Origin of the sequence: Rubripirellula lacrimiformis (assembly GCF_007741535.1) — a bacterium.
Classification (GTDB): Bacteria; Planctomycetota; Planctomycetia; order Pirellulales; family Pirellulaceae; genus Rubripirellula; species Rubripirellula lacrimiformis.
In genome coordinates, this window is sequence record NZ_CP036525.1 from 7,093,577 (window position 1) to 7,151,247 (window position 57,671).

The following is a 57,671-nucleotide window of genomic DNA, read 5'->3' on the forward strand; positions in this document are numbered from 1 at the left end:
ACACTTCGTCAGGACACCGCCCCCGGATACGTGTACGGCCGATCGGCGATCGACCTGCGACGCCAAGTAGGATGCCGCTACGAACTGCTGTCCCGGGCAGTGGGTCAAGTCACATCGGATCGTCTTTTGTACAGCGAAACGCTCGGATTTGGTGGCTACGATTCCGTCCGCGGTTACGACCAACGTGTTGCCAATGGCGATAACGGATGGTTGAGCAGTTTTGAATTTGGCCCGCAACCAACGGTCTACGACAGCGGGAAATCCATGCGGACGCTGAAGTACTATGCGTTTTCGGATATGGGGCAAGCCTTCATTGTCGATCCGCAAGTTGGTGAACAGAGAGAGCAGTACCTTGCCAGTGTCGGGGTTGGCCTTCGCTTTGCGATCGCCGATCGACTTGCTGTCCGATTGGATTACGGCCAGGGGCTCAGTGACGTGGTGGACGCCCCCGCAGGCGGTCGAGTTCACGTAGGAATTGTTTCCTTCGTCGGTCCGACACCCAAACGGCGATAAAACATCCGCCGCTACACAAGTGGTGACTTGCACACGATGTGGCTTGCACACCATGCGACTTGCAGCTCGTAAGTCGCAGCTCGGAAGTCACAGCTCGGAAGTCACAGCTCGGAAGTCACAGTTCGGAGATCGCAGGGGCGGAACGGAATCGTCCGTGATCCAGGCCGATGGACAACCAATGGATCCGTGCTGAAAGCGGATCCGGATGCCTTAGGTCGAACGGGTTCCCGTATCCACGCCCCGCGGACGGACTGAGACGATGGGGCATCGTTTGCACGTTTGGTGACGCCCCAAAAAGCAAGCGATGCCAGCGCCCGCCATCACCCCCCCCGGAAGCCCTATCCAGGCCGCTGGGCTTCTGTGTTGAATGGGCATGGCGAGGCCTTTCTTTGCCCGCCTGAAGCGTGACGCGTGACAATGGCGGCGACCGTGCGGTGGCCCCTGCAACAGCAGAGTCCCCCGTCCGCCGCGGCCACGGGATCACACCGCCGATCTGCCTGCGGGGATCACACCGCAGTTCTTGCGGCCGACCCAGCGAGCGTTTCTATAGTCGGGCTATCCCGGCCCCGTTCGCGACGGTGCATCACGTTTTGTCGGTTGGGATTGCGATAGGGCAAGTTCCGACTTTGGCGATCGCAACGGTTGGCGGGTCGAAGATAGGCGAGGATTGGCCCCACCGGCTAGCCGATCGTCATTCAAACGTCGGTGGGGGGATGCATTTCAACCTGCGGTTTGCCGTGCCGCACGAATCCACACAGTGGCTGACGGCGCCGGATAAGGACCATCGGGATGGGATGCCACAACGCGGCGAATGGCGACCGAAAGACCGCTGCGAACACCCGAAGAGAAACAACGCCCCCTTAAGCCGACGCACCACTGTGGCTTCCCGGGGGCAAACAAAATTCGGTTCACCATCCCTAGCAGTTCTTGGGGGGACCCCGAAGGAGGGAAATGGGAAGACAGTCCCATCAGGGACACCAAACGCATCCTACGTTTTAACGGGGCCGGGCAAACTATGCCCGCCAACATGATTCAAATGATTTGGGGGCAAGTCATGAAGGAAGGGAGTTCGTATGCACCGAATACCGGCTGCACATCCAGTGATCCATCCAAAGAAGCGCGAAAACCAGCCGAGGGGCACTCGACTTCGTTGACTCGCATTTATGCCAGAGTCGACCGGATCTTCTGCGCCATTACCGCAGTTCAGACGACGATCATCTTCGCCGTGGCGATGATTGTTCCGCCTAGCAGGTGGCTGGAATCCGATGGGCTAGTGGGGCTAAGCATTTGGCTGTCACTGACGCTCGGCACTCTGGTTTGTGTCATTCCATCGGCACTGACATTCCGATTCGCTGGTCAACCCATCGTGCGACATTCGTTCGCTGTTGCACAGGTCGCATGGTCGGCGATCCTGATCCATCTGTGTGGTGGCATAGCCGCCGTTCAGCTTTGCATCTTGGTATCGCTGGCGTTGCTGTCTCTGTACCGCGATGTGCGAGTCCTATTGACCGCCAGTTTCATCTCAGGCGCCGACTATCTGATCCGCAGCAATCTATGGCCTCAATCACTTTACGGTGATCGCGTCATGCTGCCCTATGAATGGCTAGAGCATCTGAACTGGTTGATCCTGACGACCGGCTTCTTCGCGTTGACGAGCCACCGCAGCCATCAAGATGTGCAAAAGCTGTGCAAGGCCGAACAGAGTTTGGACACGGCCCGAACCGAATTAGCCAGTCGGGACAAAGTCGAGGACGAGCGTCAGAAAGCAGCCGCAGAAAAGGAGACTGCGATATGCGAAAACGCTTTGAACTCTGCCTTCGCCGGTTCCTTGACAACCGACCCCGATGCGCTGCAAGCGATCACCGCCATGTTGAAACGAATCAGTTTCTCTATCAACCTGCTTCACGAAAAGGCAGCGAAGAGCCGCGTGACCACGCTCGTGAAAGCCTCGCGAACCCTGAACGACCGAAAAGAGGACCTGGCGGACTACCTGACGAAAGATAGTCGCGGAACGCACTTCCCAAGCATGCTAGCGGAGCTGACGCAAAAGTTGTCTAGCGAACGCGACGATCACCAACGAGAACTGCAGACGATCCAAAAAACCGTCCAGACCCTCAGCCAGTTAATCGGCAACGCAGTGACACCCAACGAAAAGTTCGAGTCATGCGAAAAGTGAGGTCTCATCAGATCGAACAATCCGCGGATCCAAACGGATGCGTGCTGGCAACGCTGTCGATGCAAGATCGATACGCCAAATGGTGCCATCAGGTGACGACGGCGTGGGGTGTGTTGGTGGTGTCGCTATTGCTGACCGGATTAGCATGGCATTTGACAAATCGCCACGTGGATCGACGCAAACGCGACCACTTCAATTTTCGCATCGCAGAAGTGCAAAGCAAGATCGAAGAACGCATGCTGCAGTACGAGCAGGTGCTTCGCGATGGCGCTGCCCTGTACACCGCCAGCGAAAAAGTCACCCGACAAGAGTGGCGTGACTACGTCCGGCTGTGCCAGATCCCAGAGTATTTCCCTGGCATCCAAGCCATGGCGGTGTCCATCGTTGTGCACCCGGACGACAAGCAATCGCACATCGATTCGGTCCGCGCCGAAGGATTCCCCCACTATCAATTGCATCCCGAAGGTGATCGGGACCTGTACTCTGCGATCCTATTCATCGAACCCTTTGATTGGCGAAACCAGCGTGCCTTTGGATACGACATGTATTCCGAAGCCGTTCGCCGCGAAGCGATGGACCGCGCCGCTAGATCCGGCGAACCGGCCGTATCCGGGAAGATCACACTGGTTCAGGAAACCGATCATGACGTGCAAGCCGGCGTTCTTTGCTACCTGCCGGTCTACGCCAATCGGCCGCTATCGGATGCCGAGGAACGACGAGAGGCACTTCGAGGCTGGGTTTACGCCGCGTTTCGGCTAGACGACCTGATGGCTGGCATCGTGGGCGACAACATCACGGACATCTCGTTCCAAATTTTTGACACCGCAGACATCTCGCAGACCCAAATCCTATTTGACAGTGAAGGTGCGGATCCAAAGTCCGCGAAAGATCTTTCCGGTGGATTCATCCAACGCAAGATCGTCCCGGTATCAGGACGCGATTGGACGATCCAGTTCGCAGCCACGTCCGGTTCCTTTGCCTCTGTTGATCCATTTCTCAGTCCTTCGGTTGCGATCGCTGGACTGCTGATCGACATCCTGCTGTTTCTGGTGATCTCGTCGATCGGCCGCCAACGTTCGACGGCCCTCCGATTGGCCGAACAAATGACCAGGGAATTCAAAGAGAGCGAATCGTGCACACGTTCGATCCTAGAAAACGCATCTGACGCAATCTTGTTGGTCGCGATGGACGGGAAGATCGCGATTGCGAATGAAGCCGCCAATCGCATTTTCCAACCCGAGCAATCTTCGGTCGGGGCCAACCCGCTGACGGAATCTTCATTCGACGACTATTTGGACAAGCAGACGTTTGCCGAGATCATTCATACCGCGACATCCAGCGATGGTTTCGCCAACGGCTGCGAGGACGGAATCCTGGCTCGCTGCCGACGTCACGACGGCACAACATTCCGATGTCGCATGTCGATTGGCGCCGTCGATGGTGACGATGGCTACATCGTGATCGCAAGAGACGAAACCGCTCGGCTGGCATTCGAAAAAGAACTCGCCGAAACCAATCGCCAACTGGTCAGCGCGTCCCACAAGGCCGGCATGGCCGAAGTGGCTACAGGTGCCCTTCACAACGTGGGGAACTCCCTGAACGGTGTCAGTACTTCATCAAGCTTGATCGAAGCGATGCTAGACGACAGCCCCATTTCTAGCCTGTCCAAAGCGGTCACCATGATCAATCAAAATCGCGACAACCTGGGACATTATCTAGTCCACGACAAACAAGGGAAGCATTTCGCCGCGTATCTGACTCAGGTGACCGCAGCCTTGGTCGACCAGAAGGAAAAGTTGGCCGAAGAAAACAGCCAACTCGGCGACCATGTTCGTCACATCAATCAGATCATTCGATCCCAGCAGGACCAAGCATCGTCGGCGGTTGTCGTGACGGAAGAATCGGTATCCGAACTGATGACCCAAGCGGCGTTGGTGAACTTTGGACGCCATCCCGATTACGACATTGTGATCGAACACAACTTCCAAACGCCCACGACGATCATGACCGATCGCAACAAAGTGTTGCAGGTGTTGGTCAACTTGGTTGCGAATGCGCAGGACGCCGTTCGTGATGTCATGGATACGGCCCGAACGGTATCCCTGTACGTGGAAGACCTCGACAACGAAGTGCGGTTCGTCGTCAGCGACAACGGGCCTGGAATCTCGGCAGTCGATCTGCCGAGAATTCGCGAATTCGGATTCACGACCAAAACCGATGGGCACGGATTTGGCCTGCATTCCTGCGCCATCGTGGCTGAGGAACTTCACGGCGACCTGCAGATCCAGAACAACGCCTCCGGAGTCGGAGCCCGGTTCACATTGATTCTTCCGTTGTCGAATCCGGATAGCGTGCCAAACCAAGGATCCAGATTGGTTCCCGTGATGGCCGTTGCCGACGTCCACTCGCCGGCAGTGGAACCAACCGTGGGAGCCGACAGATGATTTTTCCAGACACGGGTCACCGATATTCAATCTGTGCCACGATCGTCGTTTGCTGCGTTGTGTTGTTTGCACCATCACCGCTAAGGGCTGCGACACACGATCCAAACACGAACATCGTATTGGGCATGTCCACAGCGTTATCCGGGCCTGCGAGCGACTTGGGCATCAACATGAAGCTTGGCGTGGACTTGGCATTGAAAGACGTCAACCACCGCGGCGGCATAGGCGGCAAGCCGATCCGTTTGGTTGCGTTGGACGATGGCTACGAACCCGCCAGAACGATCATCAACATGCGGCAACTGATCGAAAAAGAAAATGTTCTCGGTGTGATCGGCAATGTGGGCACACCGACCGCGATCGCTGCGGTTCCGATTGCAAACGAAACTCGCACACCGTTTTTGGCAGCCTACTCTGGCGCCGGCGTTCTGCGACGCGATCCGCCCGACCGATATGTCGTCAACTATCGCGCCAGTTACGCAGAAGAAACCACCGCAATGGTCAATGCTTTGATCACGCAGGTTGGATTGAAGCCGACCGAGGTCGCGTTCTTTACTCAGCGCGACGGATATGGCGACGCCGGATTCATCGGTGGCATCCAGGCACTGAAGAAACATGGTCTTCAAAGTGAGAACCAAATCGTACACGGACGCTATGAACGCAACACACTAGCGGTTGAACTGGCGTTGGCCGAGATCATGCTGCACAAGGTACCGCCGAAAGCCATCATCATGGTCGGGGCATACGCCCCCTGCGCCCAGTTCATTCGATTGGCCAAATCGATGGACTATCACGGTCTGTTTCTGAACGTTTCATTTGTGGGGTCGCTGTCACTGGCACGCGAATTGGCGGAACAGTCCACCGGCGTGATCGTCACGCAGGTCGTTCCGCATCCGAATTCCGAATTGCCGATCGCCATCCGCTATCGGCAGGCGATGCAGCAGTTCGGTCCCCAACCTGCGGACTACAGTTTCGGGTCGCTGGAAGGTTTCATCGCCGCCCGCATCTTGATATCCGCGTTGCAATCGAAGCACTTTGACGGAGGCCGCGAAAGCGTCATTCGTTCGCTCGAATCGATGGGCGACTTCCCCATGGGGTTGCCCGAACCGCTTCGATTGACCACCACCGATCATCAAGCCAGCCATATGGTTTGGCCAACCGTATTGATCAACGGATCCGTGGTGCCGATCGAATGGTCGGATCTGTCCGGGGAGCGAACCCGTGAATAGATCCACCGCCAAGAAAGCCACCCAGTCGCCCCTGCAACGCACGGGCCTGGTTTGGTTATTGACCGCCGTCGGATTAAGCACCGTAGCAATCGTGCTGGCGGCCTCGTTCTGGTCGCTCGTTCGAATTCGCGCCGATCGTGTTGCCAGCGACAAATTGCTGGCCGAAGTATCCAGCATCGCCAATCGTGGCGATCGAGTTGTGGAACATTTCGGACGTAATTCGCTGCGACTATTGAATGACAACACCGCCAATCAGGGATTGGACCTTCAACAGCATCTGTCCTACCAAACGGATTCATGGTTGGACGCATCGATTGAAATTGACCAGCGCATCGCCGGCACGGTCGACGAACTGGTTTCATTCACCAACGAGATTCAGCTGCTGAATTTCAGCTGTCACCGGCTGGCAATCAAACGAGCTCGCATTCGCGGAATGCGATCCGCTGGAATTCGCGAATCCGAAGCAGCAATCCTGCATCTGCAAAGGATCCTAAGTTCCGCCGAGGGGACACGGATGCTGGAACTTGCCAAGGACTTTCAAATTTACAAACGACTAGACGGAAAGGCTGCACAGGAAGCGGCCCAACAGTTTCTAGAGATCTGGTCTACGCAATTCATTCAGTCGGAAGTTGGGCGAGACCTGGACGAATTGCTGCTGTTGCACCAACAACTGATTGCCGAAACCAACCGCGACGCACTGATTGATTTACGAGACAATCAGATCAAGCCTCGTTTCGATCGATTGCGGCGCATCTTCGAATCGCAATTACCGGAAACGGCGACGGCCGAAGTCGTTGCAATCGACTCGGATCGTTACGACGAGGCAACCACAGCCCCCGCCGCCGACCCGCGTCTGGATGCACTGCAACAACTGGAAACAGCGTTTCTAGGCGTTGGTTTCACGTATGACCGAGGACGACAATCCATCTTGATGGGACGCGGTGGGTTGTATCAGAGCTGCGCACAATGGTTAGAAGTCGAAGCGGAACGCGAACTGTTGAAGTCGAGCCGTGTCGAACACCTAAGCAGGTATGCCAAGGTCAAAGATCAACTGCTTCAGCGTTCCGCCAAAACAACCAGCGATTCGGCCCACCAAGCCACCGCACTGGTTGCGAAAGCGTCGATGACCATTCTTGTGATCGGCTTGCTTTCGGCCGTGGTGTTCTTGATCCTGGCCAAAATGATTGCCAAGACGATCTCGTCCCAACTGAACACGCTGTCGCAGCAGTCCATTGAACTCAAGGCCGCCAAGGCGGAAGCGGACAAACTTTCGCTGGTCGCAAAACACACATCCAACTCCGTCGTGATCACCGATTCGGCGTCTAGAATCGAATGGGTCAATGATGGATTCACTCGGATCACGGGGTACGCCCCCAAGGAAGTCATCGGTTTAGTGCCGGGACACTTCTTGCCGGGCGAAGACACCGATCCAAGGACCGTCGAACTGATCCGCGCTGCGATGTTAGAACGCAAAGGTTTCGACGTCGAACTGATCAACTATCACAAAGATGGAACGCCCTATTGGATTGCAACGGAAGTGCGTCCAATTCGCGACAGTGATGGATCGGTGATGAACTTCATTGCGATCGGATCCGACATTACCAGTCGAAAGACGGCAGACAGGGAACGCGAACTTCTGGCCAGCGAATTGCAGGCCAGCGCCCGCCAGGCCGGGATGGCCGAACTTGCCGGCGAAGTGCTCCATAACGTAGGAAACGCGTTGAACAGCATCAACGTATCGGCACAAACGCTGCGTGACCGATTTGATTCGCCCACCTGCGAACATCTAACGAAAGCATCCCAACTGATCTGTGATCACGAGGATCAACTCGCCGACTTCGTCACCCTTGACCCTCGCGGCAAACAGTTCCCGAACTTCTTTCGGCAACTGGCTTCGGTGGCAACATCCGATCGTCAATCGCAATTGGACGAAGTCCGCGAATTGATCGAAAAGATTGATCACGTAAAAGAGATCGTTGCATGCCAGCAAGCATTTTCCAACCAACGTTCACCTCGTGAACCCGCATCCCCCGTCACGGTCGCCGAACAGGCGATCAAAATGAATATCGCATCGTTGGGGTATCACGGCATTCGCTTGGAAAGAGACTTCGAATCCGGTTCGGATGTCTTGCTGGAAAAACACTCCATCATCCAAGTTCTGATGAACCTGATCAAAAATGCCAAGGAATCGGTAGTGGCCGCCGACATGGCCGATCCCTGCATCAAGGTTTCCATCCGACGCCGACCTCACGAAATCACTTTCATCGTGTCCGACAACGGCATGGGCATTGCCAAAGAAAACTTTGTGGAAGTCTTTCGTCACGGGTACACAACCAAAGAATCCGGACAGGGCTATGGACTGCATTCATCCGGCAACATGGCCCAAGACTTGGGCGGATCGCTATCGGCCGCTAGCGAAGGCGAGCGGCGCGGAGCCACTTTCACACTGACCGTTCCAACCATCGAGATCACATCATGTATCGCGTAGTCCTGCTGGCCGGTTCCGCGTTGCGATGGGGCGTCTGTGTGACGGTTGCGACGACTTGGTGGGCATCCGTTTCCAACTTGGAAAACAACCAACCCAATCGATCGCAGTTACAGCAATCCCATGAACGACGACCAGATCCAACGTCCGTCGATTTGGCATTCGCTAGCCAGCGGAGCCATCCCGCCGGCGCCGCATTCCAACCACTTCCACTGATTCGACAGTCACTGTAATGATTAGCAACGAAACCAAACCGCGGATTCTGATCATCGATGACAACCCATCGATTCACTTGGACTTCCGAAAGATCCTGGTCGCTGATACCGAATCCCAGAACCTTCTAGACGCGGCACTTGCGTTTTTCGGTGATGACGATGCACCGCAGGACGACGGGGGATACAAGCTGGACGTCGAATTGGACTCAGCACACCAGGGCGAAGAGGGCTATCAGAAGACGCTGGCGGCCGTCGAAGAGGGGCGTCCCTACACGCTTGCGTTCTGTGACATGCGGATGCCACCCGGCTGGGACGGACTGACCACGATTGAACACCTGTGGAAAGCAGACCCTCATTTGCAAGTCGTGATCTGCAGCGCTTACTCAGATTCCACCTGGTCGGAAATCACCAAACGTCTCGGTCGCTCGGATCGTCTTCTAATCCTAAAAAAGCCTTTCGACAACGCCGAGGTCATGCAGTTGGCGGTTGCGTTGATCGAAAAACGGCGATTGATCAGCCTAGCGTCGTTGAAGCGAGAGGAACTGGAACAACGGGTCGAAGAGCGAACCGTGCAGTTGAAAGAACGCGACCAAGCTTTACGCCAAAAGCGAAAACTTGAAGCGCTCGGATCGCTGGCTGGCGGAATTGCCCATGAATTCAATAACCTTTTGCAAGCCATCATGGGCTATACGAATTTCGCCATGGAAGACCTTTGCCAAGATGAACAGCCTTACGACGACTTGTCGCATGCCATGGAAGCAACCTCGCGAGCCACAGCGATCACGGCCGAACTACTGAAGTTCAGCCGCCAATCGCCTCCTGAAAAATCGATTCGACAAGCCAACGAAATCATCGACACGATGACCGTTCTGCTGAAGCCCCTGCTTTCGTCGCGGATCGAAATGAGTGTCGAAATGTGCGACGACCCCGGGTTCGTGTCGGTCGACTTGGATCAACTTTCCCAGGCCCTAATGAATCTATGCATCAACGCTCGGGATGCGATGGAAGACGGTGGCAAGCTATCGATCCAACTTTATCGTCAATCGAGTACCGACAAAACGGATTGTGCAAGGAGGCCCGGGTCATTGGAATGCGGGCCGAGCGATTTCGTGGTGATTGCTGTCACGGACAACGGCAGCGGAATGTCGGAAGATATCGTCGAAAGGATTTTCGAACCGTTCTATACGACCAAGGAAGTCGGAAAGGGCACCGGGTTGGGATTGTCGATGGTGTTTGGAACGTTGGAAGATCACGGCGGCTGCGTCACAGTGGAAAGCAGCGAAGGAAGCGGATCGACTTTCCGACTGTTCCTGCCGTTGGTCAGTGAACCAGTCGAAGATTCGCTTTGCCCGATCGCTAGCGACGAATCCGCTTGGACGGGCGGAACGGAAACGATTCTGTTGGCCGAAGACGATGCAATCGTCCGCCAAATCACCGCCCGAGTCCTGATCAGCGAAGGCTACACCGTGATCGAAGCGGTCGATGGTCAAGACGCGATTTCGAAGATCAACGAGAATCCGGATTCCATCCAGCTGGCGCTGTTAGACATCATCATGCCGCATCAAAGTGGCCATGACGTGGCTCGGCATCTGGCCGAAGTCAGTCCTGAAACCCCAGTGATTTTCTGTACCGGCTACGACGCTGCGTTGAATGACGACGCAGGGTCGGAACTTCAAACCTCCCAGCGGCTGATCCGCAAACCAATCTATCCATCAACTCTATTGCAGGAAGTACGCCGGATGCTTGATTCCCATCTGGCTTGTCTGACTCTTTGAGCTTTTCGAATGCTCTACAACGGCACGCAATCTTTCGTCGCGTTTGACACAACTAAAACTATGAACACAACCAACACTCTTGCACTTGTCGTGGACGACGAACCGCTGGTTCGAAACCTAACCGTACGCGCTTTGACGCGTGAAGGATTCGAATGCGACCAGGCTCAGGATGGCCACGAAGGCGCTCGCATGGTCGCCAAAAACGACTACACCGTTGTGGTGACGGATCTGAAGATGCCCAACCAAAATGGGCATGCGTTTGCCGTTGAATTGATGTCCAGCCCCCATCCACCGGCGGTTGTGATTCTGACCGGAGTCACCGAACCAAGACTTGCAAAGGATTTGTTGAGTCGAGGCATCGAAGACATTGTTTACAAACCGATCGACTATGCAGTTTTTGGGATGAAGGTCCGTGCGATTGCCGATCGGGCGTTGGCAAAGTCAGCATCCTCGAATTCCGCGACCGGTGCGGAAGCCGATGAAATGGCGGAAAATTCCATCTCACAAGCGAACCCGGGGCCGCTCGTTGCCGAGTCAGGCAGAGGACCAACCAGCCACGATGCGACAATCACGTTGGGATCGGTGGCCGAGCGGATCAAGTCGGGTGATGGAATCATCGCTATCGGTGAAGCAACGCTGCAGGTCTATCGCATGACGGATTCTGATGAACTGGATGCGAATGCGCTTTCGAATTCGATCGCCACCAGTGCGGTATTGAGCGACGAAATCATCAAGCTTGCCCAAAGTCCGTTCTACAACCCTGCGGGAGCGAAGGTCCCCGACCTGTCGCGGGCGGTGGTTCAAATCGGCAGAAAACGCGTTGGCCATCTCGCGTTGGCGGCAACGGCCCAAGCAGCCCTATCGATCGGCGACCCATCACCGCTGAACGTTCGTCTGATTTGGGCAAAGGGTGTCGCCGCGGGCTTGGCCGTCGAAATGATGGTGGAACAGGGCGGACACGAGGCGATTGCGGATGGTTTGGCGCTGTGTGCCACGATGCAAAATGCCGCTCCGGTCGCATTGGCCAGGCTGTTCCCCGGTCGTTACCAATCGATGGTCAACAAATGGTCCGACACCGGTGTTTCATTCGAAGCCGCAGAGAGAACCTGCTTGGGTGACGATCTGCAAGCCATCCACCGACTGGCCCTAGGCGCATCCGGCATGAGCCAACGCGAAATCGACGTGATTGTGCATCTGCGTGATGACGAAGACAGCCTGTCGAAGCTTCCCGAAGAACTGCAAAACCGAGTCAAACTGGTCAAGCTGGCCGGTCAGATCGCCGAGGCGGTCATCGGTGTCTGGGACAACTGGGACGAAATCGCCATGCCGGAACCCGGGGTCGCAGACGTCCTGCAGCTATGGTCGGTTGATACCATCATTGAAAGGACAACCGCCAACCTGAAAGGGATCAACCTAACATTCGTCGAAAACTCTAAGTCGTCTGCTGATGATCCAGATCCGCGCGAACTGACCTATTGCGATTCAGCGTCGGATTCGTTCGATTTCCTAGAGTCGGTTGTCTCGTCGATCATCCCCAACGTCGAACGCGGTTTCAATCCGACCGCGGCCAAGGGGAATGTCTTGGTGAACTGCATTGGTGCTTGCAACGAGGACATTTTTGCGATGGTGGAAACCGCCGAGGAGGCCGATCTGTGCGTCGCGATCAGTCGCCAAGACGAAGATTTTTATCAGAGCCTTCCACGGGTCGTTTCGTTCCCCAGTAGCTACGGCGTCGTCCAGTCGAAACTACGTTCTGCGGTCCAGTAGCCAGCGTGGATTTCCAGGGGTGGAAAAATTCAACATGCCCCCGGTGCTGTGCCCAATCCGACGAATACCCCGCCCCCCAATCTTGGTTAGGTGTGGCAACACAATCCCTGCCGACGACGGGGTCGCCGCGGTTGGCGAAGGTGTGTCAACGACGCCGCCGCGATCGCAATGGCGCCGCGAACCGCCCGCTGGCTGCTTCGTTGGCTAGAATGAATAGCGTGAAGGGGTTACTCCCATGAATTCATAGCAAGCATCACCCGAGAAACTAGAATGCAAGTTCACCAGCCTGCAGACCGGTGGGGACGTATCCTTGCTTTCGCGGCGAAGAACCTCCACTAGCCAGCAACCATTTCTGTTTGCTGGACACCAACAAACCGCCCTGTTTCGCCACAAGATCGCTGAACATTGCTTTTGCCTACACCTCGCTGCCGAATCGGCAAGTTGGCTTGCCTGTTCTTCGTCGTTTTCCCGCTTGCGCTGACCGGTTGTCGCGACCATTCCCACGCATCGTCCAACGAAGCGTTCGGCCCGGGAACCGTCGATATTGACCAGAATCTAGAGGCCGCGATCACCGCTTGGCGTTCCGGCGATCACCAGCAAGCTGGAAAGCGATTGAAACAGATTCTGATCGTTTCGCCCACGCATGCTGATGCGCTGTTCATGCTTGGACGAACGCAAGCAGCCCAGGGCAAAATTGAAACGGCGATCGACACGGTATCGGAGATTCCGCCGGGCAGATCCGAGGTCGCCATTGCGGCACTGGGGCAATCAGCGAACTGGTTCATCCAGCTAGGCCGCTACCAGGAAGCCGAGAGCCATTTACGAGCGTTGATCGAGGTCGATAACGATTCTTTTGTCGCTCATCGTCGACTGGCTGAACTGCTGAACAATCAAGGGCTGCGAAGCCAAGCGATTCCCCACATGCGGTCACTGGCGCGAATAGGTCAGCCCACCGAATACGAACTGTACGGGATGACGACGTTCCGCAATCCGTTCACGCATTTCATTGCCAGCGAAGGGAACGATGAAATCCGAACCGTCGGCTTGGGAATCGCCAGACGACTGCTTTCCAACGGAAAAACGGACCAGGCTGCCGCCATGGTCAAAACGCTGATGCAGCAGTCCCCCGAATCGACCGCCGTTTATGCGTTTTATGGACGGATCCTTGTCGACCGCCAGGACGACGCGGCATTGGCCGCCTGGCTGGCCTCGCCCCCACCAGGAATCGACCAACAGCCGGAATACTGGGCCGCGGTGGGCCAATGGTACCAACGTCACAACAAACACTCGATCGCAGTACGCTGTTTTTCAGAAGCGGTTTTGCGTGACGACACCGATCGCCATTCGTATCTTGCAATGGCTCGATCGTTGCAGGCCATCGACCACACCGAAGAAGCCGCGAAAGTGATGCAGCGATATTCGTTGCTAGACGAAGTCGACCTCTGCGTATCAGCGATCAAACGCACGCCCGATCAAATACGCCGATTGCCGATCGCGTTATCGGCTCTACGCCGCCATGATGAAGCGAAAGCGTGGTGTGGTCTACCAGAGTTTTCGGCAGCCAGACTGCCAACGCCGAAACCGGCCTCGGATGGGGCGGATCATTTCTGGGTCACCTGTGGGATCGATCCATCGCGATGGCCGTTACCCGACATCAACGAACCGGCAATTTCGGCTCCGCATTCGGTTGCCGAAACACCGTCGTCGTCCGCCCCGATCGTTCTTGCCAATGTTGCCGAACGTTCCCAACTGGACATGCAGTATTTGCCGGGGCCAGCCGGAACGGATCTCGATCGCCTGTTGCTGCACCAAACCGTTGGCGGTGGGGTGGCTGTCCTGGATTATGACCTGGATGGTTGTCCCGACCTGTATTTCAGTCAAAGCGGTGGGGCTGCCTTCGATCCGAACGGTTCCGCCCCCAATGCACTCTTTCGCAATCACGATGGCAAGACGTTTGCCCGGGTCGAATCATTGGCGCAGGTCGATGACCGTGGATATGGGCAGGGCGTCAGTGCGGGCGATTTGAATCAAGACGGATTCCCTGATCTGCTGGTCGCCAACATCGGCGTCAATCAATGGTTCATCAACAATGGCGACGGCACGTTCACACGCCGATCACTCAGCGAATCCAACGGCAGCAATCGCTGGACGACTTCCATCGCCTGCGGAGACGTTACCGGCGACACATTGCCGGACATCGTGGAAGCCAACTACATCGATGACGCGGCTGCGCTCGTCGGCCAATGCTGGGCGGTCGGAGGCCAGGGATTGTGCAACCCCAATCGTTACAACGCGGCCACCGACCGAACTATGGTCGCAACGATCGATGGCAACTTCAAGCCGTTAGCGACAGAGAGCCTCGATTTAGCCGGCTATGGATTCGCGATCGTGATTGGCAACATAGACCAACAATTTGGCAACGACATTTTCATCGCCAATGACACCGACCCCAACCATTTATGGCAGAGTCACCCACTTGATCCATCGCCGACCCAGTACGGGTTGCAGCAGGTCGGAACACTGATTGGTTGCGGCAATGGCACGACCGGCAATCCGAACAGTTGCATGGGCGTCGCGGTGGGCGACTTCGACCGGAACGGCCAGTTGGACTTGCATGTCACCAACTACACCGACGAATCGTCGGATCTGTTTCTTCAACAATCATCACGAATCTTCACCAACAGTGCGGTTCAGTATGGATTGGAAGAGGCAACCACACCAATGGTCGGATGGGGCACGCAGGCATCCGATTTCAACGCCGATGGATGGCTAGACTTGGCGATACTCAACGGGCACCTCTACAGCGCTCTGAACGACGGCACGCCGTATCGGATGCCGCCCCAAATTTTCCGCGGCGGGAAAGACAGATTCCACGAAGCAACCACAGATTCGCGAGACGATTCGTTTTGGAAAACGGCCACCGTGGGACGTACGTTGGCGACGACCGACTGGAATCGAGATGGCAAGACCGACCTCGTTGCGTACAACATCGACACGCCCGCCGCACTGTTGGAGAACCGATCCCAAGGTGGCCATTGGCTGCAGTTGGAATTGGTCGGTACGTCCAGTGAACGCAGTGCAGTCGGTGCCATCATCACCGCTACCTGTGCCGGCGAAAGCTGGACTCGTTGGGTGACATCGGGGGACGGATTCCAATGCAAAAACGAATCCATCCTGCATGTCGGACTAGGACAAACCGAGGGCGATTGCCGGATCGACATCACCTGGCCATCCGGGAACCAGCAAACATTCGACCGCATCCCGATCAACCAACGCTATCTGGCCATCGAGAACGATCCACAGCTGCACAGTCGTGATCAGGACCCAGGCGATCAAGACCCAGGCGATCAGGACCCAGGGAGCTAGGACGAAATCCATCGGATGCCATCGACGGATAGGCCACCGGAGGTATGCCGAACGATCAGCGGTGTGGCGGGAAACACCCGCGACAGCGAATCTGGAAAGCGTAGCCTACGCAGGGCTTCGGTCCGGTCCAATGATTTGTGCGGAAGTGCTTCACGTCCCGCTGCTGCAGCGAGCCGAGGGCGCGTCAGCGGCGGCTAGTCCCCCATGGCCTGCTGTCTTAGCGCCAGCGGCTAGTCCCCCATTCCGCGGGGAATTCGTCAACGGGGCCATTCGGGATCCCGCTGATCGACACGTCGTTTAAGGGATGCGTTGGATCTGATAGTCTGTTTTCATGGCCTGCGCTGCCACCGACAGATTTGGTGGGCAAATCCTAGGCCCCATGAAGACGTGGACGCCGTTTCCGACCAATTGCAATCAACGGATCGATGATCATTCGCAGGTTGCCCGGTCGGTTCGGTGCCAGCCAGCGAACGTTCTGCAAAGAATATGTCCGATCCAACCTCGACCGAAGCCTCGCAACCGAGATCTCATTTCGGGACGGTGGTCGCGGTGCGCGGCAGCGTCGTCGACGTGGGATTTACCGAGCGGTTGCCTGCGATCCATACGATGCTGCGAACGGGTCCCAATGACGAGATCGCGATCGAAGTGCTGGCGCAACTGAATGCCCATCTGGTGCGTGGGATTGCACTAACACCCACGCAGGGGTTGGCCCGTGGGATGCAAGTGACCGACACCGGAGCTCCCTTGCTGGCTCCTGTGGGCAAACCGATCCTGTCGCGGATGTTGGACGTTTTCGGCAATACGATTGATCGTGGTGAGCCCTTGGAAGACGTCCAATGGCGAAGCGTGCACCAATCGCCACCTGCACTGGTCCGCCGATCGACAAAATCGGAGGTGTTCGAAACGGGGATCAAAGCGATCGACGTACTGTTGCCCTTGGAACGCGGTGGCAAGGCGGGGCTGTTCGGCGGCGCCGGAGTTGGCAAGACGGTGCTATTGGCCGAATTGATCCATAACATGGTCGGGCACCAGGAGGGGACAAGTATCTTCTGTGGCATCGGGGAACGCTGTCGCGAAGGTGAAGAACTCTATCGCGAAATGAAATCCGCCGGTGTCCTCGACAACATGGTGATGATTTTCGGTCAGATGAACGAACCGCCGGGCAGCCGGTTTCGTGTTGGCCATGCAGCACTGACGATGGCCGAGTACTTCCGGGACGAAGAACATCACGACGTGTTGCTGTTGATCGACAACATTTTTCGCTTTATCCAAGCCGGCATGGAAGTCTCGGGGTTGATGGGCCAAATGCCATCGCGTTTGGGCTACCAACCGACGATGGGAACCGAGCTTTCCGGTTTGGAAGAGCGGATCGCCAACACGGATTCCGGTGCCATCACGTCGATCCAAGCGGTGTACGTTCCTGCCGACGACTTTACCGATCCCGCCGCAGTCCACACGTTCTCGCACTTGTCGGCTTCGATCGTGCTGTCACGCCAACGAGCGAGTGAGGGTTTGTTTCCGGCGATTGACCCACTGCAGTCCAATTCCAAGATGGCGACACCGGGAATCGTTGGCGAGCAACACTACGAATTGGCACAGCAGATCCGACGCACACTGGCCCAATACGACGACCTAAAAGACATCATCGCGATGTTGGGTCTGGAACAACTATCGCTGGATGATCAAAACGTCGTCGCCCGCGCCAGACGGCTAGAGCGATTCCTGACTCAACCGTTTTTCACCACCGAGCAGTTCACCGGGTTGAAAGGGAAATCGGTCAGTTTGGAAGATTCGCTGGACGGGTGTAGGCGGATATTGAACGACGAGTTCAAAGACTTTCCGGAAAAGTCTCTGTACATGATCGGTAAGATCGACGAAGCCAGAATGCCCAGCGAATCGAATCCGGACACCGACAAGGAGACGCCGCATGCCAACACCAGCACGCATGACGCTTAAGATCCTGTTGCCGTTTCAAGTGCTCGTCCAGCGTACCGATGTAACGCGAGTGGTCGTGGAAACTCAGTCTGGTTCCTTTGGACTGTTGCCACATCGACTCGACTGCGTAGCCGCCATCACGCCGGGGATCCTGGTCTACGAAACCGAAGACGCAGGCGAGGCGTTTGTGGCGGTGGATGAGGGCGCGATCGTGAAGACCGGATGGAACGTCGTGGTATCGGTGCGCAACGCGATCGAGGGCGTGGAATTGAGTGAACTTCGTGACGCCGTGCAGAGTGAATTTTTAACACTGAATGAACAAGAGCAAGACGTTCACGCCGTTCTGGCCAGGATGGAAGGCGATTTCATTCGGCGAATTGCGCAGTTTCATAATGAATAGTGAACGCGAACCGAATCCAACGCACCGGGCCAGTCAAGCCAGTCAGTCTGCCAAGTTCGCATCCCAAGTGGACCAAAAAGCGAAACGCAAGATCAAGGCGAAACGAAATCGCGACACCGGCGTTTGGTTTGGACTAGGCATGATGGGGCTGATCGGTTGGTCGGTGGTGCTGCCGACGCTTGCCGGGACGGCCGTTGGCATGTGGCTAGACCACCGATTCCCACGCAGCCAGTCGTGGACACTGATGTTGTTGGTGGCGGGCCTGCTGATCGGTTGTTTCAATGCCTGGATGTGGGTTTCCAAAGAAGACAAAGCGATGCACGAAGAGAAAGAGGACGACAATGAATGAGATTACAAACACCGCAGTGCCGCTCGTGGCGGGATTGATCCTCGGTGCGATTTTCTTTGGCGGGTTATGGTGGACCATTCGTGGTGGCCTGACCTCGGATCACCCTGCGTCTTGGTTCCTAGTCAGCCATTTTGCACGAATGGCTGTGACATTGGCGGGTTTCTACTTTGTCGCCGACGGACAGTGGCAACGAGTACTCGTTTGTCTTGCCGGATTCTTGATCGCCCGAGTGATCGTGACTCGGTTGACGCGAATCGAAGAATCGTCGGGGCCACGTCTTGGAAAGGAGAGCGACCATGCGTCTGAGTCCGGATGAAATCATTTTTTGGCAGTCGGGCATCATCAAGCTGAACGGCACGATTGTCTTTACTTGGGGCATCATGTTGGTGCTTACCGTCGGATCGCTGTTGATCACTCGGACGTTGTCGACCGAAATCAAACGTACTCGCTGGCAAAACCTGCTAGAGATCATTGTGACTGGAATCGTGGGGCAAATCGAAAGCATTGGCCTTCGCAAACCCCGGAAATACCTGGGGTTCATCGGGACACTCTTCCTGTTTGTGGCCACCGCAAGTCTGTTCACCATCGTGCCGGGTTATGAACCGCCGACGGGGTCACTTTCGACCACCTGTGCGCTGGCACTATGCGTGTTTGTCGCTGTCCCGATGTTTGGAATCGAAGACCAGGGGGTCGTCGGTTACATGAAATCCTATCTTCAACCGACGTTCATCATGCTGCCCTTCAATCTGATCAGCGAAGTTTCTCGGACGCTGGCACTGGCCATTCGATTGTTCGGCAACATGATGAGCGGAGCGATGATTGTCGGCATCTTGCTTTCCATCACCCCGCTGCTTTTCCCGATCGTGATGACTCTGCTAGGACTGCTGACCGGGATGGTCCAGGCATACATTTTTAGCATTTTGGCAGCGGTCTACATTGCTGCGGCGACACGCGTTCGCCAGCCAAAGGTCGAAACGCCATCCGCTACCACAACCGCTTAACAAAACTTCCAAAGGAAACAACATGGACAGCATGACTTGGATCGCGGTGACATCGATTGTCATCGCAGGAATCACGACGGGATTTGGCACCATGGGGCCCGCTTTGGCCGAAGGCCGGGCGGTTGCCACTGCACTGACATCGATCGCTCAGCAACCCGACGCTTCGCCCACGATCACGCGAACGCTGTTTGTTGGTTTGGCAATGATCGAATCCACGGCAATCTATTGCTTCGTCGTGTCGATGATTTTGATCTTTGCCAACCCGTTTTGGAACCACGCCATTGCTCAAGCGACAGGAAATTAGGCGATGCTCATCGATTGGTTCACCGTCGGTGCGCAGACGATCAACTTTTTGGTCTTGGTCTGGCTACTGAAACGTTTTCTCTACAAACCCATCCTGGATGCGATCGAAGAACGTGAAAATCGAATCGCAAGCGAACTCGCCTACGCCGACAAGCAAAAGCAAGAAGCCAAGCAGGAACGGGACGAGTTCACAAAGAAAAACGAAGAGTTTGACCAACAGCGAAGCGCATTGCTGAGCGAGGCGACTGAAGACGTCAAGGCGAAGCGATTGCGGTTGCTTGACGAGGCCCGAATCGAGGCGGATGGCCTGCGCGCGAAAAGACAGGAATCGCTGAAACGCGAACTAGCCAGTTTACGATCCGAAATCACACGGCGGACTCAGGCGGAAGTGTTTGCGATCGCACGACATGCCTTGACGGACTTAGCCGATGCCGATCTGGAAAGTCGAATGTGTGAAGTGTTCCTCGCTCGCCTTCGATCGGTTGACGATGACGTGAAGCAAACGGTTCGTCAGTGCAAACTGTCAGATTCGGATCCTGCCGTTGTTCGCACCGCTCTGCAGCTATCCGCACCGCAACACGATGCCATTGAAGACACGATCCATGAAGTGTTTTCAAGCGAGATGCCGGTGCGATTTGAAACCGATGCCGAAATCGCCAGCGGGATTGAGTTGACGCTTGGCGGCCAAAGGATCGCCTGGAGCATTGGTGACTATCTGACATCGCTTCAGAACAGCGTTGATCAACTGCTCGACGACGATTCACCACAGGCGGATAATGTGCAAGCGAGTGTCGTCCAATGAACGATCCGCACGGCTTCATGCAAGTCACCTTCGAGCGATCATTCCAGCGGATTTCTCGTGGTCGTCAGTCATTTTCGCCAAAGCTGCGGCCGCACGAGGTCGGGACGCTGTTGAGTGTCTCGACGGGTATCGCTCAGGTCACCGGATTGCCGGGGATTGGGTACGACGAGATTCTGACGTTTCGCAACGGCACGCTTGGCATTGCCTTCAATGTCGATGCCGATGAAATCGGTGTCGTGCTGCTCGGGGACTACTCGACACTTCAAGCCGGTGCGGAAGTGCACCGAACGGGCCGCGTCATGGACGTGGCGGTCGGCGACGAACTACTCGGCCGCGTGGTCGACCCGCTTGGAAGTCCGTTGGATGGACGGGCACCGATCATTTCGAACGATCGCAAGGCTGTGGAGCGGCCGGCGGCTTCGATCATGGACCGTGCCCCCGTCACGGTGCCGCTGCAGACCGGGCTGAAAGTGGTTGACGCATTGATTCCGATCGGCCGTGGCCAACGTGAATTGATTTTGGGAGATCGGCAGACGGGCAAGACCGCGATCGCGATCGACACGATCCTGAACCAACGCGACCAGGATGTCGTTTGTGTCTACTGCGCGATTGGTCAGCGTGCATCGACCGTTGCAAAAGTGGTTGCGACTTTGAAGGAACAAGATGCGATGGACTACTGCGTCGTCGTCGTCGCCGAAGGAAACGATCCACCGGGCTTGTCCTACATCGCACCCTACGCGGCAACCACTATCGCAGAGCACTTCATGGAACAGGGCCGCGATGTGCTGATTGTCTATGACGACCTGACGCACCACGCTCGCGCCTATCGAGAATTATCGTTGCTGCTGCGGCGTCCGCCCGGTCGCGAAGCTTTTCCCGGTGATATTTTCTATCTGCACGCACGCCTACTGGAACGGTCCACTCACCTGCGCCCGGAACTTGGCGGCGGATCGCTGACGGCACTTCCGATCATCGAAACAGAGGCCCAAGACATTTCCGCGTACATCCCAACCAATCTGATTTCGATCACCGATGGGCAGATCTATCTATCACCGTCGCTGTTTGAGTTAGGAATTTTGCCAGCCGTCGACGTCGGCAAGTCGGTGTCACGGGTCGGCGGCAAAGCACAACTCGCTGCCTACCGTGCAGTCGCAGGTGACCTGAAATTGGCGTACGCGCAATTCGAGGAACTCGAGACCTTTTCCAAATTTGGCGCTCGAGTCGATGAATCAAGTCGCAAACTGATTGAGCATGGCCGCCGCATCCGGGCTTGTCTTCAACAAGCCGAACATTCGCCCGTGTCCGTGCCGGCGCAGGTGATGGTGCTGTTGGCGTTGACCGACGGTCTGTTTGATCAGGTTCCCATGGATCAGATGCCCAGTGCGGAAGCTGCCATTCGAGTCGCCGCGGCAAGCCTTCCCAGCGTGATCCAGGAACGTTTTCAAACTGCGGATTCGCTGAGTGATGCCGATCGCGGCGCGATCCTGAAAGCCGCCCGCGATACGCTGCAGTTGTTTCAGCCACATGACAAGACGCTTCCGCCGAGTCAGGGAGCGACCACGTGAGCCGAACGACAGCTAGCCTGAAACGGCAGATTGGCGGAGCCACGGATCTGCAATCGGTGGTGCGTACGATGAAAGCGATGGCCGCATCCAACATCGTTCAGTTTGAAAGTTCGGTTCGCGCGTTGGCCGACTACAATCGCACCGTCGAACTGGCACTGGGGGTGTGCTTGCGAGAAGTGGAATTCGCCGATCCCCACCCCCCGCCGGCTGGGCAAAACGCCGCGAACACCACAGCCGCGATCGTATTTGGATCCGACCAAGGACTGGTCGGACAATTCAACTCCATCATTGCAGAGCAAGCTCTCCAAACGCTGGCACCGTTGCCTGGCAAGCACTTGATATGGACGGTCGGCGAACGCGTCCACACATCCCTAGCCGATTCAGAATCGCAGTTGGTCGGTCAATTCAATGTGCCAAGCACCGTCAAGGCAATCGCGCCGCTGATCGGCCAACTTCTAGTCGAATACGAGGCGCAAACGGAGCAAAACACGGGGAACCAACTGTTCCTGTTCTACAATCGCCCTACCGTCGGATCTCTATACGAACCCGTCAGCCAACGTCTTTTGCCACTGGACGCCCCATGGCGTCGACAGCTATGCGAGACTCCGTGGCCAACAAAGAATTTGCCACAGGTTTTGGGCAACCATCTACCAACGATGCGCAAACTGACCGGTGAATACCTGTTTGTATCCATATTCCGTGCCTGTGCCGAATCGTTGGCAAGCGAGAATGCAAGTCGATTGGCGGCGATGCAACGAGCCGACAAGAACATCGAAGAACTCCTTGTGAAACTCAACTCGTCCTTTCACCGCCAGCGACAAAGCAGCATCGACGAGGAACTGTTCGACGTCGTCGCAGGTTTCGAAGCATTTCGAAGTTGAACGTCCATGGACGTCTTGTTTGATCGAAAACGAGAAGCAAACAATCACCGGGCGCGTTTTGCCCCCCTGCATCACCAATGGGCCGGCGCAGCCGCACTACCAGACGGTGTAGGGTCGTGTATCGCTGAGAAATTTTTCGGCATCAAGGAAGCATTCTGCCCCATTTTTGAAGACTCGCACCTGGGTCCTGTGCAGCTTCAGTAGCGGTCGCAGCTTCTTCAGACAGGTGACAAAGTGCTGCATCTCGGGTCGGTAATGCCCGCTCTTGGCGGTGACAACCTGAAGCCTTCCAGCTTTCACTTTCCACTCGCCTGCTCCCTTGACCGGGTTTCCCTCCAAAAAACTGGAATGGTGAAACCGACCGATACGATGGCTGCCGGTATAGAAAACATCATGGCGGCTGAGCACAAAAATCGCCCATCCTGGTCCCGACTCGGCGGTCGACATGGCTGCCGTATCGACCGGCTGGGAAGCTTGGAACAACAGGGCACCATCTTTGATGACGCGGTAGCGTTTCCGGGCCTGTTCATCCAGATAGGCCACGCCACGAATCATCGTTTTCACTTTGGAGGTCGAAATATTCGCATCTTCCCAATTTGCGTATTTCGCGACGTTTGCTATCTCCGCTTGGTCTCTCAGGGATTTTTGTCCCATCTGAAAGCCTTTTCGAAGCAACGCGACCACACCAAATTCCCCCAGCCCATTGAGCCACTCGAAGAACGGTTGCGGCGGCTGAATTTCGCGATACTTTGCCAAACAAGCCAACAGCAAATCGCCCATTCGGTGACGACTGTCGATTTTCTCGAGATTGTAATGCTCACTAGCCAGACTTCGTAGCGGATCGCCTTTCGGCTGTCCAACCGTCGCTTGCTGCCGGACCTGCATTTGCTGCTCTAGCTGCCGATGAAAGGTCTCCCAAACTTTCTTCTTGTGTTGCGTAACCCCTGTCCCCACAAGGGATTCCATGTGGTTGTCGAAGGCGCAATCGACCTCGACGTACTGTCCGTAATTCGGAACAGGGGCGTCACAGTATTCGCCGTAAAGAAAGTCGTTGGCGGATACGGTGGTTGCTGGGGTGGGTAGCATGGCGCAGGCTACTCGGTGGACAGTGGAGTTCGCTAAGAGACATAGTCGTCTTCACCCGAATCATCGGGCCACCTTCATTGGTCGTCGTTTTCAGCGCTGGAACATGAGTCGGACTTTCTCGTTACCGCGCGTCATCGGTCTCGGACCGCTGATTCTCAAGGATTCCGGCCGCTGCGGTTGCAAGGCTTCGCAAGGTGGGATCGTTCATGAATTTGCTGATCGGCAGCGTCAGTTCCAATCTTGCTTCGATGGTATTTTTCAGTTCGATCGCCATCAGTGAATCCAGACCGAGCCCACCAAGTGGTTGATCGGGATCCAAGGAAGCGGCCTTCATCGACATAATTTTGGCCAACTGGTCGGCAAAGTACGCGACCAGCAGATCCGTACGGTCGTCGTCGGAAGACGCGAAATACTTTGTCAAGAACACCGCATCGCGCGCCGTCGCGGTCGCCGAAACGACTTGACCGGATCCAGGCATCCATCCACGCAGAACCGACGGCAAGGACTTGGCATTCGCACCCGCCAACATCCGTCCAAAATCCGCATCGACAACCACAGCGACCGGCGGTGCATTCGGCTGGGAGGCATCGATCAGCAAGTCGATCGCTCGGTCAAACGCCAGCGGATTCAATCCGCGAGCGGCCAGATTCCGAAGCCGATCAGGATCGTTGGCCATACCACCATTTGCACCGGAATCCACCGTTGATTCCGCCCATGGCCCCCAGTGGACCAGCGAAGCAGGCAGTCCGCGTGATCGTCGGTCGCTGGCAAAACCTTCTAAGAAAGCGTTGGCGGCCGCATAGTTGCTTTGGCCAGGTGATCCAAAAACGCTAGCGACCGACCCGAGCATCTGGAAACTGACGATCGGATGATCCGCCAATGCACGATCCAACACTTGGGCCCCGATCGCTTTCGGCGTCATCACGAGCCGTATCGATTCGGGCGAAGTTTCGTGCAGCAGTCGATCGTCCAGTAACCCCGCAGCGTGATAGACATGGGATACCTGACAATGTTCGCCCGGCAGGGTCGCAATCGCCGATCGCAGCGATGATTCGTCGCTGCAGTCGGCTTGCAAATAGTGACATTCGGCACCTTGCTGCCGCGTCCATCCTTGAAGTGCGCTGATCGCCTCGGATACGGGCCGTCGGGCGACCAGGGCAACCGACCGGGCCCCGCGCTGGATCAACCGGCGGGCCAATCCGATCGCGATCGCACCGCTGCCGCCGGTGATCAAGTGCAAACCGTGGGACGATGCGGTGTCGGGCTGGGTAGGCGGAACGGAGACGACAATTTTCCCCATGTTGCGACGCGCGGCCATGAACCGCATGGCCGCTGGCAATTCGTCCATCTGGAACCAAGTAATGGGCACCGGCCGATAGATACCGGCTTCGAATTGGCGTACCACCTGGTCGAACAGTTCACGGACTTCGTCGGCGCGGCTGCGAAACATCCGATCCAGATCAATCGCCGAATAGGTCAAGTTGTCTTGGAACGGCGCTAGCCCGACGGGACGATTTTGGTAGATGTCGGTCTTGCCGATTTCAAGGAATCGGCCATAGGGAGCCAATGCACGCAATGACTCGTCGATCCATTCGCCAGGTAGTGAATTCAGAACGATGTCGACACCGCGGCCGCCGGTCCGTGACCGCAATCGATCCATCGATCGGATATCACGGCTGTCAAAAACGTTGTCGGGATCCAGGCCAAGCTGAACCAACAGTGTTCGTTTGACGGTGCTTCCGGCGGTCGCAAACACGGTGGCCCCCATGCTTTGTGCGACCTGAATCGCCGCCAAGCCAACCCCACCGGCCCCGGCATGAATCAAAATCGATTCCCCACGTCGAATTCGACCGATGTTGCAAATCGCATGATGGGCTGTCATGAAAGCGATCGGCAGCACGGCGGCTTCTTCGTCGGTAAAGTTCGCCGGGATCTTGGCAAGCAAGTAGTCATGCGTTGCATCGTCGGTGGCAAATCCGTGCGGCACGACTCCCATCACACGATCGCCGAGGCTGAACCGATCAACGCCGGCCCCTAACTTGGTGACGGTTCCCGCGATCTCGATCCCCAGCGGTGTGACGTCATCACGGATGCCGGGGTAGAGCCCCATCGCCTTCAAGACGTCACTGAAGTTCAAACCAACCGCTCTGATCGACACACCGACTTCGCCGTCGCCAGCCGGCGGAGGCACAATTCGCTCGGCGATCAGTCCGTCCAATCGATTGGTACCGTCCAACCGAATTCGGTAAGCCCCGGATGTGGGCACCGCAATTTCGATGGCAGCTGCTGCATCAGCAATCGTCGAATGACTAGGCAGCGTGCGTGTGGATTGCAGGCGAGGATGCCACCAACGTCCATCGCGCCAAGCCGATTCGGTTTCAGTCGGCAATTGCGACAGTGCGTTGGAAACCGATACGCCCGCATCGTCGTCAAACTTGTCGACATCCAAGTGCTGTAGATCCAGCTGCGGATGTTCGTTGGCCGCCACTCGGCAAACCGCGGCGACCGAAGTAGCGACCGGATCCACAGGATCACCATCCACGACGGCGGCCGCGCGACAGGTCACCACCGTCAAACGCGGTGGTGGATCGGCAACCAACGCCTGCTGAACCCAGTGGATCACATCAGTTACCCGGTCGATGGATCGATCATCGGCAATGAACGCCTCGCCGGACAAAGTGTCGGCAACCGAACCATTCGCGTCGGTGGCAAGATCGGGCGCCACGACATACACCCAATGCGGCCGCCGATGTTGACGATTCGCACCCACGTCGGGACCGGATGTCCACACCGGATCCCCGAACCATTCGGTTGGTCCGTTTGCATCCCCATCGGAATCAGAGCCATCCACCGATCCGCCGGTGTGCGGCGGTGGAACGTCCGTGGATTCCGTCCAGATGACTTGATAGCGCCAAGCTTGGGTGTCGACCATTCCCGAATCTTGCCTTCGCGACAAGCTGGTTAGACGCACCGCACGCAGCATGGCAACCGGTTTGCCGGTGGCATCCAAGCAATCGACGTCCGCAATCAATTCGCCAGCGGTATCGCTGTCGCGGCGAACCACGATTGCCGATGCGATGGGTTGATCACTTTGCACGATCAACCGGCCGACACCGACGGGCAGATAAGTTTCCACCGGGTCGCTACCCGATGCCGCATCGTGTGGACGATTCGGGATTTCGGGATCGGCAGCAGACGGTTTCGACGTCAGCGAATGGGCCGTCGGTGCCACGGTGGCAATCAACTGCAGGGCGCCGTCCAGCAGCGTGGGATGCAGCCGCAGGCGACCAACATCGCTGGCCAGATCGTCATGGATTTGAAGGCTGCCGCTGGCACAGGTTCGATCCGAGACGATCTGATCGAGCACGCGAAAATAGTTCCCGTACTGCAGTCCTGCGTCATCGAAACGATCGTAAAGCCAATCCGGATCGATCCCACCGGCCGACAACGGGGGTGGCGAAAGCGGCGTGATGCGTTGGCTGCCATCCGGTTCATCAGAGGCTGACTCGGCATCCGTAACGATCACCACTGCGGATGCACATCGCTGCCAGTTCGCATCGGGTTCATCCGTACGCGAATCGATGTGGATCGAATGGCGTCGAACGCCGGCGTCCACCGTGATTTGAAGCGTGACCGATTGATCGTCATCCAAAAACAATGCGCGGTCAATTTCGATTTCGCGCAGTTCAAAACCATCGGGCATCGAAACGCTGGCCGCCGCACGCAGCGTTTCGATCCATGCGGCCGCTGGCATCGTCACCGATCCACTGACCACGTGATCGGAAACATAGTTTGGGTCGGATTTGCGAACGACGTTCGTGTAGATCGTTCTTCCATCGGCCAGCGACTGGGACGAACCCAACAACGGATGAACTCGATCCCCAGCGCCGCCATCGTTGCCGATCCCAGGTGGATCGTACCAATGCCGTTGACGTTGAAATGGATAGGTCGGCAGATGGGCGAGGTCCACTGGAAAGATCGTCGCCAACTTTGCCCACTGAACCGGCGCCCCGACACACCAAGCCATCGCCAGCGCCGATACCCAGGATTGATAGTCATCGGTTTTGGGATTTAGCGATGGCACGCAAACGTAGGAATGGGCTTCATCCGCATCAGCCGTTGCCGCCGAGGCATGACGAATCATTCCCGCTAACTGCGATTTCGGGCCAATCTCGATCGCCATATCAAGCCGACCGCGACTCAGCTGATCGATCGTGTCGGTAAATCGAACCGGGGCCACCAAGTGTCGGATCCAGTAATCCACATCGATCGGCTGATCGTATCGCGCACCGGTCATCGAAGAAAGGAACGACACATTGCGAGGGATCACAGCAGGTTTCAAAAACGACGCCAACTTGGCTCGCAGCGGTTCAACCGCGGGTTTCATCAACGGGCTGTGAAAGGCGTGCGACACCTGCAATGGTCGCACCACCACGTCGCTTTGCCGAGCGATCGCAAGCACCCGATCGACCTCGTCGGCGAGTCCGGCGATGACCGTGTTGCCAGGTCCGTTCATGGCTGCGATCACCGCAGTCGATTTGGATTGCCGGATCCAATCTTGAACTTCGTTCGCTGAGGCCAAGATCGCAGCCATGGTACCGCCGGCCGGCAAACGTCCCATTTCGGCCCCACGGTGGGCGGCGATCCGCAACGCGTCATCACGAGAGATCGCCTGGGCAGCGTACAAGGCCGCGATCTCGCCGATGCTATGACCGGCGACCACATCGGGGACTACTCCGAAATGCCCAAACGTATCGACCAACGCACACTGAACGGCGCAGATAGCGACCTGGGCAAAGGACGTGTGGTCAATCGTAAGTTCCCCCGACTGCCCCGCCAAAATCTGCGCCAGCGGCACGGTCAGTTCCGCATCGATCGAATCGGAACAGGCCTGCAGGGCCGACGCAAAAACAGGCATCGTTTCGGACAGTCGCCGTCCCATGTCGACGTACTGGGCCCCTTGGCCCGTGAACAGCATCGCCACTTTGCGTCGTCGACCAACAGGTTTCCGGCCTCGCAAGACGGTCCCAACCGCGGATGCCGTGTGGTCCGGATCGCGGCTTGCGAACTCGCGCAGTTGCCGCACCATCTGGTCCGCATCGGCAGCGACAATCGCGACTCGCTCCACCAAGCCCGAACGGGCGACTGCTGCGGTGCCGCAAATGTCACGAAAACCGGCGGCCGAATCCATATCGCCCGACGTGGCAATTGCATCGGCATAACATTCGGCCAGAACCGGCAGCGCATCCGAATCGGCGGCGGAAAGCGGCAGGACGATTTCAGGTGCAATCGGGCGCGTTGCCGATGCAGAGTGCTGACGAGATGAATCATGATGGAGCGATCCCGGCGTGCTTTCAGACTTGGCAGCAGCCTGGACGATCAGGTGCGCATTGGTGCCGCCGAATCCGAACGAACTGACGCCTGCGACCGTTGGCATTCCCGACGGCAGGTCCCAGGGTGTCGTCGTGTCGGCGATCTGGATTTCCGTTCGATTGAACCGGACATTCGTGTTCAGGTTGTGAAAGTTGACCTGGCCGGGGATGCGTCGCTGTTGGAACATCAGCAACACCTTGATCAAACCTGCGATCCCGGATGCGGTTTCGGTGTGGCCGATGTTGGCTTTGACGCTGCCGACGCGGACGGCCGGCAGATTCGGATCGCGGCTGGCAAACACTTCCGACAGCGCCATCAGTTCAATCGGGTCTCCCAGTGGCGTTCCCGTCCCGTGGGCTTCGACATAGCTGATGTCATTGATGTTCAGATTCGCCTGCTGCAGTGCATCCCGAATGACACGGGTTTGCGCCGGGCCGCTGGGGGCAGTGATCCCGCTGGTACGGCCATCTTGATTGACGGCACTGCCGCGGATGACGCCAAGAATGGGATCCCCATCTCGTTGGGCATCCGACAGCCGTTTCAGCAGCACAACGCCGCAGCCTTCACCGCGAACATACCCGTTGGCCGAATCGTCAAAGGGCCGGCAATGCCCATCGGGGCTAAGCATCCTAGCTTTGGAGAACGCGATGGTCGTTTCGGGCGACAGGATCAGATTCACTCCGCCCGCCACGGCGGCGTCACATTGCCCGGTGGCCAACGTCACAACGGCATTGTGGATCGCAACCAGAGCCGACGAACAGGCGGTGTCGACGATGTAGGACGGACCTTGGAAATCGAACAGGTACGAGATCCGGCCGGCTGCGATGCTAAGTGCGTTCCCGGTGCCGATGTGCGCGTCGACGTGATCAAAATAGTTGGGATAGCGAGCGGGGATCTTGGAATAGTCCGTGCCACCGATGCCGATGAAGACGCCGGTTTTCGACCCAGCCATCGATTCGATGGGGATGCCGGCATTTTCGAATGTTTCCCAAGTGACTTCCAACAGCAACCGTTGCTGTGGATCCATCCGAGACGCTTCGCGGGGCGTGATCCCAAAGAACGCGGCATCGAACTGGTCAACGTCATCGATGGCGCCCATTGCGTTGACCGACATCTTCCCAGGTGATCGTCCGGTCGGATCAAAGAAGCGTTCGCTATCCCAGCGGTCCCCGGGCACCGGCCCGATCGCTTCGCGGCCGGATTCGATCAGATCCCAATATTGGTCGATCGATGCGGCGCCGGGAAATCGGCACCCCATTCCAACGATCGCGACGTCTTGGGATCGCCCCGATTGCGGTGGCTGTGCGGCGACACGAGCGGCGACATCCGGCGCGACCGAGTCGCCGGCGACGGCGCCCGCTTGGCGGCGTCGCTGGGCCAGACGTTTTCGCAGCAGTTCTTTCTGGGCGGGCGACAGATTGGCGATACGGTCACCGACAGGTGCGGCAGGATCCGATTTAGGTGGGTCGTTTGTCGGCGAATGCATGGTTGATTTCGTCGTCAGAAAGGCCCTCGATTTCGTCGAGTAGACCGTCTAACTCTGCGTCCGAGATTTCGTTTTGATTGGTTTGCTGGTCTGCCACGCCGACAATTTGCTGGGCGATGAATTCGCTAAGCCGGGCAACCGTAGGGTAGTTCCAAGCGACGATCGGTGTCAGTTCGACACCCGACCAGTCCTCGATTTCGCCGCTCATTTCGACCGCGGTCATCGAATCGAGACCATAGTCGGCAAATGGTTTTTCCAGTTCGACATCCGACGGGTCCACGCCCGCCCGCGCGACCAGCCACTTGGTCATCCAAGTTTCGGTTTCGGCGACTACTGCCGCAAAGTCGTCGGGATGTGGCTGGGATGGCAACACGGGGATCGTGATCGGCACCTGCTGGGCACCGGATGATCGGTCGTAACGGTATTTGGTTTTGATTTCGTCGGCATCAAACAGTTCGCGACATCGGCTCCGCTGCACCTTGCCACTGCTGGTCAGCGGCACGATGGCCGGGCGGACCAACCACACGTGACGCGGATCCACTTCGTGGACTTCGATCACCGCACGGCGGATCGAACGCACCAAATCGGGCAACCCGGCAGGGTCGGACCGTCGGGGCAATTCAGCCACGATCGCCAATGCCTCGCCGCGTCCGCCTTCGACCGAAAACGCGGCGCACTGTCCACCATCGGGACCGATCGTTGCCGCGGTGGTGGCTTCGATGTCCTGGGGGAACAGGTTGCGACCACGCAAAATGATGACGTCCTTTAGCCGGCCGGTGACGTACAAGTCGCCCTGATGCAAGAATCCGATATCGCCCGTTCGGCAATAACCCGACTGACCGCCGTCCAAAGTGGCATCGAACATGGCGGCGTTTTCGTCGTCACGATTCCAGTAGCCGCCGGTGATGCTGGTGCCTTGCAACCAAATTTCGCCAACCGTGTCTTCGCCCACTTCGCGGCAGGTTGCTGGGTCGACCAGTTTCAATTCGTTCTGGTAAGACGCCGTGCCACAGGACACCAGTTTCTGGAACGCGGCCCCGCGACCATCCGGCGTCACCAGCGGTCGGCCCGTCCCCAAGGATTCTCGCTGGACCGTCAACACTTTGGGAGTCTTCGGGCCATCGCCGCCGGCGGCCAACAAAGTCGCTTCGGCCAAACCATAGCAGGGGTAAAACGAATCCGACGAAAACCCACTGCTAGAAAAACGGCTGGCAAAATCCTGCAACGTTCGCGGCAGGATGGGTTCCGCACCTGAAAACGCAATCCGCCAACGGCTTAGATCCAAGCCGTCGGTTTGATCCGGCGAAATTCGGTCGACACACAATTGATAGGCAAAATTCGGCGCGCCGCTGATCATTGCCCGGTGATCCCCAATCGCCTGCAGCCATCGGAGCGGACGTTGCAAGAAAGACCGCGGACTCATCAAAACCGTGCGTCCGCCCACGTACAACGGTTCTAGGATTCCGCCGATCAGTCCCATGTCGTGAAAGAACGGCAGCCAGAACACGCCACATTCGATCTCGGCATCGGGAGTCTCTGGCGCTTGCCATTCGATGTGAAATCCGCGACGAATCGCTTCCAGATTGGCCAACACGTTGCGGTGCCGAACCATCACCCCTTTGGGTTCGCTGGTGCTACCGCTGGTGTATTGCAATAGCGCCAAAGATTCACCGTCGGACGCCAGCGAATCCGGGGAAATCCATGCTTGGCTCGCTTGGGCGGCATCATCAATCTGGGTCACCACGCGTGCGGCGGCGACCGCCGATGGCCCCAATTTGTCAGAATCCAGCCCATCAATGCTGGAACGATCGCCCAGAATTGCGTCCGGGCGGCAATCGTTGGCGGCCGAATCGAGCCGCGGAATCTCGCGACCAGGTTTCGGATAGCAGGTGGGGACAGGAGTCCAACCTGCGATCTGGCATCCCAAGAAACCCGACAGAAATTCGATGCCCGGTGGATACAGCAACAATGCCCGGGGGGCACCATCGCCCCTCGGCCCAACATCCAAAGCATCCAACATCGCAGCAACGGCACAGGACCGTCGCCACAGTTCCGCATACGACCACGTGGTCTCGGATTGGTCATCATCCAAATAGGTGATGGCTGGGCGTTGGCCGTGAAGCTCCGCACGCTTACCAATCCACTGGGCCAATGTGGTCGCAGCTTGGAGTTCGGGAGGAGCCATTGAGTCGATGAACCGTGATTTCGAGCGATAGGACAAGACTTCCACCGTGGTTGGCGGATCGAAGCATCCATCATTCTAGATCAAATCTTCTCAAATCAAATGCTCGACTGCCAGATTCCCCCGACCAATCCGGGGGGGAACCAGTCAACGCAGCGTCCAGCTTAGAACATGCGGCGAATCAGTGGCTGGCGACGTGGTTGGCGGACATCCATCCGCGTCGTCGGCATCGGCATCGGATTGCCTCGATAATAGTTCCGGCGAACCGTGTTTCCGTACACGTGCAGAGGCCGATAAGGACGCATCTCGATTGGCATCGATTCAATCTGCTGACGATATTCGCCCGTAGCAATGATGACGGGTGACCAGCCGGGTTCGGCCGCGGCATCGTCAGAGATCCAAACTGTTGCGGCAAGTAAAACCAGCAATCCAACCATCTTTCGCATGACAAATGTTCTCGGTGAAGCGTGTCAAAGGTGAAACTCGCACGGCCGCATTTCTGCGTGGGAATCGTGCGATGCTCGTCAGCCTATCCAGTCTGACTGATTGCTTGAAAAATACCACGCCCCAGAGCGCGCAGAGCCCCTGGTCGTTAGATTCGGACAAATTCCGCCAAATCTCCCTTCCGAGAATTACGGTCATGCCACCGCCGTGCCGGGATCCGAAAATCGACGCTTGGTCTACAATCGTTCAGGACCAGCGATTTTGAGTCTGGGTTCGTTTGAAATGAATAAGGAGAGATGCATGTCCGGTTCGCCTGAGCAGGATGATTCGGTGCCGCAGTCAGCCCAGACATCGTTGGGATTTTCCCAGAAGGGATCAGGACGCATCGGCGGCAAATCCAAGGCTGGCGGGATAGCCGTGATCGCCCTGGTCGCCATCTATTCGTTCTCTGCCCCGATGCTGAACGAGCGATTTGGGTGGTCGCTGCCGGCGGTGCAAACCGACCGTGACGGCAACGTTCGCATGGCGGATTCGGCATCCGATGCGAAGGGTGGTGGCACCAAGACTGGGGATACCAGCGCGGTCGGCACCAACCCGTCCAACGCAAAAACCACCGGCGATACGGTCGATCGATCTTCGTCGCCCATGTCGACCGCGACGGCCAACGATTCGCCGACTGCGGGGGGGGCCGGTTCGGCAACAGGTTCAGACGACCTGCTGCACGGATTGCTGAAAGAGGTTTCGCCCAATCGATACCTATCGCCGGCCGGATTGCTGTACACGCCCGGCAGCGCCGAAGGACACCGACTGGAACACCTGCGGCGGCATACCAAGGACGACCCTGGACGTCCCGGCAGCCATGGTGTCTTTGATGGCGACATGGAAGGCGCGTTGGTGACGATCGATCGCGCTTACGAACGGGCCAAGAAGAATCAGCGAACCACCAAGAAGGTCGACGATGGGCGAACGATCTACACCGTCGACATGGGAGGCCGAATCGGATTTGTCGGCGGACGCGACGGAAAACGCAAACGCAACCCGATGGCCCGACGGGTCCGAATCGTGCTCGATGGCGACCGAGTCATCACGGCCTACCCGATGTAGCAGTCCCCCCCAAACTTCGAACATCGATACCGAACAATTTTCACACATCCCTCTTCCTGCCATCGGAGCCTGCTCGCCGTGAGCCCCAAACATTCCATTGATTTCTGTCCCGTTTGCGGTGGCGGACTGTGTGGCATCCGCGTCTGCGGTGTCGCGGACGAAAATTCCGAAGACCGTTTTGCCAAGACCGGATCGACCGAACCACACGGGCTGATCATCTGTGACGAATGCGAAGCGATTTGGTTAGAACCCGATATCGCGACGCCGCATCAGTACCCGGCGATCGAAGACGCGCAGTGCCCGATCTGCCACGATCCGTTGTGGGGCAAACAAAGCCGATGGGCCAACATGGACGACATCGAAATGTTGAATTGGCAGTACGCGGTCAATCCGGACTTGGACGGGGCAACCGACGAAGGTACCGCCTAGTGGGTCCGGCGCAAGCGTCTGATGGTAGGTCCGGCGCAAGCGTCTGATGGCAGGTCCGGCGCAAGCGTCCGCTGGGCGGTTCGCGTGGGGCGCGACACCACACGGTTTAGCGGAACACGTCGACGGCACAGACCAGCCGCGGTTTGCCTTGGTAGATGACCGTCTGGCCGGGCTGAAGTTGACGGACACAGTCCCATCCACCTTGGGTTGGCCACAGATTCTGTTTCCCGTCGGGTCGAACGATCGCAAAGCTGCCCGCGTCCATGCAAACGATCAGGGCTTCGCAGTTTTCCAAGGTCAGCCCATCATCAATCTGGTCGTCGTCAAAGAATTTATCCCGGTACGCAACTTCCCCACTTGGCTTGGCGGACGCAGCCGCCGGGCCGTGCAGATCCTGCTGCTTCAGGTCCTGCTGTTCCCGTCGGTCCGTGGACCGGGGCAGCTTCTTGGTGGGGGTTAAATTCGTCATGCGGGCATCCTTGGGACTGCATCTGACACGGTAGGTCAATCATAGGTTAGAAACCAGCAGGTTGCCGCCCCCTTAAACATCGACTTCGAACTTTGCCGGTCGCCCCAAACACATCGCTCGCCAAACATCTCCCCGCCCGCTGATCGAAAAAGACGTGCTGAAAAAAATTGAAATCCCATCCAGCGTTGATCGCAGGCCGATTCCTGACAAAATCAAACAGCGCATTGATTCTGCGCTAGCCCGAATCGAAAGGTTCCAGGACCGTTGGGATCGGCCCCAGATCGAGCAGTTTGTCGCGGCCGATTATGCCCACGTTTATCAGTCACTCGACTGGACACTTCAGACCCAAATGACGATCGGCCAGCGATTCGTCGAATGGGGATGCGGGTTCGCAATCGTCAGTGCCGCAGCCGCGACGCTTGGCTTGGACGTGATCGGCATCGAAGCCGAAGATGTCCTGCTAACCCAAGGCCGAGAAACGATTGCCGACTGGGATGTCGAACTGGAACTGTTTCACGGCAACTTTTTGCCGCCGGGCGCACAGCGATTGGCCGACGATCCAATGCTGCCCAGCTTGGGACACCCGGTCCCCGATGCTTATGCGAAGATCGGATTGGACTTGGACGATTTTGCGATCGTGTATTCCTATCCTTGGCCAGGCGAAGACGACTTTCACGAGGTCGTCTTCGAACGCTACGCCGCTCGCGGTGCACTGCTGTTGATGTTCTGTGGCCCGAACGACATTCGGCTGTACCGCAAAACCTGACGTCGATGAAAGCGATCCGCCAGAGCCAGCGAGCAGATCGGCGAGGCCGTCTGTGGGCGGCTCAGCCGAGGAGATCAAGATTGCGTCAGTCATCGCTATCCGTGAGGCCCGCTCGGCGGCTAAGCCGGCCGTTCTCGTCAGCGGCCGGGAATCCCCCAATGCCCGTGGCCTCACGGCCAGCGGATCACTAGGGTCGCTGAAAGTTCGACTAAATCGACAAGCCGTTGGCGAATTTCGCAACCTTCAATTCACCGCTTGCGTGCGAATTAAACTTCGACTTCGAAGATCGCTTCGATTTCGACGGCGATTCCACCGGGCAGGGCGTTGGTGCCCAGGGCGCTGCGGGCTGCGACACCGTTTTCTTCGCCAAAGACGTCGCGGAATAGTTCGCTGCATCCGTTGATCACGGCGGGTTGCTGATCAAATCGGTCGGTACAACGGACCAATCCCAGCAGCTTTACCAGACGCTTGACCTTGTCCAGGCTGCCGAGATTGGTTTGCAGAGTCGCCAGCATTCCCAAGCCGGTGATGCGAGCGGCCTCGTACCCGGCTTCCACATCCATGTCCAAACCCAGTCGACCGGTGATCAGCTTTTTGTCGGCTTTCAGCGGGCCGTGGCCGGACAGGTACGCCATGTTGCCGGCGATCACGATCGGCTTGTACACGCCAACCGGTTTCGGGGACGGCGGCAATTCCAACTTCAGTTCGATCAATTTAGCTTCGGCGCTCATCAAAAACTTCTCCGTGGGGAAAACCTAGAATCCGCAAAACGTAAGCCACCGGCGAGGGTTTGAAAACGATAGGATCAAACAAATCGGGGCCAACCCGGTTGCGATCGGTTTCCTAAAACTCGTTGGAAGGAAGACAAAAATGTGCTCGCCCGTTCAGTTCTCGCTGTTTGGATTTCAGGTCGCCCCGCTGGGGTCGTCGCAAATCGCGTCGGTGGCCGCCGTTGCCCTGGCTCTGTTTGTGTCGGCGCCCAACCCGGTGTCCGCTGCCGACCACTATGGTTTGACGCCCGGTCCGGTGGAACTCCAGTCGCTTGGCCCGATCACTTTCGCCGGCAAAGGTGTGTTGCTGGTCGGCGATCCGAAAGCCGCCACGGTCTACGCGATCGCGATCGCCCCGGACGCTTCGGCAACGACCAACGCCGCTGCGAATCCCAAGGACGCCGCAAAGCTAGAAATCGCTGATATCCGCCGGGCCATTGGCGATGCGGTGCGATCCAACGGCAGTGACATTACGATCGGCGACTTGGCCGTCGATCCCGATTCAGGAACCATCATCGTTTCGGCCGAAGGAAAAGGTCGTCGACACCTGTCGCGAATCCGCCATGATGGCACGGTCCAGATGATCAATCTCAGCAAGGTCGAACATGCCCGCAAACAATTGCCCAATCCGCCAGCCGACAAACTGACCGGCGAAGGTCGACGCCAAAAGAATCTGCGTCTGGAATCGATCACCGACATCGCCTTCTTTGACGGCAAGGTCATGGTGTCAGGTATCTCGGCCGATGAATCCCCATCGAACGTGATGGAGTTTTCGTTTCCGTTTTCGGACAACAGCGTCGTCACCAATGTCCAGATTTATCACGCGGCTCATGGACGCGTCGAAGAACCTGCGATCCGCACTTTCATCCCAATGACGATCGATGGTTTGCCAACCTTGTTGGCGGGGTTCACGTGCACACCACTGGTCCGGTTCCCAATCGATAGCCTAGGCGGCAAAGACACGGTCCGGGGCACAACCGTTGCCGAACTGGGCAACTGGAACAGCCCGATCGATTTGATCGCCTACGAAAAAGACGGCCAGACCAATTTGTTGATGAGCAACACGGCCCGTGGAGTCATGAAGATCAGCACCGACCAAATCCAAAACGCGCCGGGATTGACCGAGCGGGTTGGTGGCGGTGGCACCGCCGGACAAGCCTTCGAAACAATCGACGCGTTTGACGGCGTGACGCAGATGGACAAGTTTTCCGATTCGCAAGCCATCGCGATCATTGGCAAGGAAGGCGAAACGCAGAAATTGGTCGTGATGGATCTGCCGTAGTCGATCCTTCGCGAACTCAATTGCGGTTCACTTTGCAGCGAATGGGATCGTTTGGCCATCGACCAAACGATCCGATTGGATCGAGATATCAGCGGCACTGCCGGCGCCGGCGATCTGGCAAGTCAAGCTTTCGCCCGGCAACAGTCCTTTCAACGATTGTGCACAACGTTTGCCCGCGACGCTGACGTAGGCGTCGTGGTACATCGGTGCGACGCCGCGATTGGTGACCGTCATACGCCAATCGTCACCGTTGGTGCTGCACTGATCGATTTCAATCCGATACCCGGTCGCCATGCCGGCTTCGGCAATCCGGTTCATTTCCTGGTAACGGGGCTGATCGTTGCCAATCATGAACGAAACATGAAAATCCTTGGCCATGTCTTCGAACGAACGACCGTTGGGGCCCGCTTTCGACAAGGCGTTCTTTTGGTCACGCCGGTTGTAATAACTGAACTCGCCCCCGCCCGGTGATCGTTTCCAACGATCGATCTTTAGGAACTGCCAGTTCCGTGCATTGACCTTCGCATGTTGTTTGCACAGGAACGAATCATCGAACACGCCAAAGTCGATCTCCAGCAGTTGGGGTTGTTCTTCGAACGGCGAATAATCACCATCGGCCGAATCGACAGAGATCATCCACGGGGTCTGCTTGAACGACGACGCCAGATGATTCAAAAACCGGGTTTGAAAAGCTTTGCTTGGAAAAGTTTCGCCAAGCCCGCGGGGCCCATCGTAGATGTGGTATTCGCCCCACAAACCGAATCCTGTCTGCAGGTAGGCCAAGCGTGGATCGCGATCGTATCGGTCGGCGAATCGAGAATAGAAATCGATCACAAACGCTTCGACTGCGGGATGGGACCAGTCCACAAATCCCGTTGACTTGCCTTCGGACTTGGCTGTCACGCCACGATAGCCGGGCTGCTTGGTGAGCGACTCGGGCACTGCGGCCGGTTTGCCGGGATAGACAAAATAGAACCGCAGGATGGCTTGATGCTGGCGCGATGCGATCTGGTCCAACAGATTGTCAACTTCGGCCCATCGGTAGCTGCCGTCGGCGCCGACGATGTCGTTGTACCGGACGTAGCGATATTCCAACTGGATGGCGTCGCTGGTGGCCTTGTCGTTGTCATTCCAAAGCACGATGCCAGTCCACGGGGCGACTCGATCAATCTGGTGATCCAACGCAACCGGCCGCCAAGCTGCGGTGGCGCCCTGGGCCAACAGCGGACGGGACGAAAGATTTGCGGCCGCCCCCATGGTGGCACAGCAAAATACGCCCAGGCAAAGTCGGGCCAGGATCGGATGGGTTGGCATGATCGATGTCTTTCAGCGGGATCCAGAAATGGCGTTGATGGTTCGCCGCCGAACCGACCGCGCACCGGCCGCCATGCAATTGACGACGCGTCCGATCATACCCGGTCGTCAAGGACGTCGCGGACGACAGCGATGCTAGGGCAGTTCGGGCATCGATGGCGGGGCCGGTGGCTTGGGCTGCCAAAGGTCTTCGACTTCCTGGCCGCCTGCATTGCAACGAACCAACAGGTAGACGCCGCCCACCATCGCCCAGAAAAGAGTCAGGCTGACGACGGTCGGAAACTTGTGACACCAGAATTGAACCGCCTCGACGGTTTGTGGGGGGCCGCCCACCGTTTCGATCATCGCCACGCAAAGCAGCTCGCTAGCCCAGGCAACTCCTGATGCCATCGCAGCCACGATGACCAACATGACCAACGAAACCAGCCCATACGAAATCCAATGCAGCGGACGCCGATAGAAATATTCGTAACCTCGGCTCAACGCATCCAGCGGATCCGAATCAGCTTCGTTGGCGATCGCCGCCCAAGCCAGTGGGACCGCGATCAAAGAACCGAACAACAATAGCCCACCGGGGATCGCCACCAGTGTCGCAATCAATCCCATCGCCCAGCCCACCGCGGCGGGCCCCGTGACGACTCGCGCGATCGCCCCGATGACAATCAACCCGACACCGATCAACCCGATGCAAAGCACCGGCACCAAAGCCGACAACCACGCAGCCGGTGTGCGGGCGATGACGTGCCGAGACATCATCGCATTGCCAGCCATGGTCCGCCCGGCGGTCAACAATGCGCCTTGGCGTGTTAGCCACAGCACCGGTGGCACCCAAACCAACAACGTCCACAGGATCGCGACGCCCGACCAACCCCCCCCTAAGCGGTCAGAGTTCCAGTAAATCGATGTGGGCGACAACGTGACGAAATACGATTCCAGTTCCGCCAACGGACTGGTCAAGATCGGTGGCGGCAAGATCTGCGGTGGCAAACGGTCCGCGTCCACCAACGGTTCGGAGCCAAACAAAAACCACATCCCGAGGAAATGGATCGCCATCGCCAACGCAGTCAGCGAAAGCATCGATGGCGAGGCGGCGATGCGCAGCGTTTGGCCCAAACGAACCCAGGGGAACACGTCGACCCAGTCGCGGACGCGGGCCAGCAAACCGGTTTCCAAATCGTATCCACGGTGCCCCTGATCGTCGCTGTCGCTGCCGGACGGTGAATTCCCGGATGTTGAATCCCCGGACGGTGAATTCCCGGATGTTGATTCGCCAGCCCCTGAATCAACGGGGCGACCGGGATCGGCATCACGGCGGCCAGCACCATCCGCACCCGAATCGGCGGCGCCAGATTGGTGGGCCGTGGAATCGGGGCCGTCAGTCGGTGTGTCGTTGGGAGTGTCGTTGGACAAGGGATCGGTCATTGGCGTGGCATGCATTCGGTCCAGAACGGGCTTGGCGGGGCGCGCGACATCGTTTTCGCCCGCGTTGCCTGCACCGTCGGTCGTGTCAAATCCTATCCGAACCCGGCCAGCGATGTGAATGACGGATCCACCGGCTTCCATCCCGACACCGGGGGCCGTCGCCGCAGGATGTATTTTCCAAATCAACGCCACCCGGCTAGATTGGATAAGCAGGAAGTCGGTTTCGCATCTCCAGCAGCCTCTGCCCCCCCCTCGTATTTTGGTAATTCTTGATGGTGTCTTCAAATGCGACGGAATCCAACGAGGCCGATGCCTACTTGGTCCAGCGGATTCGCGAGGGTGACGCGGACGCCTGGCAAACGCTGATCGAGCGGTTCGAAGGCAGATTATTGGCCTTCACCGACAGCCGAATTCGAAATCGGGCCAGCAGCGAAGACATCGTTCAAGAAGCATTCGTGGGCTTTTTGATCAGTTTGCCCAATTACGACGGCAATCGCCCATTGGAAAGCTATCTGTTTTCGATCTGTGCGTACAAGTTGACCGACCACTTGCGGCGGGAAGGCCGACGCCCATCGATCCAAATGCACCACCGGGGCAGCAGCGGCGGCGACCGGATGATGGAACCGCCCGGGAGCGATCGCGTGGCCAGCTCCATCGCTCGCAGCGTCGAACGCAAAGCGATCGAAGAGACCGCCGTCCGAGACGCGATCGCTGAACAGATCCAGCGTTGGAAAGACGGCGATGGATGGACCAAACTCAAAGCGATCGAACTGCTGTTCGTCGTCGGCAAAGCCAACAAGCAAGTCGCCGAAGCCACCGGGCTAACCGAACAACAGATCGCCAACTACAAGAGCGACTTTCAGATTCGGCTGCGAGCGATCATCAAACGCATGGACCTGGACGAGGGCGTGTTTCCGGAACTAGCCGAACCACAGGCCGACTGAAGAACAGGCCGACTGAACCACAGGCCGGCGGCCCTACACCCCGACCGAGTCCTGCGTTCTACGGAGCATCCGGCTGGATCGCTTCGGCAACCGGTGCAGCGGGGTCCTCCATGGCGGCCGCATCAGGGATTGCGGCATCCGGCATCGCGGCGTCTGGGATCGCGGCGTCTGGGATCGCGGCGTCGGCGGCAGGCATTTCGGCTGCCCCGTTTCCCACACGTTGGTTCCCTGCGGGTTGGTTCTCGGTCGACGGTGCCGTCGGTGCTTCGGCTGCCTTGGGCATCGGCGGTGACGAAATCAGATAACCGCTCCAGAACAACGGTTGGTCGCCGGTGACACCTTCGCGGTCGTGTTCGGCTTGCATCAGCAGTGGTTCGCCGGTCGGATCCAGTTCGCGTTGCCGCAGCAGTTCTCGGGACCGGCCCCAGGCATGGTTCATGCCCGTGAACGGCAGTTCCTGCAGAAACTCTCGCAACAGCGCCGCCGACGATTCACCGCCCACAGCCCATCGCGACAGCAACACACTGCGGACCCCGGCGGCGTGCAGACCGCACAGCGTCATGAAGATCTCGTCGCCCGTTCCCATCTTCCCGACATCCACCGACGTTCGCATCCCGAACAACACCACGCTACGTGGGGCCGCCAACGGAAATCGCAACCATGCCGCCGTCGTCGAATAGGGCGACGAGGAATCGTACGAGGCCAGCGACATCGCCAGCGGTGCCTTCAAGTTTGCCGGGTTTGCCGATGCGACCACCAAGTGCCCAACCCGTTCGCCCAACAGGGCGGTGGGTACACTGAGCGATTCGGGCAATCGAATCGATTCAGCTGCCGATTCGATGACGGATTCAAAGATCGATTCATTCAGGTCTTTATCACGAGGTGCAAAGAACTTGTCCGAAGTGATCCCCACAACGCGACTGGACGGTGGCATCGCAGACGGCTTCATTCCCATACCGGGTGTGGGGGCGTACCGGATTTGAAACGTATCGGCCCACATCGGAGAATCTTCCGCTTCGCTGGGGAACAGTTCCATCGGCAGGTACCAAAGCGGTCCATCCAGCACCAGGATCAGGTGATCGAAACGATCCGCGGTGACCAGAGTGTTGTCGGGGAACAACCGATCGCGAATCGAAAGCGCGGCCTTCTTCCAAGCGTCGTCTTCGGGCAATCGCTTGCCACGCGACTTGCCGACACCGATGCCCATCAACAATCGACCGATTTCGCCCGACAATCTGGAACTGCCCGCGACGTTCCACATCACGGTTTCCCCATCGCCCGACAACGTGCCATAAAGTCGATTGCCGACGGATGTGAACGTGACCAGCCCGGTCCGCGGCGGCAACTTGGCGATTGGCAGCTTGGCATCCAATTGGGGCACGACCATCTGTGGCAATCGAACTCGCGAGAGCGCCACGGACAAAGCTTTGGATTCCAACGTTTCCACCATCTGTGGATTGGGGTCACCGCCGATCAGCGCCCCGGCACGCAATTCGGCCATCAAGGGTCCCGCCGCTGCTCGGATCTCGGCGACGTCGGCCGCCTGATCGAGATCGTCGTTGCCAGCGATCGCTCGCGCCCGCGCGATTCGGCCTCCGATGGGCAGCCGATCGACGAAACGCGCCGCCAACATCGAATCGCAAGCCAGCAAAAGTTCTTCGGCGTATCCACCCACGGCGGCCAAGTTGATGCGTGCTTGGTGTGACGCCGATCGGTCCACGATGACGCCTGCCAACGCATCGACGGCGTCACGTCGCCAAACGTCGATCGTCGGTTCGTCGCTGTAAGCTTCCAACCATTGGGATCCCGTCGTGCCGCCAACCGAGTTGCCGATCGCTTGACGAATCAATCCCAACTGATAGATCCGCGGCATCGAAATCAGAATCTGTTTTCGGTCGCGATGATTCAACGCAAAGGATTCGATCTTGGCCAACGACAGTTCTAAATCGCCGGATTGATTGCCACCAAAGGATGCACCACGGGCTGCGGCGATCCGGGCGGCCACGTATGCCCCATAGGCTTCCAAACGCGGCTGGATGACGTCACGTCGCGATAGCAAGCCACTGGCCTGCGACAACAGACCCGACGCATCGTCGATGCTGCCGGCGGTTACCGCCGCGTCGGCGGCGGCGATCAAACAATGCAACGTCCCCAAACGCGATTGTCGGCTCAGGGCGCCTGCCGCGACGGTCGCCATCTTGGCCACGCCGGCGGCCCGGTCCGCGCTGGCACAACCGGCTGCCAACTGCATTGCCTCGCCAATCCATTCGGGTTGTTCGGTGACTGCGGCCGCGTTCGCCACGTTGGCCGCGATCGCGATCACAGCATCGGGTTGGCTAGACGCCGCCATCGTCGACGCTTGGCACTGCAATGCAATCGCCGACAACGGGTGAACCCCACCGACAACTGCCGAGCGGTTTGCTTCACTAAGAACGCTTTTTTCATTGTGCTTGGCAAAGTATCCCGCGGTCCGCATCGAACCGATCAGGGATCTTGCAACCGGAATGTTCAGGTCTCGCGGGAACTTGATCGCATCGACCAAGGTGGCGGCAACCGCATCGTCGTCGGCCAGTGGCCCCATGATGATCCGCCGCCGATGGGATGCCACCGCGACACCGCGCATGATTTCGACGATGTCCATGGGCCGCAAATTCAGTTCTTCGATCCTGCCGCCGGCAACCAGGTCGGCTTCGGTCAACTGTTTGCCCGAGGTGAACATGATCCGCTGGGACGTCGGAATTAAATTGACAGCAGCCGCTTCGGGCCACAACCAATTGGGTTTGGTTCGTTGCACGTTTGCCTGAACAGAAGTCCCCCAGTCCACGCGTCCGATCCACCCGTGGTAGCGGATCGCAATGTTGAACACTTGGTCGGTGTAGTCCCGCGACGCCGGCACATTGCCCAGGTGCCAGTAGCATTCGCCCAGCATGGCCAGGGCTGGAATGGCGTCGATCATTCGCCCATTCACATCGCGCCGTGATCCGCGCAGTGCCGCTTCGAAGGCATCGACGGCATTGGGCAGGTCCCCGCTGCGATAGACCTGAAGCGCCAGATAGTAGGACTGGGGTGGGTACTGGCCGGTCAGTTCGACCCCGCCCAGGGCTCCGAAATTGCCAAGCCCGCCGCCTTGGCCGCGGGCGGTGTCCGGGGTGGACATCATCAGCGTCCAACTGGCAACCAGGATTCCAAGCCAAGCAAAGACGTGCGGCCGCGAACAACCACTCAGCGAACAACCTGTCGCCCAACGATCGACGGTCGGTGGCATGATTCGGCGAAAACCGCGATGATGCGGGCAGCGGAAGAAGGAAAACATGGGCGACGAAGCCAAAAGCTTGAGAAAAGAGAGAGTTCTTCCCTCCAATCCTAGAGGCTGCCCGAGAAAGCGGCGAATTGTTTTAGCGATCCGCGGGCAAGATTCGTGACGAACCCCGGTATCATCGGTACCCCCATCGTGCCCAGACTCCCACCACCGGAGCCTGGAAACCGTATCCTTGGGGCCCGAAGTGGGGGGATCACAATCGCAGTTGACCCATTTTTCCTAAACCCGTAACTTTAGCTATCAGAACGATTTACGAGCGATTCCTGCGCGACCGAGTGGTTGCCAGCGACGGCGAACCAGAGCCGTTTTCAGGGACGAATATCTTCCAAACGCGAGCGGACGTCGCATCCAGCGGCTTTCTGCGAGCGGCCATTTGGTGAAACCAACTTTACAGAACCATGTCATTTTTTGAACAGATTTGGGACATCCTGGGTGTCGTTTTCGGCGGCATTTTTGGCTCCTTTGAACGTGGCATTACCGCCGTTTTCGGTTCCGCAAACGCTCGAACGGTGACGCGATTTCGCGAACGGGCCGAGCGAGTCACGGCGTTGGAACCGAAGTATGCGGCGCTCAGTGACGACGAACTTCGCGGCCAGACCGAGGTGTTGCGCAGCCGATTGCGCGACGGCGAGACTCTGGACAACATCCTCGAAGATGCGTTCGCGGTCTGTCGCGAAGGCGGCAAACGGTTCATGGGCATGCGTCATTACGATGTCCAATTGATCGGTGGGATGGTGCTGCACACCGGTGGCATCGCGGAAATGGTGACTGGGGAAGGAAAAACCCTGGTCGCGACCCTGCCTGCCTACCTGAACGCATTGGAAGGCAAGGGCGTCCACGTCATCACGGTCAATGACTATCTGGCACGCCGCGACATGGAATGGATGGCTCCGCTGTACATGAACCTGGGTTTGACGGTGAACGCCATCCAGTCGGGCATGTCGACGTCGGAAAAACAGGCTGCTTATCAGTGCGACATCACGTACGGAACCAACAACGAATTCGGCTTTGACTACCTGCGCGACAACATGCGTCCGGCGGCCAAGGGCGACGACCGATTCCCCAGCGATGTCCAACAGTGCCAAGGCCCGTTGAACTACGCCATCATTGACGAAGTCGACAATATTCTGATCGACGAAGCGCGGACTCCGTTGATCATCAGCGGACCGGCCGACCTGGATCTGGGCCGCTATCAAGAGGCCGACCGAGTTGCTCGCCAACTGGTCAAAGAAACACACTTCACCGTCGATGAAAAACAACACAACGTGACGTTGACCGACGATGGTGTCCGCGAAGCCGAAAAACTAGCTGGCGTCGAAAGCTTCTATACCGCGGGCAACATGGAATGGCCCCACCTGATCGACAACGCCCTAAAGGCTCACTTCCTGTATCGATTGGACGTCAACTACGTCGTCAAAGATCGCCAGATCGTGATCGTCGACGAGTTCACCGGACGACTGATGGAAGGCCGTCAATGGTCCGACGGGTTGCACCAAGCGGTCGAAGCCAAAGAAGGCGTGCCGATCAAGCAAGAAACCCAAACCTTCGCGACCGCATCGCTTCAGAACATCTTCAAGATGTACAAAAAGTTGTCCGGGATGACCGGTACGGCGATGACCGAGTCGACCGAGTTCATGAAGATCTACGGTTTGGACGTCGTCGCGATCCCAACCCACCGTGTGATGCAACGGATCGAACATCCCGACCTGATCTACCTGACCGAAAAGGACAAGTTCAAAGCCTTGGCCAACGAAGTCGAACGGGCGCACAAATGGGATGTGCTGACCACCAAGGACGACGAACTATGGGGCATCATCCAAAGCGAAACCGACGATGAGGTCTCGATCCTGTTGAAGGGCGAGAAGAAAGCCGAATGGGTTCCGCGATCCAAGATCCAATCGGTCGAACGTAAGGGCCGCCCCGTTCTGATCGGAACGGTCAGTATCGAAAAGAGCGAACGATTGTCGGCGCTGTTGGAACGACGTGGCATCGAACACGAAGTCCTGAACGCGAAACAGCACGGTCGCGAAGCCGACATTGTGTCACAGGCTGGTCGACTGGCCGCGGTCACGATCGCCACGAACATGGCCGGTCGTGGTACCGACATCATTTTGGGTGGGAACCCCGAAACGATGGCTTGGGCCCAACTGCAACACGAATACCCCACACGCTTGGAAGTTCCCGACGATGTTTGGAACAAGCTGGTCGACGAGATCGACGAGCGGGAAAAGATGAGCGAAGAGGGCAAGGTCGTTCGCGAGATCGGTGGCCTGTATGTGTTGGGCACCGAACGTCACGAATCACGTCGAATTGACCTTCAATTGCGTGGTCGTTGCGGTCGCCAAGGGGACCCCGGTTCCAGCCGTTTCTTCTTGTCGCTTGAAGACGATTTGATGCGGATCTTCGCCGGCGATTTCGTCAAAAGCATGATGGAACGCTTGGGCATGAAGGAAGGCGAAGCGATCGAATCGCAAATGGTCACCCGCCGAATCGCTGCGGCCCAAAAGAAGGTCGAAGAACGCAACTACGAAATTCGCAAGAGTCTGTTGGACTATGACGAAGTGATGGACGAACAACGCAAACGCGTTTATCGCTATCGCCAAAATCTGTTGGACGGCCACAGTTCACGGACCATGATCCTAGAACTGGTTCGCGGTCAAATCACCAAGTACGTCGACACGTTCTTGGACACCAATTACGGGGTCGATTCGTTCGCCGCCTTCGCCGGATCGAAACTGGATTGCCAGTTGGAAGCCCGCGATTTCGTGAACATGGACTTCGAAATGGCCGATTCCTACGCCAAGGATCTGGCCGAACGAGCAGCTGAAGTCACCGTCGGTGAAATCGTCGAGGAAAATCTTCCCGAAGCGATGGAAGACGAATGGAACTGGAAGGCGTTGGCCAACTGGGCGAACACCCGGCTGGGCACCAACTACCAGGAACACTCGCTGCAGAAACTCGATCGTGACGACATGATCGACGAACTGACCAAGAAGGCCTGCGAACGAGTCGGCACGATCGACTTGACCGAAGGCGAGGTCATGTTGGACGCCGACTTTGGACTTCGCACACTCAGTGCCTGGATGCACCACAAGTTCGGCATCGAAACCACGCCGGACGAATTCCGCGACGTCGAAGACCGCCGCAAAGTGGCGCATTCGTTGTCCGCGCGAGCCGAAGAGGCTTACCTGAACAAGGAAGCCGAGTATCCGGTACTGACGGGACTGTCACGCTTTACCGAAAAACAGGGTGGCCAGGTTTCGCTGGACCGCGAAGGATTGGTCCAGTGGGTTTCCCGGCGTTTTGCGGCCGATCTGAATATCGATGATGTTCGCCTGACTCGCGACGAGCTGAAGGGTCAACTGATCGAATACAGCCGTGGCACTCTCAATTCAGCCGACTCCAAACACAAAGAAGCCGAAACCAAGCTTGCTGAACTGTTCGGCAAGGCGGACCAGAAAACGACGGCGGCCGTCGCTGCGGGCAACTCCGGGAAACTGGAAGGGCTGGTCCATTGGTTGAAGGAAGAACTGGATCACAACGCGATCAAGGAAGACTTGTCGCGGATGAATCGCACCGAGCTTGCCTTGGTCGTCAACGGTGCCGTTGATGATCGATTCCATCCTGAAATGCGACGGATGGAACGCCAAGTGTTGCTGAACATCGTGGACGATTCCTGGAAGAATCACTTGCTGACGATGGACCACCTGCGCAGCAGCGTTGGATTGAAGGGCTATGCCCAAATGGATCCCAAAGTCGAATACAAACGCGAAGGCATGCGTTTGTTCGAATCGATGTGGGAATCGATTGGCGAACGCGTCACCGACCTGATCTTCCGAATGGAATCACTGAACGAAGATTTCATTCGCAGCACCTACGTCGAAGGCCAGGCTCGTCACGAAGAAGCCGATTCGGCACTCGCCGTGGCTGCGGAAACCAACAACGCGTCGCAGGCTGCTGCCGACGCCAGCAACCAAAAAGAAGAGGTTCGCCCCGACCCGATTCGCAACGACGGACCTCGCGTCGGGCGTAACGATCCCTGCCCCTGCGGCAGCGGAAAGAAGTACAAAGCCTGTCACATGCGAAAGTAATAGGAAGCTAACCGATCCCGGCGTTTAGCACTTGGCATCCCCACACGGTGCTAGCTGGCCGCCGGGTTTGGCTGGGGACCGTCGGAACAATCAGTGTCCGTCTTTGCACTGGGATTCGCCTGAATTCCATTCTCTGCAAGGCGAACGCAACGACGTCAGTGACGTGTTCAACGGTCACTGAGTAAACGCGCCAGGAAAGGATTCCTATGTTTGCCAACGTCCTGTACTTGATCACCCTGGCCGTCGCATCGCCCTGGATCGCCTATCGGGCGCTTCGTCATGGACGTTATCGACGCGGGACTCGCCAAAAGTTATGGGGACTCTCTGCGTCCGAAGCGACTGACCTGACCCAAGGACGCCCCTGCGTTTGGGTGCACGCGGTCAGTGTTGGCGAAGTGAACTTGATGGCCGGCGTGGTCAAGCGTCTGGAACAACAGTGCCCGGACGTCTGCATCGTGGTCAGTACGTCCACGGACACGGGATATGACTTGGCGATCAGCCGGTTTGGCGAACATCGCGTCTTCTTTTGCCCCCTGGATTTCAGCTGGGCCGTGCAACGCACCCTCAGGAATCTATCGCCGCTGCAGTTGGTGATTGCCGAGTTGGAATTGTGGCCCAACCTGATCCGCATCGCGACCGACCGGGGCTGCCCCGTATCGATCATCAACGCCCGGCTGAGCGATCGCAGTTCCAAACGCTACCAGCAATTCCGCAGGTGGATGGGGACCACTTTCGGTCGACTCCATTGGGTGGGATGTCAGGACGACGCGACGCGTCAACATTTCCAAGCCTGTGGCGCCGCCCCCGATCGGCTCTCGGTGACCGGGTCGTTGAAGTTCGACAATGCGCCGTCATCCCGCGACGTGGCCTCGGTCCAGCGTTTGGTTCAATGGGCAGGGGTCGATCCGTGGCATCGTGTTTGGATCATGGGAAGCACCCAGAGTGCCGAGGAAGCGATGGCGATCGAGATCTACCAGAGCCTTCGCGTCGAACATCCCGAACTGCGGCTGATCTTGGTTCCGCGACACAAGGAACGCTTTGATTCCGTCGCTCGCTTGGTCCAACAATCCGGTTTACAGGTCCATCGCCGCAGCACCGACTCGTCGATGTACGACGATGACTGGAACAACGATCAAGTCATCCTGGTGGACACGATCGGCGAACTGCGTGATTGGTGGGGTGTCGGGCAGATCGCAACCGTGGGCGGCAGCTTTGGGGATCGTGGCGGCCAGAACATGTTGGAACCAGCCGGCTATGGCGCCGCGGTTTCGTTCGGCCCCAACACACGCAATTTCCGACAGATTGCCAACCAGTTGATCGAGGCTCAGGCTGCGGTGCGAGTCGCGAACCAGTCCGAATTGGCTGCCTTTGTCCTGCGTTGCCTGGAAGAGATCCCGGCCGCGGACGGCCTAGGCCGATCGGCACAGGCGGTCGTGGCCCGCCATCGCGGAGCCACCAAGCGAACGGTCGACCAACTGTGCCAGAACATCGAATCCGCCCTGGCACCGCCAAAGCCACTTAGCCCGTCCAAAGCCGCGTAGCGCCTGCCCGGACGTGGAATGATGGAGGACGTGGAATGATGGAGGGCGTGGAATGTTGGGGGCGTGACTGGTGCGTCCGAAACGGTCGCAGCCCAATACCGAACAGGCAAAGAAAAACGGGGCAAAAAAAACGGGGCAAACTCTCGAAAGAGTTTGCCCCTATCGGCGCGGCGGAGCGTTGCGCCGCAGCCGAAAAAAAGAGTTAAAACCGGGCGTGTCGTGACAGCCCTGACGGAGGCTACTGGTCCGAACCGCCCTGTCCACGGTCGCCACCACGGCCACGGTTTCCACCGGGACCTCCGCGACCTCGTTCACCGCCGGCGCCACCACGTCCGCCGCGGTCACCACCGGCAGCACCACGTCCGCCGCCGGGGCCACCAAAGCCCATGGCACCTTCGGGCATTTCAAATTTGTCGCCCTTCATCTTTTCGAACTTGCTGCGTTGATCCGAAGTCAGCACGGCGAAGATCTTGTCGTCCATTTCCGAACGCAGCTTGGCGAACTCTTCTCGCATGTTCGGGTTGCGGTCACGGTTGGAGAACATTTCCCGAACCTTGGCCTGCATTTCTTGCCCCAGCGATTCGCGCACTTCAGCAAGTTTCTTCTTTTGGGTTTCGGTGATGGTCAATTCCTTGACGACCTCAGGCGATTCCAGCGCTTGCGATCCTTGGACCTGCAGTGCGATTTCGCCGAGACGTTCGATCTGCTCGGGGAACAACACTTCCTCTAGCTTCTCTTTCATCTCCTTTGTTTTTTCTTCGGCGTCCTTGCGGACCTTTGCGAAGAACTCGTTGCGTTGATCTTCGGTCATCGATCGGAAATCGACGCCTTCAGGGCGTTCAGGACGCATCTGTTCACTCAGTTTGTCCAGAGCGCCAACCTGATCGGTGCTGAGCTTCAATTCTTCGCGAACTTGATCGACGCGAAGCAGTCCCAAGGTTGGGTCACCACCACCGGGACGACCACCACCCATTCCACCCCGTCCGCCGCCACGACGGTTATTATCCTGGGCAAAGGCGGCGGTCGCGGTCATGCCGGCCGAAACCAGCAACAGTGCGAACAATCGAAAAGTGCGAGAAGAGAATTTCATGTGTGCGATTTCCCATAGGAGTTTTTGACCGCGAACACGCCGGTAGGCCGATCGGTGAATTCACGATTCGACTCATTGCGGCGGACTTTCATCTGAAACTCGGCGGCCTTCATAGGTTGTAACCAAGCGGATCGCCCAGGGTTTCGGCAAGAGAATCGAATCCTCGCCAGATTTGCTAAAATCACGTGTTTCCGTGGCTGTGCAGACGCACCTGGCCTGCATCAGCGACTTCGCCAGCGACGTCCGAAAACGCTACGCCATCGTCGCTAAGTCCTTTCCAGGCCGTCACATCCACGCTTCCTTGCCCGCATTTGAGAACATGCCATGCCGTCGTTTCCCATGACGCGTTTCCAACCGACGGTGGGGTTCTGGGCCGTGCCGCTGGTCGCCAGGTTGCTGGTCGCCGGGTTGCTGGTCGCCGGGCTGATGATGATCTTGGCGTCGCCGGTTTCGGCAGCCCAAACCGCAGAAACGGTGCCATCCGAGGTCACCGCGGCGCAGGACGCTGCGTCGGAAACCGGCAAACAAGAGCGGACGAGCCTGAAAATGACGGACCTGGACAAGACCGGCCTGGAAACTCCCCAGCAGCGGAAAAGTGATCCGCAGAAACCGGAGGCACAGATGCCTGTGCCGGGGGTTCCCGCCAATCCCGAAACGCCCCCCGAAACGCCTTCCGATGCCGCCGCCACTGACATCGTCGCCCGGCCCATCATTCAGACCGCCGTTTCAGCGAAACTGTACGCGTTTGTCGCCGCCGTCAAAGCCGCGGGTTTGATGGACCAGTTTCGCGGATCCGAACCGATCACGGTTCTGATGCCCACCGACGAAGCCTTTGCCAAACTGCCCAAGGGCAAGCTGCAGCAACTGTTGCTACCCGCGAACGAACCGGCGTTAGTCGCCGTCCTGAACAACCACGTTTTCAAAGGCGCATGGACCGCCGAGAAGATCCAACTGCTCGACACGCTTTCTCCTCTGCAGGGCAACGATATCAAGATCTCTATCGACGATGACGATCAACAGATCTCCCTAGGCACGGCCCGTGTGATCCAGACGGATATCCGGTGCAGCAATGGATGGATCCACACCATCGACACGGTGCTGTTGCCGCAAGAGTAGGACGACTAGGAATCGTGCGGTCATGCAAACGACCGCCGGATACCGTCGTCGTAGTGGGATTCGCCAGAATTCCTTTCCCTGCAACGATGTCTAGCCAAATCCACAACGGCAGCGATCATTCCAACGGCCCACGCTGCTGTTCCAGGATCCCCGCACGATGGTTTCCAAACCATTCCCTCAGCGGACCGATTCCATTGCCATCGGCTGGTCGTTTTTGCTATGCCTGACGGGTGCGTTCGAACACCCCACCCACAAGGGCATCCCGATGGCGACGAAGTACACTTTTTTGATCGCACTGGCTGTGATGACGATCCAAGCACCCTCTCTGTGTGCCCAGCTGACGATTACCAATCCCGGCACTCCAGCGGCCAAGCCCGAGGCCCGTCGTGGCAATCCGTCACAACCGTTGTCGGTCGAACAGGTTTCGCACGTTTTGCCAAGCTCGATGCGATCCCCGATTTCCAGCGAGTCGAACATCAGTGGCACCCCGCAAACAGGCCTCGGGACTAGCACGGATCCGCTGTTCGATTTCCAGCCGGCGTCTCAGACAAGCCCGGATGCGCTCCGCCAAATTCGAATCCGAGTGCGTTATTTGATGGTTGGTATGGAAGAGCGAAAGCAGATCTACAAGAGTCTGGGGAAGGACAAACTTCGCCATATTTCCAATGCCAGTCGGCTGACCGGCGAACAAGACTCGCTGCGATCCGGCATGGCGGTGAACACCAGTGTGCAGCGCGTCGTCAGCCCGTCGTCAGCGACCACCAGTGTGCTGGATCCCACCGACCTGGAATCCGTCATCCACCTAGCCAAACAATCCAACGCATCGGAAGTCCAGAACGCACCGTCCATCTTTGTGCTCGACGGTACCGAGGCCGAGATGAACGATCTGTCCCAGCGACCGTTTGTGGTCGATTTGGTCGGCCAAGAAAAGGAACCCAACATCCAGGTTTTTGATGTTGGAACGCGACTGCGAGTGCATGCACGAATCGTGCCGGGCGAATCACCGCAGTCACCGGCGGGAAAGATCCACCTGGGCGCAGAACTGAACTGCAGTCGCATCCAAAACGTCATCACCGAACAGCTTTTCGGACTCGCCGACGAACCGGTCGAAGTTCAAGTGCCACAGTACATGACCAAAACGGTCAACGTCGCCGAAGCCGTTGCCGCGGGATACGCATTGCTGATCGACCCACACCACCGCAGCACTCGCCAAATCCAAAGCAATGTTCCCATGCCGATGGTAGGCCGCATCCCGTACTTGGGGCAAAATTTCACCAGCACGGAAAGTGTCAATGTCGAACAGTATTTGCTGGTCATTCTAGAACCGAGCGAAGTGAGCCGTTGAAGAGGGTGAAACGGAGAGAGGGGGGATACTAGGCTCGAGAGTTGAAGAAGAAGGGGAGGGGAGAAGAAGGGGAGAAGAAGGGAAGGGGAGAAGAGGGGGAGAAGAAGTTCGAGTTCGAGTTTAAGTTCGAGTTTAAGTTTTCGAACCGTATCCCTGTCCCCATTTGAACTTGAACTTGAACTTGAACTCGAACTCGAACTTGAACTCGGCTCCCAACCCCGAGCCGCTCTAATCTCCTCGATTCTTCCCCGCTGGCCCGCTGCTGGACTGTTCTATCCCGAACGTCCAACCCGACTTGGTGGGGTTTGGTGATCACGGCGGCGGCCGCTGACGAACGGATTGCCATCGACAAAAAATCGCAGCCGGCGTGACGCCGATTTTGTGATCCCGATGCGCACCGTGGACGTGACGACAAACGGCTGCCATTGTTTCGCCGGTGCGATGATCCAATCGTCGCTGTCCACGACGTCGATTCCGTCACAGGTTCGATCGACATCCATGGCCTGACAAGTCATCGCCGGACCACTGGTCAACCTTTGCAATGGAACGCCGGCGCGGTTGGACTGCATTTGTGGGATTCCCCAGACCGGCTGGATCGCGCGAATCAGAACAGCCGCGCCTTGCCCGGCCGATTCAGTGACGAAGTTCAGGCAGTGTTTGGCGTGGATCGGATAGACGTACAAGGTTCCCGCTGTCCCGAACATGGATGCGTTGCTGGGGGTTCGTCCGCGATGGGAATGGCTGGCCAAATCGCCTGCTGGCAAATAGGCTTCGGTTTCGACGATCACGCCGCCAAGCCAAACACCGCTGGTCTTTCGCAACAGCGTCATTCCCAAGAGGTCGATCGCCACGTCCTTGGTCGGACGATCATAGAATGTCCGCGGAACGTCATCTTGTTGGAAAGGAAGATTCATTTTGTCCGATACCCATCGCGTGATCACTGCCAGGTGGATTTTGCCGGTCGACGGCGAACCGATCCAGGGTGGCTGGATTCGTCTCGACGATCACCAGATTTTCGAAGTCCAAACATCCAAGCCACCGACCGCCGCGATCGACCTGGGGGATGTCGCCGTGTTGCCCGGATTGGTCAACGCCCATACGCACTTAGAATTCTCGGACTTGTCACAGCCGATCGGTGAACCGGGAATCACTTTGCCACAATGGATTTCGATGGTCGTTCGGCAGCGGGGTGACAGCGACGTCGATCGACGCAACCGGTCGATCGCCGACGGCATCCAGCAGTCCGCTGCGGCATCGGTTGCCCTGATCGGCGACATCGCCACCCCGCCTTGCCATTATGACCTGCTGGGCAGCGAAGAATCGAACCCAAACGCGATGCCGGCAATCGTTTCGTTTGCGGAAGTCCTAGGTCTGTCCCGGCCGCGTAGCGACGCACGCTGGAAAGCTGCCCAGGACCACCTGGCCTGCGATGACGGGTTCGGCTACAGCCCGCACGCGCCCTATTCGACGCCCCGCGAAATGATCACGCGATGCGTGGACGCGTCGGCAAAATCCGGTCGCCCATTGGCAATGCATGTTGCCGAATCCCCGGCCGAACGTGAACTGTTGACTGCCGGCACCGGACCGTTTGCCGATGCGCTGGCCGCCATGGGCGTTTGGAATGCGGACCTATTCCCCTGGGACGATCGACCGCTGGAATGGTTGATCGACGAACTGTCCCGATCCAGCCGTGGGTTATTGGTGCATGCCAATGACTTTGGTGATCGGGAGATCCAGCGAATCGCCCAACACAGCAACCTGTCCGTGGTCTACTGCCCCCGGACGCACGCCTTTTTCGACTACCCACCGCACCCGGTAGATCGGCTTTTGCAGGCCGGCGTCTTGGTTGCACTGGGAACCGATTCGCGGGCCAGCAATCCCGACCTGAATCTGTGGGGCGAAGTGCAACACCTGCTTCGCCATCGCACGGACCTACCGCCAGCAGACGTCCTGCGGATGGCGACCGCGTCCGGCGCAGACGCACTTGGCCGTCCCGATTACGGTCGCATCCAACCCGGGTGCCGATCCATCCTAGGCATGCTTCCCACCAACGCCAAATCGATCGATGGAGTCTACGAATCATTCCGGTCCGAATTTCCCATTCCGGTCCCACGGTGAATTCGTCGCCGTAGGTGCTTCATTCCGGAGGCGATGTTTTGCCGATCAGAACATCGGCGTTGACACTTTTCGACGACACACGAACTGCGGATGGTGGCGGTGCAGCAAGTTTGGTCGATCCACAATAGCTGCACTGCAATTCATTTCACCAGATCACTGTCGCGAACATCCCTGGCACTTGAACCGATCAGCATTGGGCGACCTTCGTTGACGAAGCTCTTGATTCGCTCGATGGCTTCATCGGTAATGGACGCGTCGCCCTCAGCCTTCCGCTTTTGAATCGCGTCGAGCTGAGAGTTCATCAGTCGTTTGTATTCATCGTTGGAAACGTTTTCGCCAGTCGATCGGACCCACACCTTGTACGGCCCTTGCAAGGTAAGTTTGTTTGCACCGTTACGGACTCCTGAAATGACAATGACGTCGTTCTTCGTCTTGATGGTCAATGTGCCGTGCTGCAGCACCCCGGTCGGCTCGGCATCCTTCAACTGTCGCAATGAAAATTTCAGATCGGCGATGCCAGCGATGGCTATCCCCACCAGCGATCCGCCGCTCATTCCAATCCGTCCAACGTAGATCTCGTCGTTCAGAACGACGGGGCTCTGGGGGAAATCCCAGTCGAACGGCAACAGGTCTTCGATAGTGAACGCTTTGGGCGGCTTTTCCTCAATGACTTCTGGTTCAATGGACAAGACATAAGATCGGTTATCTTCGTCCTTGGAAACCAAAAGGTAACTCGTACGCATGTTTGACATGTCGACAACCAACTCACTTGCTTGA

Annotated in this window: 42 protein-coding genes (2 of these 42 running past the window's edge); 29 read left to right on the forward strand and 13 right to left on the reverse strand. The window is 57.6% G+C overall.

The features are described from left to right. The 8 genes from K227x_RS24800 to K227x_RS24835 form a co-directional block, all read left to right on the forward strand. Positions 1-513 carry the end of a ShlB/FhaC/HecB family hemolysin secretion/activation protein gene (locus K227x_RS24800; protein ID WP_218933506.1) on the forward strand. Its footprint begins 1,260 nt before the window's first position, so 513 of the gene's 1,773 nt are visible here — the last part of the coding sequence; its start codon lies off the left edge, out of view; its stop codon occupies positions 511-513. Between the two features lie 1,027 nt (positions 514-1,540). Continuing rightward, positions 1,541-2,689: a sensory transduction histidine kinase gene (locus K227x_RS24805; RefSeq protein ID WP_218933507.1), complete on the forward strand. Its 1,149-nt coding sequence runs from the start codon at positions 1,541-1,543 to the stop codon at positions 2,687-2,689. Next, positions 2,677-5,133, forward strand: a complete 2,457-nt coding sequence (locus K227x_RS24810) for a CHASE domain-containing protein (RefSeq protein ID WP_145174313.1) — start codon at positions 2,677-2,679, stop codon at positions 5,131-5,133. Before K227x_RS24805 ends, K227x_RS24810 begins: the two co-directional genes overlap by 13 nt. Then, positions 5,130-6,359 carry an ABC transporter substrate-binding protein gene (locus tag K227x_RS24815; protein WP_246146208.1) on the forward strand — a complete coding sequence of 410 codons (1,230 nt, stop codon included), beginning with the start codon at positions 5,130-5,132 and terminating at the stop codon, positions 6,357-6,359. Before K227x_RS24810 ends, K227x_RS24815 begins: the two co-directional genes overlap by 4 nt. Further along, the gene (locus K227x_RS24820) at positions 6,352-8,847 is read left to right on the forward strand and encodes a PAS domain-containing protein (protein ID WP_145174316.1); all 2,496 of its coding nucleotides are present in this window, start codon (positions 6,352-6,354) and stop codon (positions 8,845-8,847) included. Before K227x_RS24815 ends, K227x_RS24820 begins: the two co-directional genes overlap by 8 nt. After that, the gene (locus K227x_RS24825; protein ID WP_145174319.1) at positions 8,835-9,077 is read left to right on the forward strand and encodes a hypothetical protein; all 243 of its coding nucleotides are present in this window, start codon (positions 8,835-8,837) and stop codon (positions 9,075-9,077) included. Before K227x_RS24820 ends, K227x_RS24825 begins: the two co-directional genes overlap by 13 nt. Beyond that, a complete protein-coding gene (locus tag K227x_RS24830; protein ID WP_145174322.1) occupies positions 9,077-10,834 on the forward strand; it encodes a response regulator in 1,758 nt (585 codons plus the stop codon). The genes K227x_RS24825 and K227x_RS24830 overlap by 1 nt, the downstream gene beginning before the upstream one ends. Before the next feature lie 60 nt (positions 10,835-10,894). Further along, positions 10,895-12,601 (forward strand): response regulator, encoded by a 1,707-nt coding sequence (locus tag K227x_RS24835; protein ID WP_145174325.1) that lies wholly within the window; start codon positions 10,895-10,897, stop codon positions 12,599-12,601. Between the two features lie 265 nt (positions 12,602-12,866). On the opposite strand, the gene K227x_RS30855 is transcribed toward K227x_RS24835, so the two are convergent. Next, positions 12,867-13,007, reverse strand: coding sequence for a hypothetical protein (locus tag K227x_RS30855; protein WP_218933508.1), 141 nt, complete (start codon positions 13,005-13,007; stop codon positions 12,867-12,869). On the opposite strand from K227x_RS30855, the gene K227x_RS24840 reads away from it, so the two are divergent. The 10 genes from K227x_RS24840 (at position 13,007) to K227x_RS24885 (ending at position 23,203) form a co-directional block, all read left to right on the forward strand. After that, positions 13,007-15,967 (forward strand): FG-GAP-like repeat-containing protein, encoded by a 2,961-nt coding sequence (locus tag K227x_RS24840; RefSeq protein ID WP_145174328.1) that lies wholly within the window; start codon positions 13,007-13,009, stop codon positions 15,965-15,967. The genes K227x_RS30855 and K227x_RS24840 overlap by 1 nt on opposite strands. Positions 15,968-16,453: 486 nt before the next feature. Further along, positions 16,454-17,923 (forward strand): F0F1 ATP synthase subunit beta, encoded by a 1,470-nt coding sequence (gene atpD / locus K227x_RS24845; protein WP_145174331.1) that lies wholly within the window; start codon positions 16,454-16,456, stop codon positions 17,921-17,923. Continuing rightward, positions 17,895-18,302, forward strand: coding sequence for a F0F1 ATP synthase subunit epsilon (locus tag K227x_RS24850; protein WP_246146209.1), 408 nt, complete (start codon positions 17,895-17,897; stop codon positions 18,300-18,302). The genes atpD and K227x_RS24850 overlap by 29 nt, the downstream gene beginning before the upstream one ends. Further along, entirely contained in the window at positions 18,295-18,651 is a 357-nt protein-coding gene (locus tag K227x_RS24855) for an AtpZ/AtpI family protein (RefSeq protein WP_145174334.1), read from the forward strand. The genes K227x_RS24850 and K227x_RS24855 overlap by 8 nt, the downstream gene beginning before the upstream one ends. Continuing rightward, on the forward strand, positions 18,644-18,967 hold the full coding sequence (locus K227x_RS24860; protein ID WP_145174337.1) for an ATP synthase subunit I: 324 nt from the start codon (positions 18,644-18,646) through the stop codon (positions 18,965-18,967). Before K227x_RS24855 ends, K227x_RS24860 begins: the two co-directional genes overlap by 8 nt. After that, entirely contained in the window at positions 18,948-19,652 is a 705-nt protein-coding gene (locus tag K227x_RS24865) for a F0F1 ATP synthase subunit A (protein ID WP_145174340.1), read from the forward strand. The genes K227x_RS24860 and K227x_RS24865 overlap by 20 nt, the downstream gene beginning before the upstream one ends. Positions 19,653-19,674: 22 nt before the next feature. Beyond that, positions 19,675-19,956 (forward strand): F0F1 ATP synthase subunit C, encoded by a 282-nt coding sequence (locus tag K227x_RS24870; protein WP_145174343.1) that lies wholly within the window; start codon positions 19,675-19,677, stop codon positions 19,954-19,956. Between the two features lie 3 nt (positions 19,957-19,959). Further along, a complete protein-coding gene (locus tag K227x_RS24875) occupies positions 19,960-20,757 on the forward strand; it encodes a F0F1 ATP synthase subunit delta (protein ID WP_145174346.1) in 798 nt (265 codons plus the stop codon). Next, positions 20,754-22,322 carry an alternate F1F0 ATPase, F1 subunit alpha gene (locus K227x_RS24880; RefSeq protein ID WP_145174349.1) on the forward strand — a complete coding sequence of 523 codons (1,569 nt, stop codon included), beginning with the start codon at positions 20,754-20,756 and terminating at the stop codon, positions 22,320-22,322. Before K227x_RS24875 ends, K227x_RS24880 begins: the two co-directional genes overlap by 4 nt. Then, a complete protein-coding gene (locus K227x_RS24885; protein WP_145174352.1) occupies positions 22,319-23,203 on the forward strand; it encodes a F0F1 ATP synthase subunit gamma in 885 nt (294 codons plus the stop codon). Before K227x_RS24880 ends, K227x_RS24885 begins: the two co-directional genes overlap by 4 nt. Before the next feature lie 96 nt (positions 23,204-23,299). Here the strand turns inward: K227x_RS24885 and K227x_RS24890 are convergent, their stop codons facing one another. From K227x_RS24890 to K227x_RS24905, 4 genes are all read right to left on the reverse strand, one after another. After that, positions 23,300-24,289 carry a calmodulin-binding protein gene (locus tag K227x_RS24890; RefSeq protein WP_145174355.1) on the reverse strand — a complete coding sequence of 330 codons (990 nt, stop codon included), beginning with the start codon at positions 24,287-24,289 and terminating at the stop codon, positions 23,300-23,302. 121 nt (positions 24,290-24,410) lie between these two features. After that, a complete protein-coding gene (locus K227x_RS24895; RefSeq protein ID WP_145174358.1) occupies positions 24,411-31,148 on the reverse strand; it encodes a type I polyketide synthase in 6,738 nt (2,245 codons plus the stop codon). Next, a complete protein-coding gene (locus K227x_RS24900) occupies positions 31,120-33,333 on the reverse strand; it encodes an AMP-binding protein (RefSeq protein WP_145174361.1) in 2,214 nt (737 codons plus the stop codon). Before K227x_RS24900 ends, K227x_RS24895 begins: the two co-directional genes overlap by 29 nt. 161 nt (positions 33,334-33,494) lie before the next feature. Further along, positions 33,495-33,776 (reverse strand): hypothetical protein, encoded by a 282-nt coding sequence (locus tag K227x_RS24905; protein WP_145174364.1) that lies wholly within the window; start codon positions 33,774-33,776, stop codon positions 33,495-33,497. Between the two features lie 298 nt (positions 33,777-34,074). On the opposite strand from K227x_RS24905, the gene K227x_RS24910 reads away from it, so the two are divergent. Beyond that, positions 34,075-34,878, forward strand: coding sequence for a hypothetical protein (locus K227x_RS24910; RefSeq protein WP_246146210.1), 804 nt, complete (start codon positions 34,075-34,077; stop codon positions 34,876-34,878). Positions 34,879-34,956: 78 nt separating this feature from the next. Continuing rightward, positions 34,957-35,307 carry a hypothetical protein gene (locus K227x_RS24915; RefSeq protein ID WP_145174367.1) on the forward strand — a complete coding sequence of 117 codons (351 nt, stop codon included), beginning with the start codon at positions 34,957-34,959 and terminating at the stop codon, positions 35,305-35,307. A gap of 106 nt (positions 35,308-35,413) precedes the next feature. On the opposite strand, the gene K227x_RS24920 is transcribed toward K227x_RS24915, so the two are convergent. Next, a complete protein-coding gene (locus K227x_RS24920; protein ID WP_145174370.1) occupies positions 35,414-35,776 on the reverse strand; it encodes a hypothetical protein in 363 nt (120 codons plus the stop codon). Positions 35,777-35,930: 154 nt separating this feature from the next. On the opposite strand from K227x_RS24920, the gene K227x_RS24925 reads away from it, so the two are divergent. Next, entirely contained in the window at positions 35,931-36,542 is a 612-nt protein-coding gene (locus tag K227x_RS24925) for a methyltransferase domain-containing protein (protein WP_145174373.1), read from the forward strand. A gap of 266 nt (positions 36,543-36,808) precedes the next feature. Here K227x_RS24925 and K227x_RS24930 read toward each other — a convergent pair whose 3' ends face one another. After that, positions 36,809-37,273: a RidA family protein gene (locus K227x_RS24930; RefSeq protein WP_145174376.1), complete on the reverse strand. Its 465-nt coding sequence runs from the start codon at positions 37,271-37,273 to the stop codon at positions 36,809-36,811. A gap of 139 nt (positions 37,274-37,412) precedes the next feature. Between K227x_RS24930 and K227x_RS24935 the strand changes: the two genes are divergently transcribed. Beyond that, the gene (locus K227x_RS24935) at positions 37,413-38,594 is read left to right on the forward strand and encodes a hypothetical protein (RefSeq protein WP_145174379.1); all 1,182 of its coding nucleotides are present in this window, start codon (positions 37,413-37,415) and stop codon (positions 38,592-38,594) included. Positions 38,595-38,621: 27 nt separating this feature from the next. Here the strand turns inward: K227x_RS24935 and K227x_RS24940 are convergent, their stop codons facing one another. Further along, on the reverse strand, positions 38,622-39,908 hold the full coding sequence (locus K227x_RS24940; RefSeq protein WP_145174382.1) for a DUF4832 domain-containing protein: 1,287 nt from the start codon (positions 39,906-39,908) through the stop codon (positions 38,622-38,624). On the opposite strand from K227x_RS24940, the gene K227x_RS30860 reads away from it, so the two are divergent. Then, on the forward strand, positions 39,907-40,047 hold the full coding sequence (locus tag K227x_RS30860) for a hypothetical protein (protein ID WP_218933509.1): 141 nt from the start codon (positions 39,907-39,909) through the stop codon (positions 40,045-40,047). The two genes, K227x_RS24940 and K227x_RS30860, sit on opposite strands and share 2 nt — an antisense overlap. Here the strand turns inward: K227x_RS30860 and K227x_RS24945 are convergent. After that, positions 40,044-41,522, reverse strand: a complete 1,479-nt coding sequence (locus tag K227x_RS24945) for a hypothetical protein (protein WP_145174385.1) — start codon at positions 41,520-41,522, stop codon at positions 40,044-40,046. The two genes, K227x_RS30860 and K227x_RS24945, sit on opposite strands and share 4 nt — an antisense overlap. Before the next feature lie 80 nt (positions 41,523-41,602). On the opposite strand from K227x_RS24945, the gene K227x_RS24950 reads away from it, so the two are divergent. Further along, complete coding sequence (locus K227x_RS24950) at positions 41,603-42,274, forward strand: RNA polymerase sigma factor (protein WP_145174388.1); 672 nt, start codon at positions 41,603-41,605, stop codon at positions 42,272-42,274. Positions 42,275-42,332: 58 nt separating this feature from the next. On the opposite strand, the gene K227x_RS24955 is transcribed toward K227x_RS24950, so the two are convergent. After that, entirely contained in the window at positions 42,333-45,587 is a 3,255-nt protein-coding gene (locus K227x_RS24955; protein WP_145174391.1) for a CHAT domain-containing protein, read from the reverse strand. 404 nt (positions 45,588-45,991) lie between these two features. Here K227x_RS24955 and K227x_RS31535 point away from each other — a divergent pair, with 404 nt between their 5' ends. Beyond that, positions 45,992-49,684, forward strand: coding sequence for a preprotein translocase subunit SecA (locus tag K227x_RS31535; RefSeq protein ID WP_145174394.1), 3,693 nt, complete (start codon positions 45,992-45,994; stop codon positions 49,682-49,684). A 206-nt stretch (positions 49,685-49,890) separates the two neighbouring features. Further along, positions 49,891-51,225 carry a 3-deoxy-D-manno-octulosonic acid transferase gene (locus tag K227x_RS24965; protein ID WP_145174398.1) on the forward strand — a complete coding sequence of 445 codons (1,335 nt, stop codon included), beginning with the start codon at positions 49,891-49,893 and terminating at the stop codon, positions 51,223-51,225. A gap of 238 nt (positions 51,226-51,463) precedes the next feature. On the opposite strand, the gene K227x_RS30865 is transcribed toward K227x_RS24965, so the two are convergent. Next, positions 51,464-52,315 (reverse strand): hypothetical protein, encoded by an 852-nt coding sequence (locus K227x_RS30865; protein ID WP_218933510.1) that lies wholly within the window; start codon positions 52,313-52,315, stop codon positions 51,464-51,466. A 324-nt stretch (positions 52,316-52,639) separates the two neighbouring features. Between K227x_RS30865 and K227x_RS24975 the strand changes: the two genes are divergently transcribed. Together K227x_RS24975 and K227x_RS24980 are read left to right on the forward strand one after the other, a co-directional pair. After that, positions 52,640-53,431, forward strand: a complete 792-nt coding sequence (locus K227x_RS24975; protein ID WP_145174401.1) for a fasciclin domain-containing protein — start codon at positions 52,640-52,642, stop codon at positions 53,429-53,431. A 157-nt stretch (positions 53,432-53,588) separates the two neighbouring features. After that, positions 53,589-54,776 (forward strand): type II and III secretion system protein, encoded by a 1,188-nt coding sequence (locus K227x_RS24980; protein ID WP_145174404.1) that lies wholly within the window; start codon positions 53,589-53,591, stop codon positions 54,774-54,776. Between the two features lie 272 nt (positions 54,777-55,048). Here the strand turns inward: K227x_RS24980 and K227x_RS24985 are convergent, their stop codons facing one another. Next, positions 55,049-55,690 carry a DNA-3-methyladenine glycosylase gene (locus K227x_RS24985; protein ID WP_145174407.1) on the reverse strand — a complete coding sequence of 214 codons (642 nt, stop codon included), beginning with the start codon at positions 55,688-55,690 and terminating at the stop codon, positions 55,049-55,051. A 1-nt stretch (position 55,691) separates the two neighbouring features. On the opposite strand from K227x_RS24985, the gene K227x_RS24990 reads away from it, so the two are divergent. Then, positions 55,692-56,894 carry an amidohydrolase family protein gene (locus K227x_RS24990; protein ID WP_246146212.1) on the forward strand — a complete coding sequence of 401 codons (1,203 nt, stop codon included), beginning with the start codon at positions 55,692-55,694 and terminating at the stop codon, positions 56,892-56,894. Positions 56,895-57,034: 140 nt separating this feature from the next. On the opposite strand, the gene K227x_RS24995 is transcribed toward K227x_RS24990, so the two are convergent. Beyond that, positions 57,035-57,671 carry the 3' portion of a hypothetical protein gene (locus K227x_RS24995; RefSeq protein ID WP_218933511.1) on the reverse strand. It continues 80 nt past the right edge of the window, so only the last 637 of its 717 coding nucleotides appear in the window; its start codon lies beyond the right edge, outside the window; it ends in the stop codon at positions 57,035-57,037.

Excerpts from the sequence above, each read along its gene's own strand:
- K227x_RS24805 (WP_218933507.1), top strand. The coding sequence starts at position 1,541 with ATGATTCAAATGATTTGGGGGCAAGTCATGAAGGAAGGGAGTTCGTAT.
- K227x_RS24810 (WP_145174313.1), top strand. The coding sequence starts at position 2,677 with ATGCGAAAAGTGAGGTCTCATCAGATCGAACAATCCGCGGATCCAAAC.
- K227x_RS24815 (WP_246146208.1), top strand. The coding sequence starts at position 5,130 with ATGATTTTTCCAGACACGGGTCACCGATATTCAATCTGTGCCACGATC.
- K227x_RS24825 (WP_145174319.1), top strand. The coding sequence starts at position 8,835 with ATGTATCGCGTAGTCCTGCTGGCCGGTTCCGCGTTGCGATGGGGCGTC.
- K227x_RS24830 (WP_145174322.1), top strand. The coding sequence starts at position 9,077 with ATGATTAGCAACGAAACCAAACCGCGGATTCTGATCATCGATGACAAC.
- K227x_RS24835 (WP_145174325.1), top strand. The coding sequence starts at position 10,895 with ATGAACACAACCAACACTCTTGCACTTGTCGTGGACGACGAACCGCTG.
- K227x_RS30855 (WP_218933508.1), bottom strand. The coding sequence starts at position 13,007 with ATGTTCAGCGATCTTGTGGCGAAACAGGGCGGTTTGTTGGTGTCCAGC.
- atpD (WP_145174331.1), top strand. The coding sequence starts at position 16,454 with ATGTCCGATCCAACCTCGACCGAAGCCTCGCAACCGAGATCTCATTTC.
- K227x_RS24850 (WP_246146209.1), top strand. The coding sequence starts at position 17,895 with ATGCCAACACCAGCACGCATGACGCTTAAGATCCTGTTGCCGTTTCAA.
- K227x_RS24855 (WP_145174334.1), top strand. The coding sequence starts at position 18,295 with ATGAATAGTGAACGCGAACCGAATCCAACGCACCGGGCCAGTCAAGCC.
- K227x_RS24860 (WP_145174337.1), top strand. The coding sequence starts at position 18,644 with ATGAATGAGATTACAAACACCGCAGTGCCGCTCGTGGCGGGATTGATC.
- K227x_RS24865 (WP_145174340.1), top strand. The coding sequence starts at position 18,948 with ATGCGTCTGAGTCCGGATGAAATCATTTTTTGGCAGTCGGGCATCATC.
- K227x_RS24870 (WP_145174343.1), top strand. The coding sequence starts at position 19,675 with ATGGACAGCATGACTTGGATCGCGGTGACATCGATTGTCATCGCAGGA.
- K227x_RS24875 (WP_145174346.1), top strand. The coding sequence starts at position 19,960 with ATGCTCATCGATTGGTTCACCGTCGGTGCGCAGACGATCAACTTTTTG.
- K227x_RS24880 (WP_145174349.1), top strand. The coding sequence starts at position 20,754 with ATGAACGATCCGCACGGCTTCATGCAAGTCACCTTCGAGCGATCATTC.
- K227x_RS24890 (WP_145174355.1), bottom strand. The coding sequence starts at position 24,289 with ATGCTACCCACCCCAGCAACCACCGTATCCGCCAACGACTTTCTTTAC.
- K227x_RS24895 (WP_145174358.1), bottom strand. The coding sequence starts at position 31,148 with ATGCATTCGCCGACAAACGACCCACCTAAATCGGATCCTGCCGCACCT.
- K227x_RS24900 (WP_145174361.1), bottom strand. The coding sequence starts at position 33,333 with ATGGCTCCTCCCGAACTCCAAGCTGCGACCACATTGGCCCAGTGGATT.
- K227x_RS24905 (WP_145174364.1), bottom strand. The coding sequence starts at position 33,776 with ATGCGAAAGATGGTTGGATTGCTGGTTTTACTTGCCGCAACAGTTTGG.
- K227x_RS24910 (WP_246146210.1), top strand. The coding sequence starts at position 34,075 with ATGTCCGGTTCGCCTGAGCAGGATGATTCGGTGCCGCAGTCAGCCCAG.
- K227x_RS24920 (WP_145174370.1), bottom strand. The coding sequence starts at position 35,776 with ATGACGAATTTAACCCCCACCAAGAAGCTGCCCCGGTCCACGGACCGA.
- K227x_RS24930 (WP_145174376.1), bottom strand. The coding sequence starts at position 37,273 with ATGAGCGCCGAAGCTAAATTGATCGAACTGAAGTTGGAATTGCCGCCG.
- K227x_RS24935 (WP_145174379.1), top strand. The coding sequence starts at position 37,413 with ATGTGCTCGCCCGTTCAGTTCTCGCTGTTTGGATTTCAGGTCGCCCCG.
- K227x_RS30860 (WP_218933509.1), top strand. The coding sequence starts at position 39,907 with ATGATCGATGTCTTTCAGCGGGATCCAGAAATGGCGTTGATGGTTCGC.
- K227x_RS24940 (WP_145174382.1), bottom strand. The coding sequence starts at position 39,908 with ATGCCAACCCATCCGATCCTGGCCCGACTTTGCCTGGGCGTATTTTGC.
- K227x_RS24950 (WP_145174388.1), top strand. The coding sequence starts at position 41,603 with ATGGTGTCTTCAAATGCGACGGAATCCAACGAGGCCGATGCCTACTTG.
- K227x_RS24955 (WP_145174391.1), bottom strand. The coding sequence starts at position 45,587 with ATGTTTTCCTTCTTCCGCTGCCCGCATCATCGCGGTTTTCGCCGAATC.
- K227x_RS31535 (WP_145174394.1), top strand. The coding sequence starts at position 45,992 with ATGTCATTTTTTGAACAGATTTGGGACATCCTGGGTGTCGTTTTCGGC.
- K227x_RS24965 (WP_145174398.1), top strand. The coding sequence starts at position 49,891 with ATGTTTGCCAACGTCCTGTACTTGATCACCCTGGCCGTCGCATCGCCC.
- K227x_RS30865 (WP_218933510.1), bottom strand. The coding sequence starts at position 52,315 with ATGAAATTCTCTTCTCGCACTTTTCGATTGTTCGCACTGTTGCTGGTT.
- K227x_RS24975 (WP_145174401.1), top strand. The coding sequence starts at position 52,640 with ATGCCGTCGTTTCCCATGACGCGTTTCCAACCGACGGTGGGGTTCTGG.
- K227x_RS24980 (WP_145174404.1), top strand. The coding sequence starts at position 53,589 with ATGGTTTCCAAACCATTCCCTCAGCGGACCGATTCCATTGCCATCGGC.
- K227x_RS24985 (WP_145174407.1), bottom strand. The coding sequence starts at position 55,690 with ATGAATCTTCCTTTCCAACAAGATGACGTTCCGCGGACATTCTATGAT.